Here is a 57671-nt window from a genome sequence, read left to right as displayed (position 1 = left end):
GCGGACTAGATTACGACGAAGACGACGGCTGTTTAGCGTTTATCGATGAAATTCGCACGGAAGATTTAACCCTAGGCGCAAACTTCGACTATCTCAATAATGATGATAACGACATTGGTCGTTTAAAAGTCACGACCTTTTTAGGAGCTAGTGACAACTCAACAGATGGTTCGGGAACTTACAGTAAGCTATATACCTACGGTGCGCGTTCATTTTCTATTTGGGATCAAAATGGTGAGTTGGTGTTTGACTCAGGTGATCAAATAGAGCGCATTACTGCTTCTGTACATGGAGCAGCATTCAACAATGACGAAGATGAAAATGTCGGTGATACTCGCTCAGACGCAAAAGGCCCTGAACCAGAAGCACTTGCTCTTGGTGAAATAGACGGTCGTACTTATGCGTTCGTAGGATTAGAAAGAATGGGTGGTGTGATGATTTACGATATCACCAACCCTTATCAAGCTGAGTTCGTTGATTATTTTTATAATCGAGGCACGGTTGAAGATGCGGAAATAACAGGAGATTTAGCGCCAGAAGGTATGCAGTTTATTCCTGCAGCCATGAGCCCAACCGAAACTCCATTACTTCTAATTGGTAATGAGATTTCTGGTTCAGTGACTGTATGGGAAGTGATGCCTAAGTAAGTCCGAGCAATTGTAATATCGCAAAACAAAAGACCCCGCTGGATTTTCCAAGCGGGGTCTTTTTTATTGCTTTACGTTTTTAGTTAAACGTCTTGCTTAGTAAAACGTCTTGCCTTCTTTCGCCATGTTAACCAACAGGTCACATGGAGCAAAACGGTCACCGTATGTCGCTTGATAGCTTTCTAGCTTAGCAACAAGGGTATCAATACCCATGCTGTCCATGTAACGGAATGGACCACCTTGGAACGGAGGATAACCCGTACCAAAGATCATACCGATGTCACCGTCACGTGGGTTACGAACAATACCATCGTCAAGACAGCGTGCCGCTTCGTTAAGTAATTGAATCACACAACGTTCGGCAATTTGCTCTTGGCTAAACTTGCTCTTAGGTGTAACACCTAACACGCGGTATACCGACTCATCGACTTGTTTGCCTTTTTTCTTAAAGGTTAACTTATCAGCAAGTGTTGGTTGAGCTGCTTTACCGTATACGTAGAAGCCTTTTTCGTTTTTCTTACCCTTACGCTCGTCTTTAGTCAGTTTATCCATCGCTGCAGGTAGCGCAAAGCGCTCACCAAATGCATCGTATAGAATGCCCGCTACCTTAGAGCCTACATCGATACCTACTTCGTCAAGTAACGTCATAGGACCTACAGGGAAACCAAACTTAACTAATGCCTTGTCGATATTCTCAACTGGCTCACCTTCCATTACAACGTTTGCCGCTTCGTTCATGTACAAACCTAAGATACGGTTTACAAAGAAGCCCGCTTCGTCTTTTACAACGATTGGTGTTTTGCCTTGACGACGAGCAAACTCAACCGTAGTTGAAATAGTCTCGTCAGACGTTTTTTCCGTTGCGATTACTTCTACTAATGGCATTTTGTCCACTGGTGAAAAGTAGTGAAGGCCGATTACGTTTTCAGGACGTGCTGCTTTTTCAGCAATTTTACGGATTGGCAACGAAGACGTATTAGATGCAAAAATTGTATTTTCGTTACAGTTCGCTTCGATATCTGCGACCATACGCTGTTTAAGGCCTAGATCTTCAAATACCGCTTCAACGATAATGTCGGCATCTTTGAAGCCAACAAAGTCAGTACCAGCTGTTAACATAGCCATCTGCTTTTGCATTTCTGACTTACGCATAAAGCGACGTTTTACTTTTTTGTTTAAAATATCATAGCTGTATTTAAACGCGTTGCGGATACCTTCTTGTGCGATATCTTTGATACGTACAGGCACGCCAGCTTTAGTTACGGTAACAAAAGAAATACCGCCACCCATTAAGCCGCCGCCAAGAACACCTGCTTTTTTAACTTTGCGAGGCTCAACACCCTCAACGCCGTTTTCTTTTTTCATTTCGGTTGTAGCAAAGAACAAACCGCGAAGTGCTTTTGACTCAGGTGTCATGCACAACTCAGAAAAACGCTTTGACTCAATGTCTAAACCTTTTTGGTAGCCTTTAGTCACACCAGTCTTGATACACTCGATAATGCGAAGTGGCGCAGGATAGTTACCTTTAGTTTGGCTTAATACTTTTTTGGTCGCCTGATCAAATACGATATTACGACCAACTGACGTATCTTCTAAGAACTTGTCCATCGCTGATTTTTTCTTAGGCTTAGATACTTTGCCTTTCTTCTTCAGAGTTTCTACCATTTCGATGGCCGTTTCTAACAAGATAGAACGCGGTACCATTTCGTCCGCTAAACCAGCTTTTACCGCTTGTTTAGCACGTAACTGCTTACCTGTTAGCATCATGTCTAATGACTTTTGAAGACCAACTAGCTTTGGTAAACGCTGCGTACCACCAGATCCTGGTAATAAACCTAACTGAACTTCAGGCAAGCCCAATACAGTTTTGTTATCGTCTGATACAACTCGTGCATGACAAGCCATTGCTAATTCAAGACCACCGCCTAAAGCAGGACCGTGAATTGCCGCAACCACTGGCATTTTCATGTTTTCGATTTTATCAAATAACTGTTGACCCATTTGCGCAATCGTTCGAACTTCTTCTTCCGACTGACATGCATCAAGCATTGATACATCAGCGCCAGCAACAAACGAGTTGTCCTTACCTGATGTGATGACCAAACCGTGAACGTGTGTGTTTTTTTCTACTTCTTCAAAAACCGCATTAATTTGGTCACCAAATTCGGCTTTTAAAACGTTCATTGATTCGTTTGGAACGTCAATCGTGATAATACCAACACCGTGCTCAGGCGTCGTTAACGTAAATGCTGACTGTTTTGTTTCTGTTGTCATGATATAAATCCTTGTTAAATCGCGATTAACCGTCTACTTCAACAATCATTGCTGCACCTAAACCACCAGCAGCACATGCTGTAGTTAGGCCAACACCACCGCCGCGACGACGTAATTCATTGATAGTTTGAGTGATCAAACGAGTACCCGTTGCTGCAAATGGGTGACCATACGCAAGTGAACCACCATTTACGTTGAATTTGCTCATGTCGATTTCACCAATTGCATGGCTGCGACCTAACTTTTCTTCAGCAAATTTCTTGCTTTCGAACATCTTCATGTTGGCTAATGCTTGAGCGGCGAATGCTTCGTGCATTTCTATTAGGTCTAAGTCAGCTAGGTTCATGCCAGCACGCTCAAGCGCGATTGGCGTAGAGTAAGATGGACCCATTAGCATGTCTTCCCAAACATCAATCGCTGAGAAACCAAAACTACGGATGTAACCTAGAGGTTCGTAACCAAGTGCCTTTGCCTTGCTCTCTGTCATAAGAAGAACCGCTGAGGCACCATCAGTTAGTGCAGTAGAGTTGGCTGCCGTCACAGAACCGTGTTTACGATCAAATACTGGACGTAACTTTGCATAACCGTCTGCTGTAGAGTTTGTACGGATAGTGTTATCCATTTCGATAAACTCTTTAAACGGTTCTGGGTGAGCGGTCATTACTTCGTCTTTCATCAAACCAGCTTCCCACGCTTTGGTCGCTAGCGTATGAGAGCGGTGAGCCATAGCGTCCTGGTCTTCACGGCTAATGTTGTGTGTCTTAGCCATTTGCTCTGCCGTTTGGCCCATGCTTAGGCCTGTAGAATATTCTGCAACTGCTGGCGGTTGAGGAGCTAAGTCAGCGATGCGAAGCTTTTTAAGGATGTTCCAACGCTGGCCGAATGTACGAGCTTTGTTTAAATCAACTAAAGCACGTGCAAGCTTCTTAGTAACACCAATAGGTAATACAGATGAAGAGTCAGCACCACCTGCGATACCTACGTCAATATGGCCTGCCATCATAGACTCAACGATATTTGCGGTAGACTGGAAACTTGTTGCACAAGCACGAGATACAGAATATGCGTCTGTACGTACGTCCATGCCAGTGCCTAATACGATTTCACGAGCGATGTTTGGCGCTTCTGGCATCTGAACCACTTGGCCGTAAACAACTTGCTGAATTTCTTTTGGATCTAACTCAGCGCGTTGTAGCATTTCACCAACAACCATTTTACCTAAGTCTAAAGCAGGAACGCCGTGATAAGCTGTTGCTTGTTTAGCAAATGGCGTACGTAGACCTGAAACCACCGCGATGCGGTCACCGTTTCTGGTTAATAATTTGTTTGCAGTCATGATTTTTCCTATTATTGAATCTGGTCTGACCTCTATTGATGACAACAGATTCTATCGAGATATAAACCAATGTCAAAAAGAATGCGCATTTTTATCCAATTTGTGCACATAATCATCGTTTAAAAACCAATCACTTGTTTTTTATTTGTGGAACCTTATATCGTTAATGCTGTCGTATACCCGACTTTAATTGTCGCTTGGTAATCACATCAATGACACATTAATTATAAAGCGTTGTCGCAAGCGGCTAAAAAATCAATATTTTATAATAAATAAACCGCTGTATTTATTCGTACAGAAGGACTTAAAAGCAGATGTCAGTAGCGCAATTTAACCAACTGAAAGACTATTTAGATTCACAAGTTATTGGACAGCCAGATTTTACTAAGGCCATTTTAGTTGCCTTACTCGCTGACGGTCACCTTTTAGTAGAGGGCCCACCTGGACTTGCAAAAACGCGAGCAATCAATGCCGTGGCAAAAGGGTTAGAAGGTAACTTTCATCGTGTTCAATTTACGCCAGACTTGTTACCAGCTGACTTAACGGGGACTGACATCTATCGCCCTGAAACAGGTGAGTTTGTATTTGAGGCAGGTCCATTATTTCACAACCTTGTACTTGCCGATGAAATAAACCGAGCCCCAGCCAAAGTGCAATCCGCGTTATTAGAAGCAATGGCTGAGCGCCAAGTAACTGTGGGCAAGACAACTTACCCATTACCGGACTTGTTCTTGGTTATGGCAACTCAGAACCCATTGGAGCAAGAAGGCACATACCCGCTTCCTGAAGCGCAACTCGACCGCTTTTTAATGCACCTAAACATAGATTATCCAGGTGCAGATACCGAAATTGAAATACTCAGACTAACTCGAGGAGAAGCGTTAGCAAACGAAGTCACTAAGCCAGAGCCTCTTACCCAACAAGAGCTGTTTGACGCGCGTCGAGAGATTTTGACCATTCATTTGGCCCCAGAACTTGAGCAATACTTAGTTGATTTAATTATTGCAACTCGTTCACCTGAAAAACTAGACCCAGAATTAGCGCGTTGGGTAGCCTTTGGCGCTTCACCTCGTGCCACTATTGCGCTGGACAAATGTGCCAGAGCCACGGCTTGGTTGGACGGTCGTGACTTTGTGACACCAGATGACATTCAGTCGGTGTTTTTTGATTGTTTGCGCCATCGTATCTTGTTGAGCTACGAGGCCGAAGCTGCTGGAATCAATGCCGACCAAGTTCTTCAGAAGATTTTGCAATCCGTAGCAGTACCTTAAACAAGGTAAAAAAGGAAGCGAGAACGCAATGCACAATCAAGTCAACTTGTGGTTACAAGAAGCCAATACCAACGGAACTCAATGTCAGCTTGATGAGCTGTTAAAGTACCAGGGTTTCACACATCTGTTGAATACAAAACCAAGTGCAAGAATCAAACATCACCTCTCTGGGCAATATTTAGCAAAAACCAAAGGTCGGGGTATGGAGTTTGACGAGGCTCGCCATTATCAACCGGGCGATGATGTCAGAGCAATTGATTGGCGAGTAACAGCACGGACCGGAAAAACCCACACAAAAGTCTTTAAAGAAGAAAAAGACCGCCCTATTTTCATCCTTTGCGATTTGTTACCTAGTATGAAATTTGGTAGTCAGTTTGTGTACAAATCAGTTCAAGCAAGTCACCTAGCAGCGCTCGTCGCGTGGCGGGCTAAGCAGCAAGGGGACAAAGTCGGTGGTTTGGTTCTCACCGACTCCCAGCTTTTAGAAGCAAAACCGAGAGCAAGACAAAAAGCACTTCTACACTGGCTTAATAACCTCGTTGAAGGAAATGAGCAGTTGGCGACCAACGAGGGTAACCTTAACGAGCAGCAAGCCTGTGCAAAATTTGAAAATGCGTGTAGTCACTTAAGACGAGTCGCTCACCCTGGTAGTCTTATCTATATCATTAGTGACTTTTTGCACGTCAACGAGCAAGCTCGCCAGCACCTTTTTCAATTACAAAAACACTGCGAAATAAATGCCTGCTGGGTTTACGATCCCATTGAGCAATCGCTGCCCAATGTTGTCTCTGACGACTTAACTGTAACTGATGGCATTCATCACAAGCGATTGAATTCGCTTCAGCAAATTACAGCGTATAACAAAACGGCACAACAATTCTTTGAACAACAAAAAAGTGCTATTCAACAACTTAATATAAAGTGGTTGCCAGTCAGTGCTGGCCTACCGTTACAGCAGCAGTTATAGGTAACAAAATGGCACAACCACCGATCAGTGAATTAAACGACATCATTCTTCCCGAACCAACTTCTTGGTGGCCGCTTGGGCCGGCTTGGTATGTTATCGCCATCTTATTTTTGATCGCTTTAATTTGGTTTGTTCAATTCCAATTGAGACGTCGCACATTAATGAAAGCTAAAAAAGAGGCGCTTAAGTTATTAAGCGAATTACAACAAGAACCACATCCACAAAAAGCCGTAAAAGCCATAAATCAAATTTTAAAACGGGTCGCTCTCGCCTACGCACACCGCGAATCTGTTGCGGCATTATCTGGAGAAGCCTGGGTGACTCAACTCAATAAATGGGCAAAAGCGGACAATCAGATTTCCCAAGAATTTCCAGCCCTTGCCTACAAGCCAAAATGCAGCGCTGCAAATGCAGATTTGTACCTCAACCAAGCTATTGCTTGGGTCAAGACAAGTTCGTTGACCAACCCTAAAGGTGTCCGACTCGACAAACACAAGGAGTCGCACCGTGTTTAGTTTTGAATGGCCTTGGCTTGCTTTACTGGCGTTTGTTCCCCTTTTAGTTTGGCTTCTACCAGAAACGGAACAGGCTAGGCCTGCGCTTAGACTTCCGACGTTTAAGTTGATGTCAGGAGAGCAGCAGACCCAATACCGCCGTTCGTTTCCTTGGTTGTGGTTTATCGTTTGGTTGGCACTCGTAGGCGCAGCCATGCGACCACAGTGGTTAGGTGAGCCAATAACGGTACCGCAAGAAGGCCGAGAAATTATGATAGCCGTGGACTTATCGGCATCCATGGATGAAACAGATATGCGTCTCAATGGCCTACCTGTTAACCGACTCACTATGCTTAAGTATGTGTTACAGGACTTTATCGATAGACGGGTTGGTGATCGTTTAGGATTGATATTATTCGCTGATACTGCGTTTGTGCAAACGCCGTTAACCTTTGATCGTGAAACCGTCAAACAAATGCTCGACGAAGCGGTCTTAGGCCTGGTTGGCGATAAAACAGCTATAGGCGATGCGTTAGGTTTAGCCGCTAAGCGTTTTAAAGATAAAGATGACTCTAATCGAATCCTAATTTTACTCACCGATGGTCAGAATACTGCGGGGAATATTACCCCTAGAGAGGCATTAGAAGTCGCCAAACAAACGGGCATTAAAGTTTATACTATTGGTATTGGTGCTGATGAGATGGAAGTACGCAGCTTTTTTGGTACGCGCAGGGTGAACCCGTCGGCTGACTTGGATGAACGCCTGTTAACAGCTATCGCAACTGAAACCGGTGGCCAGTACTTTAGAGCAAAAGACACACAACAGCTTACCAATATTTACAAAATACTAGATCAGATGGAGCCGGTTGAAGATGACCCTGTGCAACTTCGTCCTCAACAAGCCTTATTTTACTGGCCGCTGGCTTTTGCTCTTGGCCTTTCGATTCTGATTTCAGGCCTGCCAATGCTTACCCAAGTCGTAGGGGGATTTAAACGTGCTCAGTGATTTTCATTTTTTACGTCCTGAACTCTTGTGGCTAAGTATTCCTGTCTTTGTTGTTTGGTTATTGAAACGACAACATCACGCCAATAACCATTGGCAGTCGATTATTGCACCACACTTAGCCACTTCTTTATTAGAGGGAAAATCCAATCAAGGTCGACATTGGTTACCTTTGCTCTTGGGACTATTTTGGCTCACTAGTGTTATCGCTCTTGCAGGTCCAACATGGCAAAAAATAGAAAAACCCGTGTTCAAATCCAACGTGGCCAATATGATTGTCATGGACATGTCGCTGTCGATGAGAAGCACAGATGTTAAGCCTGACAGATTGACTAGAGCTCGGTTCAAAACCATCGACCTAGCAACCGCTCTTGGCGATGGGGAAGTGGGTCTAATCGCCTACGCTGGAGATGCATATACCATCTCCCCTTTAACAAAAGATCCACGTAACGTTGCAACACTGGTAAAAAGTTTAAGCCCTGAAATTATGCCAGTCACAGGCAGCTACCCATTATTAGGCTTACAGCTTGCTGAAAACCTCATGAGTCAAGCCGGCTACCTAAGTGGCCAAATATATTGGATTACTGACGGCATTGACGAAGAAGATATGGACAGCCTTCGTGAATTTACGAGCAAAACCCCGTTTGAAGTCAATATTCTTGCGGTAGGAACTCGGCTTGGCGCGCCTATTAAGCAACTCGATGGAACCCTACTGAAAGATGCCAGAGGCAGTATTGTGATCCCTAAGCTCAACAGCCAAGCCTTGCAAGAGTTAGCTGGATTGAGTGGTGGGCTGTTCCAAACGATAACTGCCGATGACTCAGATATTAAACGCCTTGCTGCGAGAAGTCGTTCGACCTTTGACGATACACAATCCTCTCAAGACTCCGATAATCATTCTCAACTTACCGGTGATGACTGGCATGAAGCCGGACCAATTTTAGTGTTAATATCAATGTTATTTTTATTATTCGCGTTTCGCCGAGGAGCGACATTTGCGTTTGTTTTGCCAATTGTTGGGGCGCTGTGTTTTTCGGTCATACCTGCTCCCGCTTTTGCCAATGATGATTCAACTCCAGAGCAGCCTCAGACTGTAACACCGTCAGAAAATTGGGCTGACATATGGTTTAAGTCAAAGAATCAAAGAGGCCAAGAGGCATTTTCAAAACAAAATTACGCCAAAGCTCAGCAAACGTTTGATGACACTAACTGGAAGGCCGCAGCAGCCTACAAATCAGGAGATTATCAGACTGCGGCTCAACTCTATCAGCAAGACCAAACCGCTCAAGGCGCCTACAACTTAGGGAATGCGTTGGCGCAAATGGGTGAATTTGAACAAGCGATAGAGGCTTACCAAAACGCTTTACAAAGGAACCCTAATTTAGAGCAAGCAGCGCAGAACAGAAGTATTGTCGAACAGTTGCTAAAGCAGTCACAAGAGTCTAACCAAGACAATCAAGAATCAGGGCAAGATGATTCATCACAGCAAAATAATCAGGATGATGAGTCTTCGTCGTCTAGCGAAAACGGTAATCAAGGCGCTCAAAACCAATCCCAGCAAGACGAGCAAGGACAAAATCAAAATGATCAACAAGGCTCAAACCCACAAGGCGAAGATCAAAAAAGTGAAATGACGGCAGATCCTAGCCAACCTTCGTCTCAGTCTCAGTCTCAGTCACAAAATCAGTCACAAAATCAAGAAACAAACCAATCTGACTCGCAAGCGGCACAAAGTGGAACTAATCAAGCCGAGACAGAACAAAAAGCAGAAGTTAGCGAAGCAGCTGAAGAGGCCGATGCAGATAATACAGGACAACAAACAGGGTCGGTTGCTAGACCAAGCCCTGAAGAAATTGCCGAACAAGAAGAAATGCAAAAGCTCGAACAACTATTGCGCAAAGTAGACGACGACCCGTCGATATTATTAAAGAATAAAATGCTGTTAGAGAGCAAACGCCGGCAATTCCAAAACCGGTTTCCTAAAGGAGTGAAAAAATCGTGGTAAGTAACATCAAGTCTCTCGTTTTTAGTGTGTTTGTGGTGTTTTTAATTTCCTTTAATGCCACTGCAGACCTGACCTCACTACAAGCTTCAATCGACCGCAACCCAGTAATGGAGCGAGAACCTTTTGTATTAAAAATAGAAGCCAACGACTCTATCAATACAAACGATTTAGATCTATCTCCCTTGCAAAATGGTCCATTTACTGTGGGTCGAACTGCCACAGGTTCACAGACTCAAATCATTAACGGTTCTATGACTCGCACTACTACTTGGAGTGTTGTTCTAGTAGCCAAACAAGCCGGAGAATTCACGATTCCGTCGTTCCAACTCAATGGAGTAAAAAGCCAACCGATTAAGGTAACCGTCGTGAAACCTTCTAACACAGGGTTACAACGCAATGAGTCTATTTTCATCGACAATACTCTGTCACCACAAAAAGTATATGTACAACAATCAATTAAGCTGACCACAAAACTATATGTGTCACCACAGGTTGAGCTTCAAAGTGGCCGATTATCCGAGCCCACACTGCAAGGTGCGATAATCAAACAACATGGAAAAGACAAAGACAGTACAGAAATTGTCAATGGTATTCGCTACCGAGTGATTGAACGTGTTTATACCATCACACCACAAGCCAGTGGCCAATTTACTATTGAGTCACCAGAGTTTAATGGCGACGTTACCTCTAGAAACAGTCGACGCTCGAGCTTCTCTAGCTTTATCCAGAGTAAACCAGTCAGTGCCTACGGTGAAAACTTTGCAATTGATGTACTGCCTATTCCTGCAGACTATGTTGGCGCATGGTTACCTAGTGACTTAGTACAACTTAATGAAGAGTGGACACCAACTCAAAATACCGTGGAGGTTGGCGAACCTATTACTCGAACTTACACGCTAACAGCGTTAAACGTCAGCGAAGAGCAACTTCCAGAAATAAAGAGTGAATATCCGAGTGAATTTAGCGTTTATCCGGACAAATCAGAAACACATTCAGTCATTCGTGACAACGCCCTCGTCTCCCAACGAGTGAGCAGTGAAGCCATCGTTGCCAATCGCCCAGGTACTTACACCCTTCCTGCGGTCAAACTAAGCTGGTTTAACACTAAGATACGTCGAATCGAAACCGCGACCTTACCTGAGCGCGTCATTAAAGTGACACCTTCGGCAAACGCTGCGATACCCGTCCCTCCTCCTGTTGGAGTTGAAGCCGAGAGCGATGAATCTAGTTCTGTTGCAACGCCTCAAGACCAAACTGAATGTAATTGTGACGCTGTTGGTATCTCAACCTCGGTCAATAACTATTGGTTATGGCTAGGCCTTACTGTTGTAGGGTGGTTAGGTGCGATTTGCTTTGCGATTTTATATTTATTTGAAAAGAGAAAACATCATCAGAGTAGGTTCTCAACTGGTGTAAATTATTCGCAAGGTTCCACTCAAAATTTTGATCTAGCGAGTTTGAAGCGAGCATGCCTTGCTCATCAACCTGAACAAGCCTATCAGTTGTTAAAGGCATGGGCTGCTATTCACAAGCCTGAATGCCGCCACATGCGTGACTTTGAGAATAGCGTCCACGAAGACCTCAAACAGCAAATAAGGCTGTTAGCTAAAGCTAGGTTTGGTCACCAACAAAATGACACTGGACTAAGCCAGCCCGTTTGGCGTGGTGAAGCTCTTTGGCAGGCTATTGAAGCAGAAAACAAAGGAGCTAATGAGCAAACGGCAGCTCATTCCAACCTGCCGCCTCTCAACCCAAGTTAAAAATTATCACGGCTCCGGAAGATAATAGATTCCTCTATTTTTTATCCGGAGCGTTTATCCATTTATTTCTGGTGTCCAGACAATGGCGTCATTTTTAGGTAATGGCTTACTGTAAAAGTAACCCTGAATAAAAAAGCAGTTTTGACTAGCCAAAAATTCGACTTGGTCTTTTGTTTCGGCACCTTCGGCGATAACTTCAAGGCCAAGTTGAGTAGCCATAGCGATTATCGCACTTGTAATCTCTACATCGCTTTTATCCGATGGTGTATCTTTAATAAAAGAACGATCGATTTTTAGTGTGCTTACCGGTAATCGCTTTAAATAACTTAACGATGAATATCCCGTACCAAAGTCATCAATTGAAATATTAATTCCCAATGTCTTGATGTCTTCTAATTGTTTTATGGCACCTTCAACATCCCTCATCAAACTAGACTCAGTTATTTCTACCTCTAGTAAGGTTGGGTCAATTCCATATTTAGTGATCACGTTATTTAGGTTCATGACCAAGTGACCAGACTCAAATTGTTTAGCGCTTAGATTGACTGATACGACAACATTTTGTTTACTCTCATGAACAAATTGGGCGGCTTTTTCTAACACCCAATCTCCCACTTTTAAAATCAAATTACTTTGTTCAGCAATAGGAATAAATTCGGCTGGAGAAACAAATCCACGCTTTTTGCTGGTCCAACGTAGTAAGGCCTCAAAGCCAACTAGCAGAGGACCGCGGCTGTCAACTTTAGGCTGAAAATAAAGCTCGAGTTCATCGTGTTCAATTGCGTGTAACAAGTCCTGTTCGATTTCAATTCGGGCTTTTGCGATAGTATTGAGTTCTTGAGAATAGAAGTGATAAGTATTTTTACCTTGAGATTTTGCCTCATACATCGCCATATCCGCATGTTGTAATAACAGCTCTGCGTCATATTGATCAGACGAAGACATGGTAACCCCAATACTGACTCCTACTTGTACATAGTGTTCATTAAGCTCAAAAGGCTCTTTAGCAATATCTAACAGACAATTTATTTTGGCGATTACATCTTGTTGAGATTTGACCCCTCCGGTCACGATTGCAAACTCATCGCCGCCCATTCGAGCAAATACGTCCTCATTTCGCAGTGTCGCAGAGACCTTATCAGAAAATAACTTGAGCAACATGTCACCACCTTCATGACCCAAAAAGTCGTTCACTTTTTTAAAGTCATCAATATCAAAATAAAACAACGCAAAGTCATATCGACCTCGTTTACTTATTTCCACCAGCTTTTCTAATTGTGCCAGGAAGAACGCTCTATTATTCAGCCCAGTAAGTTCATCAATGTAGGCTAACCGTTCAATTCGACTTTGATTGTCTTTGACAGAAGAAATATCTTGGAACGTTGCTACGTATTTTTCAGTCTTACCATCCTGAGATCGCATTGGCGTAATACTGCAATTAACCCACACTTCTTGGTCCGTCTGTGTATGCCCATTTTGAATTAAAATAAGCTCACCCTGCCAAGCCCCTTTTCTGCGTAATTGGTTACTCAACTGCTCCTTTATAAACTCCATATGAGGATGAATGAAGCTCAAAATAGATTGACCAATTAAAGATGACTTACTACTACCAAGCAGCCTCTGACCTTTATTATCAATAATCGTAATATTCAAATCTGGAGTTAATAATATGACAATGTTATCCGAGTAACTGATCGCTTGCGCTAACGCCCTATTTTGTTCAACCTTATCTTTGAGGTCATTATTTTCCTCTCGAAGCCTATGCATATAACGTCTTTCAACAGTCACAAAGCGTTTAATTTCCTGTGACAAGGGGCTGAATTCATCTTGTTGGCTTTTGTTTTTATTTAGCCACTCCATGTCCTTTTCTAAAACATCAATTGAGCCATTACCCCAACGACTAAATGGCTCGATAAGCCGCTGAGTGCGCTTTTCTATTTGTCGTTTAGAAATTAAATAACTAAAAATAAAAGTAACAAAAATAAACCCAGCGCAAGTCAGCCAATACACTAATTGGTCATATCGATATTGGTCTAAAATACGGTTCTTGCTTTGATATACAGCCATTATCCAATTACTGTGTTCAATAGGCATAGCATCAACAAAAATCGTGTCAGCTCGCTCTGAATATTGCTCTATATTTTTTCCTGAGTTTCGTTTCTCGATATATTCTGCAAGGCCATTACTCAGTACCGAACGAACGTAATTTCCGGCATTGTAAGACTCAGCTTGACGAAGTAATTTAAGGCTGTAATCCGGGTGATAAATCACCTTTCCCAACGAGCTATAGATAAAATAACGAACCTCAGACTCATTAACATTTGTAGAGACAGAAGCAATCACCTCATCCGTTGGAATCATGCCACCCACCACACCAAGAACGTTGTTGCCCTCTCTAAAAACAACACCATAGCCCAACACATATTGTTGTAAGTGAGCGTCGTAGAAGACTTGAGTCCATCCACTCTGCCTATTCAATAGCATTTGAAACGAGTTTCGTTTGATAAAAAAGTGACCATTGTGACTCAGAGTCCATTGTTCGCTCGAAGAAACTACGTTCCCCTTATCATCCGCTAAAAAGACGACTCCTCCGGGAAGCTCTATTCCATCTAAAGCTTTATTATTGTCCATTAAAAACTCTGAGCTCAACACCACCTTATTTGCGGTTGTTTGAACAGCATTTTGCAAAGGTTTAAAAAAATCACTAATGTTTCGTGATTGTTCAGATAACACAGACGTGCGTAGCAGTTTGGCTTGCTTTAAGTGGCTCTCTACTGGCTTGACTATCATAAGCTGATATATGACAAGCACTAAAACGAACATCAACACTGAAACCCAAGTGCTTATACGTACACTGATCCCATTGAGTTGAACAAGAGTTATCAAACAAACCTCCAGTTATTGATAGATGACACGCTTAGGATTGGTAAATGAGATGCCTAGTCAATTCGTTTGTTAAGTGATACTTTTTGTACAAGCATTCGACTCAATCGAAAGTCTAAAAATCAAAGGACGACAACATGGCTAAATGGGCAACTCTATTTATAAAAATAATTATGATCTTACTGATTCTAGTAAGTATTTTAGTTTACATATCGTTAAAATCGAGTTTACCAATGTTAAATGGTCAAATAAGAGCCAATGTCGAACTCCCAGTCCTTATAGAACGGGACAAAAACGGCATTTCTTTTATCAATGCTCAATCTGCCAATGACCATGCCTTTGCCCTGGGTTGGCTCCATAGCCAAGAGCGATTTTTTCAAATGGATCTACTCAGGCGAAATTCTGCTGGTGAACTTGCCGAACTGTTTGGTGAAGTTGCACTGGCTCATGACAAAAAAATACGTGTACACCAATTTCGTCAGCGCGCCAAACAACGTTTCAATGAACTCCCTAGTTCACACAAATCTTTATTAAATTCATATACCGAAGGTGTGAACACTGGTTTGTCCGAACTCTCAGTTTACCCCTATGAATACTTATTATTGGCAACACCTCCAAAACAATGGCAACAAGAAGACAGCTTTTTAGTGTTGTTCTCTATGTTCATGGATCTGCAAGACGAATATGGCGAAAGAGAGAAGCTGCTGGGTGAATTGCACGCTCGGTTGATGCCAGACGTATTTAATTTTATCAACCCTAACGGCTCTGAGTGGGACGCTACCATTGACGAGGTTAATTTTTCATCGCCCGACATCCCTAAAAACAGTTTTGAGCCCGCTCCTATTATAGACACCAGCGTTCCAAATACTGAAACTGCCAAGTTATCTACATTTTCTCCTTTTGTACCATATGATCACGAGGCACTAAAAGGCAGTAACAGTTGGGCTGTGACCGGACAACTGACGCCATACAGCAGTGGCATGTTGGCTAACGATATGCACTTAGGTATTGGGGTCCCAAATATTTGGTACAGAAGTTCGGCAAAATTCTCTGCAAACAATCAAGACATTGAAATACACGGTGTTACATTACCCGGAACTCCCGCGCTTATCGCTGGAACTAACACCCATATCGCTTGGGGCTATACAAACAGCTACGGTGATTGGTCAGACTTAATAAAAACAACCCTGTCTGATACCGACAACCACTACCTAACGGCTCAAGGTCCGTTACAGTTCGAAACTGACTTCGAGTCGATCAGAGTAAAAGGCCAATCACCAGTTGAAATAACCATAAAAAAGACCATCTGGGGACCCGTAATTCACGAGGAAAAAAACAACCTTTATGCCCTAAGGTGGGTCGCTCATGATCCTGAAGGTGTTAATTTTAATTTGTTGGAGTTAGTCTACTCTCGCAACGTAGAGTCCGCATTAGACATAGCAAAAACCCTGGGCATACCAGCTCAAAACTTCACCGTCGTCGACACCCATGGTAATGCTGCTTGGACAATCGCTGGCGCAATCCCAGATAAGCTAGGCGCTAACTTATCCCAGTTACAATGGCAAATTCCGCAAGACTGGAGCCAAACAAGCACAAAAGGTCATATTACTTGGAACGGCTACCTAGCTCCGTCTGATTACCCAGTTGTCATTAACCCTAAATCAGATCGAATTTGGACAGGAAATAGCCGAGTAATTGGCAGCAGCGAACTCAACAAAATCGGTAATGGCGGTTATGCTTTAGGTGCACGTTCGCGCCAAATTGCCAATAACCTTAAATCAAGGCAAATCTTTACTGAAGCTGATTTTTTAGCAATTCAATTGGATGACAAAGCAGAGTTTTTGACACCTTGGTATGAGTTTTTAACTCACTCAGTTCTGCCAACCAGTGAAATTAATGATGTCCAAAAACAATCACTTACTACCCATCTTAGCCAGTGGCAAAACAGAGCTAGTATTGACTCCATCGGTTACACCATTGTAAGGCAATTTAGAATAGAACTTCGCGAGCTACTTTTTACCGAGCTTTTTTCTCAAACATTAGATAAGCCTACAGATCAAATTAATTACCGAACAATCCGCTCGCAACTCGAGCCAGCGATGTGGGCTATGATCACCCAGCAACCCTCGCACTTATTACCTGAGCGATTCACAACTTGGAACAGTCTATTTAACGAAGCGCTAAATAAAACAATTAACCAACTTGAAAAACAATTTGATAGTCTAGACAACGCCTCTTGGGGAGCAAAAAACCAAACCAATATTCAGCACCCGTTAAGTCGTGCAATTCCTGCACTAGGTTGGCTATTAGATATGCCGAAGCATCAAGTCTCAGGTGACAGCTATATGCCAAAAGTTCAGGGTAGTCGTTTTGGCTCATCACAAAGGATGGTAATTGCGCCAGGTCACGAAGATACCGCTATTTTTCATATGCCCGTGGGACAGTCTTCTCATCCCCTTAGTCCTTATTTTGGGGCTGGTCATGAAGACTGGATTAATGGTACGGTGAGTCCTTTGCTGCCGCAGGCAACAAAATATCGTTTGACCCTTCAACCAAAGTAAAAAGGAACACATTGTTGAGTAACGCCAGTCAAGATTTACAAGACATACGTAAACAAATTAATCACATAGACAATCAGCTATTGGCATTGCTTGCAGAAAGGCGAGCTCTGGCTAAAGCAGTCGCAAACGCAAAAATTGCGCAAGACAAACCAGTGAGAGACACCGGACGAGAAGAACAAATGCTTATCGCCCTGATAGAAAAAGGCGCTGAGTTAGAGTTAGATGGTTATTTTGTAAAGCAAGTCTTTCAGACAATCATTGAAGATTCGGTATTACACCAACAGGCTTTGTTACAGCAACACATCAATTTGCCTAACGGACACCAAACCATTAACCGAGTCGCATATTTAGGTAGCCAAGGTTCATACAGTAACCTAGCTTGCCATAAGTACTTTTCGCGTTTTCCAGGTGAACTCAAGGCGATGGGGTGTTCAAGTTTTGCCGAAATAATCGAAAAAGTAGAACACAAACACGCCGACTACGGCATATTGCCGATTGAAAACACGTCGTCGGGCAGTATTAATGATGTGTATGACCTTTTACAACACACGGACTTGTCCATTGTTGGTGAACTCACTCACCCTATCAACCACTGTATGGTAAGTGCTGTACCTACTAGCCTTGAACGGATTAAAACCCTGTACGCACACCCGCAAGTGTATGCACAGTGTAGCCACTTTTTGACTCAGTTCGACAATGTCGAAATCGTACACTGTGAAGCTTCTTCTGCGGCATTTGAGGCGATTCAACAAGACACATCTGGGACTGTCGCGGCATTAGGTAGTGGCGAAGGCGCGCGTTTGTACGGCCTACAGATCATTGCCGAGGCTTTAGCAAACCAAAAGAAAAACTACAGCCGCTTTATTGTACTAGCGAGTAAAGCGATTGATGTTGCCAGCCAAGTTCCCGCCAAAACGACTTGGATTATGTCGACTGAACAAACCCCAGGCGCTTTAGTTGATGCACTACTGATATTAAAACAGCATGACGTAAACATGACCAAGCTTGAGTCTAGACCTATCACGGGTAATCCTTGGGAAGAAATGTTTTATGTGGATGTCGAAGGGAATATTCGCGATGCCAACATGCAACGCGCATTGGATGAGTTACAACAAACCACCCGCTACTTAAAAGTCTTGGGCTGTTATCCAAACGAAGATGTACAGCCAACAAAAGTATTGAAATAACAGATACTAAAAAGGTCACCTAGGGTGACCTTTTTTTTGGTTATTTAAACTTGAGCTACATACTTAATTGGAGACGCACCGTTAGATTCGATATTCTGTTTTAAATCTTCGACTTTCTCGTGGACTTCGTGCAATGAGGTTTGTAACTCTTCAATGATTTGCATGTCTACGTGACGACGGTTTTCTTCCGAACTTAGTATTTCTGTTGCCTTGCGCAGTTTTGATAATGACTTCTCTAGGTTTGTCATTGGTTCACCTTGTTATTTTTATAATTTCCTAGGTGTTCATCTTGAACTATATGGTGGCTTCCATGCACAGGCACCTTACTCTCAGCTATCGTAACAAATTACACCCTGAAGTACAGGTTCAGGGTGTTTCAAAACATTTCAAACGTTTAACCTTTGTTATAAGGCTGGTGCTTACAGTATGGTGTTTTCTCTTCTAGACGTTGCTGAATGTCTTCGATGTAGGCTTTTTTACGAGTCTTAACATCTTCTTCTTTAAAGGATTTTTTGTATTCATCAACTTCAACAATTTCCATGTTGACTTTGATTTTTTTGAATAACCTTGGTAATCGTTGACCTGGAATTTGAATATGGTGCATTCCACCACTATACAAAAACAAAATGTTTCCACCTTCCAATTCATCGATTATGTCCGCAACACCGCCACGAACCGTCATCGGATTACCGTGTTTGTCATTGCCATCACGACGACGCATTCGCCCCTCAGGAAGAATGGCAACAATTGCATCATCATTAACGCGCTTCAAGAAGTTTGTCCATGACTCATCACGCTTTCGGCTAATTGGCACGACGCCTGGCACTAGAGCATGAAAAAACGTTCCCACAATAGGACGACTTGTCGTTATATCGGCAACCGGCAAAAGAACATGGCGAGCAATTTTCCAGATAAACGGAAACGGTGCAAGCCTTACCAACATAGCCTCAAACAAACTAGTGTGATTGAGTAATACCATAAGCTTTACATCTTTGAGGTCTGGATATTGTTTTTTACTTAACCAGGTGATCTCAAATCGGTAAAACAGCCAACTTATCATTTTTACCGTAGACATCACGGTAAAGCTAAAACATTGTGCAAATCGATTAGCACGCATTATTTACCCTTTCAATTTTTTAGTTTGAGCGGTACTGCAAATAAGATTCAAGGCCTTCCGCTAAATATTGTTTTAATGACCGCTCAGGCGCACTGGGTAAATGAACACTCAACAACATACCAGGCGTATCATTAAAACTCTCATCGATACCAATACAATAAAAACGCGCTGCCATTTTTTGATATTGCTTCATCAATACGGGCACATCTTTACTATCAGTCTCCCAGCCTTGAACGACCGCGGATAATACTCCATCTTGATGATGATGTTTAGCAAAAAACTCCGTCATCTCCGGGTTAATGGGTACTGCAAAGGGGCTTTTGGCTGAAACTTGGTCACTTGGCTCAGTCATTACCTGCCTGATACATTCTACAGACTCTGGCCGATATAGTTTACTCAATGAAACCGTACCGTAGAGGGTTCTGTACTGTGGATGTCTAACCACATACTCGCCAATTCCGCGCCATAATAAATATAACCCATAAAAACTTCGTTGATGCTCAGGAACAATAAATGAACGTCCCATTTCGAGACACGGTTCAGTATGATTGATAAATCCTTGTTTAAAATTAAACATTTTTGACAGATACAAACCTTGTTCACCAAATTCGGCCAACAGCTTATCGGTTTGTCCCATCCGGTAGGCACCAATAATATCTGTCGTAGAATCTTGCACGATGAATAAGTGTACATAAGTCGCATCGAAAGAATCAGTGTCTATTGGCTGTCCAGAACCTTCATTATGCAGTCTGAAGACTCGCTCACGTTGACGGGCAATTTCCTTCACGGTTGTTGAGAGCTGACGTTGATATCCGTAATAAACGGTAAAGCCTTTGTATCGGGTTAATACTTGCTCATCGGGTAAGGCTTCGAGTTCAGCACTTATTTGGCGCTTGTCTCCCTCAGGAGCAAGCGGTTGCATGGTATCAATAATGTCATCTGGCCATTGATATTCATATCGCGAATCCAATAAGTGGGACTGCAACCGCAAATAATCATTAATGGTTTCTACCGACTTCAATTTAGCCAGCAGTTTTGTTGGTAAACATTTTCCGACTCGCATCTGAATGGGTTGGCCTTGACGTTTAAGTATTTCTCTAAACATCATCAACAGTTTGGTTTTGGTCCAGACTCTTCCCCATCGGATAAATTCGGGGCTATTTTGACCCTCAAAAAAAACTGGAATAACTGGGGAGTCGGTGCGCCTCGCTAATTGTGCTGCAACACGATTCCAATCGTCATCACACACTCGTGCTCTTTTAGACTCATAATCCGACACTTTGCCACTGGGAAATACTACGAGAACACCACCATCGTCTAAATGCTGTTTGCAGGCCTTTAATGCCGACATATTAGCTGGGTCTTTTGGGCTAAGTGGGTCGATAAAAATAAAGTGAGACTCGATTTCTTTAAACATCCCCAACGCTTTATTTGCAAGTACTTTGACATCGCTGCGAAGTTTGCCCAGCTCATGAGCTAAACCGACCCCTTCTAAACAGCCAAAAGGATGGTTAGACACAACAATACAGCTGCCTTGCTCAGGAATTTGTTTTTTTAAATCCGTTGCCCCAACCAATGGTGTTTTTAAATACCGCAATAGCTCTCTACAAAAGCTTTGTTTGTCTAGCCCCGGCAAATGACTTTGGCGATAAACGTCATTGAGAGCATCGAGCCCCATTAATTTGTCACCGATGGTCAATAATAACCGACCCAATACAGATCGAGTTTTATCTGGGTATAGGGCCGAAAGACTGATATTAGAAACCGCTAACTTGTTGGTCATGTTATTCTTTTTCTTAATGACAGATAAACTGTTAATTAGGTACAACTGTATTTAAACATTTGCAGAAGACAAATTGGAAATTTTTTTAGCCTCTTGTAGGTCTTATCAACTATGAAAACAAAATACATAACCTACGAAGCACTAGTAAGGGCGTACAGCAAAGATTTGTACCGCTATGGCTATTGGCTTTGCAAAGATGCAAACGTAGTCGAAGACATTGTGCAAGAGACCTTTTTAAGAGCTTGGCGGTCGTTAGATTCACTCAAAGATGAAGGCGCTGCTAAGTCTTGGTTGATCACAATTCTTCGACGTGAAAATGCAAGACGCTTTGAGCGCAAACAATTTGATCTCGTTGATATAGAAGAGCAAGAACTACCAGACAATATCTCTCCTGACAACGAACAAGACCTAGAAGTCCATTTGTTGCGACGTCAAATTTATAAACTTGAGCCTGAATACAGAGAACCTTTAATTCTTCAGGTCATCGGCGGATTTTCCGGTGAAGAAATAGCAGACATTTTAGAATTGAATAAAAACACCGTCATGACTCGATTGTTTCGAGCACGTAACCAATTAAAAGACGCTTTAGAAGCCCAGCCACTCAAAAAAGGAGTCAACAATGGATGAATTAAACTTCCGACGTAAACTGTTTGCCGATCCGAATGACTCTACTTCCGAAGTCGTCGACGCATGCCAAAAAGACCCTAATAAAGCAAAGTTCAAAGCTGATTTACAGCAATTGGATGACAAAATAGCCTCTGCTCTCAATGTCGAAGTTCCAGAAAACCTTGCGGAGCGAATTTTATTAAACCAAAGCATTACCACTAAAATCAAAACCCAAAAGAAGCGTCGAGTTCAAGTTGCTGTTGCGGCCTCTATAGTGGCTGCTGTTGGTTTGACTATAGGCGTGATGCAATCACCTAAACACTATGACGGACTCGTCGAACATGCAATTGCGCATATGTCTGCTGAACTCGACCATATTCCCAATCATGGTGAGGCGACGCTTTCGCAGCTCAATGATAAATTGACGTATTTTGGCGCAGAGTTATTAGAGCAAGTCGCCAAGATCAAATTTGTTAGCTTTTGTACGTTTGAGGGGACACGAAGTTTGCATATTGTTATGGATGATCAAGGCCGTGACGTAACGGTATTTGTTGTACCTAAAAAAGCAAATCTCAAGTATCAGAATACTGCATTTTTAAACGGCTTTAGCGGCACTTCTACAGAATTAAATGATGCCAGTGTAGTGGTCGTTACTGATGATTCAGACTCAAGTTACAAATGGTCACAAATATTAACAAACTCGCTGAAGTGGCAAAAAGCATAGACAAAAAGCCAAGAAGTACGATGAGTCGTCTATAAACTGAGGTAAAAAGCATTCTCTTATTAGAATTAAATAGCTATTATATTGCAACACAGTAGATATTATTCCTATTCGGAGAAGGACGAAAATTATGGACAGCTTTGATCGACATATACTTTCCCTTTTGCAAAATGACGGCTCGATGTCACTAGCCGAAATTTCTGAGCAAATTGGGCTTTCACAAACCCCGTGTTGGCGTCGCATACAGCAGTTAGAGCAAAATGGCATTATTCGCAAACGCGTTGCGCTACTTGACCCAGAAAAACTCAACGTTGGTTTGACTGTGTTTGTCAGTTTGAAGACAAATCAACACACTCCGGAGTGGGCCAAAATTGTCGATGAGTTTGCAAACAGTTCTAACGAAATAATTGAGTTTTATCGATTAAGCGGTGAAACCGACTACTTAATGAAAGTATTGGTTTCTGATATGAAAGCTTACGATGAGTTTTATCAGCGACTTATTCGCCACGCCGGATTTAGTGATGTAAGTTCAAGTTTTGCAATGGAGCAAATGAAGTACTCAACTGAAGTACCATTAGCGTACAGCTAAAATAATCTTTCCTTTAATAAGGGTTGGTGGGAAACAATTTTCCACCAACCCTTTTTTTTAACAAAAAATAAACAAAAACATTCTTCAAAATAAGTCTCATAATAATACACAGCCAAAAATATTATTCCAATTGAGCAAAGATGTTAGAAAATTATTTCAAACCTTACAGAACAGCCATCATTGGTGCAGATCTCATCAGTAAAACCTCTGGAAAGCCTATTCTATATGCAGATTGGACTGCCAGTGGTAAGTTATACCGACCAATCGAAGAACATATACTCAACGAACTGGGTCCCTATGTAGCAAATCCGCACACAGAAAACACTGAAACAGGCCGCATCACAACCCGTGCATATCATGATGCAAGAGCGACAATAAAATCACATGTTAACGCCGATCATCGTCATGCATTGATCTGCACAGGCGCTGGAGCAACCAGTGCAATTAATAAACTACAACGCATTCTTGGCTTAAAAACACCACAACCAACTCCATCCTTTTGGCAAAAACTGTTTAAGCCAGCCATTTGTCGACCTGCGGTTTTTGTTACTCACATGGAACACCATTCCAATCAAACCAGCTGGAATACCTGTAATGTCGATGTATTTGTTGTTAACCGAGCCCCTGATGGTCAACCATGTTACAAACACCTAGAAGCTTTGCTCAAAGAGCACAAAGCGAGACCACTTTTAATCGGAGCCTTTACAGCCTGCAGTAATGTTACCGGAGTTCAAACCGACGTACGGCGATTAGCTCGATTGATGCATCAAGCAGGTGGGATCATTTGTGTCGATTACGCTTGTTCCGCTCCGTATGTTGAAATAGACATGACACCAGATGAGCCAGACGCCCATATAGACGCTATTTATTTTTCTCCTCATAAGTTTTTGGGAGGCCCAGGCACAGCTGGAGTTCTGATTTTTGATAAGACCTTATATACCCTCAATGAATGCGCACCAGACAAACCAGGTGGCGGTACAGTCATGTGGACAAACCCTTGGGGTGAACAGGCATTTTATAAAGATATTGAAAAACGTGAAGACGGTGGCACACCTCCCTTCCTGCAAGTTATAAAAGCCGGTCTCGCAATTAATTTAAAGGACCAAATGGGAGTCGACAAAATTGCCACGAGAGAAGCTCATCTACGCAGAATATTAATGAACGGCATTAGTGCCATTGACCAAGTTCAGATTTTAGAGCCAAATGCTAAAAACAGACTTTGTATCGTGTCGTTTTACGCAACGGGAATTCACCATAATTTGATCGTATGGTTACTCAACGATAAGTTTGGTATTCAAGCTCGAGGTGGTTGCAGCTGTGCAGGCACTTATGGCCACATTTTGCTTAATGTTGATCGCCCCCAATCTGACCAAATAGTATCGAAAGTAAACCGTGGTGATCTTGCTGATAAACCAGGATGGGTAAGAGTTTCGCTACATCCTACTAATACCGATGAAGAAGCTTATTTTGTAGTTGATGCGATAAAGTCCATTGTAGCCAACATTGATGAATGGCAAAAAGACTACGAATTTAACCCGAAAACAGGCGATTTCATGCCAATAAATAGCACCGTCAGTATTGACACTGTGCCATTAAAATCGGTGCAACTTTACTCTGCATAAGATATGCAATGCAACTGAGTAAGAAATAAAAAAAGAGCTGTAAAAACAGCTCTTTTTAGTCAATATTCAGCGCTCTTTAGCACTGAGTATATCGATTAAGCAACGATGTCTAATAACTCAACATCAAATACTAACGTTTGGAATGGACCAATAGCACCACCCGCACCTTGCTCGCCGTACGCAAGCTGGTAAGGGATAGTTAAACGCCACTTTGAACCAACAGACATTAGTTGTAACGCTTCTGTCCAACCTTTGATTACGCCACCAACAGGAAATTCAACTGGCTCACCACGATCGTATGAGCTGTCGAAAACAGTGCCGTCGATTAGTGTACCGTGGTAATGCGTCTTAACTGTGCTTGCAGCAGTTGGCTTTTCACCAGAACCTTCAGTGATTACTTCATACTGAAGACCAGATTCAGTAACAGTTACACCGTCGCGCTTAGCGTTTTCGTCTAAAAACTTTTGACCTTCTGCAGACGCTTCTTTAGCACGCTCTGCTTGAGCTGCTTGCATGCGCTCGTTGATTACGCCAAAAGCAGCTCGTAGATCTTCTACTGATACTGCCATTTCGTTACCATTTAGGGCGTCAACGACACCTTGTGCTACGGCATTAGCATCTAAGCCTTCAAACGGGTTGCTAGCAACTTGGTCACCGATTTGACGGCCGATACCGTAACTTGCTTGCTGCTCTACAGTTGTGTATTGAGACATAATTCTCTCTTATTTTGCGAGTTAGAAAGCCGCCAATGTTAGCACAGACTAAGGTTGGGGTTAAAGCGTCGGTCGCGAGGCAATCTACTTAATCTTCACCTTCAAGCAAGTTGTACAAGATTTTACGGACATTTTCTGATTCAAAAGGCTTGTCACATAATGCATTTACACCCGCTTTTTCAATGTTGGCAAGGTGTGTCTCGTTTGCTTCAGAGCTGACCATTAAGATCGGAATATGAGACTGGCCACTTTGAGTGCGGATAAATTTGGTCAATTCTTCACCGTTGACTTCTGGCATGTTGTAGTCGGTAACAACCAAGTCAAACATTTCGTTTTGCAAAACTTCTATCGCTTCAGAGCCGTCACCCACTTGAGTAATTAAGTCGATACCCAAATTGGTTAGCACTCTTGAGATAAAGTTACGGGCCATTCGACTGTCATCAACAACAAGCACTCGCACTGACTTGATGTCAAAGTATGAAAGCTGTAACTCATCGGCGCTTAACAAGTCTATTGTCGAGTTTATCGCCGTCCCTAAATGTTCTGGTGTAAATGGTTTAGGTAAAATAGCAACAACACCGGATTGGCGGAATGTTTCAAGTTGCTCTTTATTGGATTCACTGGATACAAGCATGAATGGAATATCTTGCATCGACTCGTCTTGTTTTAGCTTTTTAACTAAGTCCAACGCGGTTCCATCTTCAAAGTACATGGCACTGGTGACTAAGTCTGGAGAAGAATTTTTGATAATTTGCAGGGCTGCTTCTACACCATCAGCAAAGTCGACATTAGTGATGTCTTCTTTTTCAAGCTGCTTGGCTATAAACTTTTGTTGAGTACGAGACGGCTCAACAATTAAAATTGATAAATCACTTGGTGCTAAATCTGACATAGCTTTTTCTCTTTCATTTATACTGCTAATGAAACCTAACCGCCAGCCAACTTGCACTTGTAGCCTAGCGATTCCATGATTGTTTTGATTTGGTCTCGATCGTCTCCCTGAACTTCAATGGTTCCGTCTTTTACAGCACCACCTTTACCGCATTTCTTTTTTATGGTTTGGGCAAGCTTTTTAAACTCATCCGGCGGTAAAACCACGCCCGAAATAATACAAACGCCTTTGCCCTTTCGCCCTTTGGTTTGACGTTGAATCCTCACCCAGCCATCGGCGTATTCTTCACCGACAAGTTCAGGTGATTCAGGCTCATCTTTAATCCTTCCTTGGTCAGTGGAATAGACGAGTTTCCCTAATTGACTTTGCCAATCTGACATCTTAAGACCTATAAATACTTTAAAAAACGGGCGAAATTTAGCACACCTTCATTTAATTAAAAATGCTTTTATCTCAGTGCTTAACATTTGTAACCATTGATCTTTTAGTCTATAAACAATACGAGACTCTGATAATATATCGTTAACGTTAATTAAGATTAGTTTAGCACTCATCTAAAAATGTTTTTAAAATCTTATTACAAAGGAAAGCTTTATGAGTTTAGTAACCTCAACATCTACCGATGGCAAAACTTTCATCATGCAGATCAAAGGGAAGTTTGATTTTAACCTGGTTCAGGACTTTAGGCTCGCCTATGCAAATGTCACTAAAGACACAGAGACGGTCGTTGTTGATTTAAGAGAAACAGAGTACATGGATAGCTCTGCGCTAGGTATGTTACTCAATATGCAAAAGCTGTTAGCGGACAAAGTAGAACACTTCAAAATCTCTAACTGTCGCCCACAAATCAAGAAGATCTTACAAATTTCAAGATTTGATAAAAAATTTGAAATCGACTAATACGGATTAAACGATGTCATTACAGATTTTGGTTGTTGATGATCAACAGATAAACCGCACAATTTTATCTCGTAGCCTAGAAAAAGAGGGTTATACGGTTATCACCGCTGCAAACGGTTTAGAAGCGCTCGAAGCATTTACCCACAATGATCCAGACATAGTCTTGCTCGATGCAATGATGCCTGTCATGGACGGCTTTGTAGCAGCCCCTAAGCTCAAAAAAATGTCGACGAATGTTTACCTGCCGATTATCTTTTTAACTGCTCTAGACGATCAGGAAAGCTTAAAAAGGTGTCTCGAAGTAGGCGGTGATGACTTTTTGAGTAAACCCTTTGATCAAGTCATCTTGGCAGCCAAAATCAAAGCTCACGCTAGAATCCGTGAACTCAGTAAAAAAACATTCGAACAAAAAAAACAACTCGACTATTACCGCCTCCAAACTGAACGTGAATTTCAAATCGTCGAGCATATTTTCAATCGAGCTTTGCAAGGAAATTATCAAGCTCCCGACCACATTGATTTTTACTTATCGCCTGCCGCTATGTTTAACGGTGACATCATGCTGACGAGCATGGGACCCACCGGAAACCTTTATGTGATGATGGGAGATTTTACCGGCCACGGGCTCGCATCGGCCATTGGTACTCTTCCTGTTTCCAGGGCATTTTATGCCCTGACACGCAAGGGTCTTGCAGTAGGTGAAATAGCAGCTGAGATAAACTCTATACTTCTCAACTTGTTACCTAGTGACATGTTTTGCGCCGCGGCCATTGTCGAAATGAGTCATAACGGCAAGAGTCTGACGACATGGAGCGGTGGTACACCAGATATGTTCATTGTCGATGACGAAAAAGGCATTAGAGAAGTATTATCTGCCCAACACATGCCACTTGGAGTTTTAGGTGAGCACGAATTTGAAAGCAGCGTAACCAACATTAACGTTAGCGAAAGCGATAGCCTGTTTATCTACTCTGATGGCGTAACCGAGCTTGCTAACAACGAAGGTGATATGTTTGGCGAAGCGCGTTTGATTCAACAACTAAATAAATTAAAAACAGACACAATCGAACATCTGGTTGGTTGCCTTCAAGAGTTTAAAGGGGAGCAAGAACAGCACGATGATATTTCGATGCTGTCGCTGCGATGTAAACCCACAGACATAAATCGTACTTTAATAGAAGATAACTACTCCAAACTGCCTCACCAATATCAGTTACATTTAACAGCAGAAGCTATAAAAAATACTTGCCCTATAGAAGAGCTGGTCGATACGCTGGCAAGCATCAAAGGCGTGCAACGTCACAAATCTACTTTATTTTTGCTTATCTCAGAGGCATACAACAACGCCGTCGAACACGGTATTTTAGAAATGAAATCCGACGTCAAAGATATGCAAGAAGGATTTATTGAATATTACGATATGCGTCAATCTAAGCTGCATAACCTAGAGAAAGGTCATATTGACATTGCTGTGACCTATGACCCTGACGAGTACACTTTTATCATTGAAATATCAGATAGTGGGAAAGGATTTGACACTTCTATCATCGGTCTTGATGAGAGTGAAGACAACCATTCGTTTGGTCGAGGAAATGCCCTTATAAGAGAGTTATCCAAGTCGGTTTCATACAATGAAACCGGTAACAAAGTAACCATATGCTACCAGTTGTTTGATAGGACCTAATTTCAACGCATTTTAGTGAAAAATCCATTTACAAGTTAAAACCTTTATATTAGAGTTCCTGACGTTTAGACGTCTAAACGTAAATATAGAGTTTTTTTTGGTGGGTTTTATGTCTGTATTATCGAACAATTATCTTGAACAACTTAATCAGTGGTGTGTTTCTCACAGTCCTTTGTTGTCATTGAGTTACCAGGTTCCCCTGTTGGGTGAGGGCGGTACTTGCTCTTTGTTTGGTGAGCTTGATGAAACCCCCTTTAATCTTGAAAACGAACTGCATGCTCACGAGTTAGCGGTTTTAAAAGATGTTCAAAGTGTCGTTGACTGGGTCAAGGAGAAAACCCAAGTCGATTGGTTTGGTGTATACCTTGCTCGTCACAATACCAAGAATGAAAAGGTTCTGACCAAGCTTGCTTATTTCGGTGAGCCGTCACGCGCCGAATTCCCACTTAGCGAAGAATTTTCTCGCCTCAGTAACAATGTAACGGTCGCTCTTACAGGTCAAGACCGAGTCATAAATGACGTAACTGAGTATCGCAATAATGGTGGCGAGTACTACACTTGTGACCCTAAGGTCCAATCCGAGTTGTGCCTACCTATTTTTGCTTTACAGAATGAACAAAATAAAAATGCCCTTTTGGCTAGCGAAGAGCGAAAAATAGTTGGTATCATAGACGTAGAATGTTTTGCAACGAACTGCTTTGACGACCAACAAAAAGAATTATTTTCAGCGGTCTGTGAAAAATTATCCGAGCTGTTAACGTTGCCCTAACCCGTCACTTTTCTATGGTGGCACTGAGCAAAGAGAGACTTGCATGTTTGAACAATTTAAACCGGTACCCACCGACCCTATTTTAGGTCTTATGGCCGAATTCAAGGCCGACACCAACCCAAATAAAGTCGACTTGAGTGTTGGTGTATACAAGGATGAGCACGGTGACACCCCTGTCATGAAGGCGGTAAAAAAAGCCGAAAAGCTACGCCTAGAAAACGAAAAATCAAAAGCCTACCTCGGCCTAGCGGGAAACACAGAGTACAATGATTTAATGGCTGATTTGATCTTTGGTGATATCGAGCCATTAAAACAAGGCCGTATCAAAACCGCTCAAACACCAGGCGGAACAGGTTCTCTAAGAGTTGCAGCCGAGTTTATAAAGCGCGCAAATACAGATGCGACAATTTGGGTGACAGGACCGACATGGGCCAACCACTTCAGTATCTTCCACGCAGCAGGCCTAGAAACAAAAGAATTCCCATATTTTGACTTTGAGACTATGGGTCTTAAGTTTGATGAAATGGTTGCGACACTAAAGACCGTGCCTGCTGGTGACGTTGTTTTGTTCCATGCGTGTTGTCACAACCCAAGCGGTTTGGATTTGAACATTGAACAATGGCAAGTTGTTGCAGACCTTGCCAAAAACCAAGGTTTCACAGTATTACTAGATTCTGCCTATCAAGGTTTTGGATCTGGCTTGGATGAAGATGCGGCAGGTTTGCGTCTTCTTGCTTCACAATTAGATGAGCTACTTGTTTGTGCTTCATGTTCGAAGAACTTTGGCTTGTATCGCGACCGTGTTGGTGCGTTTTCAGTCATGGGTAAAGACGCTGACAGTGCAAGTGTCGCCTATACCAATGCATTGAGTGTCATTCGCGCTATTTACTCGATGCCACCCGCCCACGGTGCTGATGTGGTCGCACGCATTCTTGGCAACAAAGAATTAAAAGCAGAGTGGATTGCAGAGCTTGACGAAAAACGCGCTCGAATCAACGGACTTCGTACCTTTATAGTTGAGAAATTCAAAGAGCACAATGTACCTGGCGATTTTGGCTTTATAGCAGAACAAAATGGCATGTTCTCATTTTTAGGTATCGACAAAACAGCAATACAACGACTAAAAGACGAATACAGTATTTACATTGTTGGTTCGAGTCGTATTAACGTTGCCGGTGTTAACCAAGACAACGCAGACTACTTAGCAAAAGCGTTGGCAGAGGTGCTGAAGTAAGCCTAACGCTTATACTCACTGAACTTTAGTTTTTATACAACAAAACAAAAGGGCCTCAAGAGGCCCTTTTTTATTTGGAAATGACTTGCCGTGTTATCGTTTAGTTCGGATGATCATAACCAATATGCTGATCACAAACAGTACCATGCAATACCAAACGTTACTGACCACTTGAATCGGTGAAATACCAAAGGTTGCCGCTGCAAGTAACGCCTGTGCACCAAAAGGAACTAACCCTTGGGTAATACAGCTGAAGATATCTAACAAACTAGCACTGCGTCTAGGCTCGATATCAGCCTGCTCAGCCAATTTTTTAGCTGAATCACCCGACACAATAATCGCGACTGTATTGTTGGCAATTGCCGAGTTAGTTAACAACCCAAGACTAGCGATGGCAAACTGATTTTTGAAATAAAGTCCAGATTTAGACACTTTCGACAAAGCGCTATTAATGTGGCTAACTAAAAAGTTGAGTCCCCCTTGGTGACGCATCAACTCACTAAGACCGCCTACTAATAAGCTCAACAAGAAGATTTCTTGCATATTGGCAAAGCCTGCGTAGATATCTTTACCAACATTAGCAATCTGATAATCCGCAACAGCAAAGCCAAACAATGCTGATAGCACAATGCCTAAAAGTAATACAACGAATACGTTTAACCCTAATACCGCCAAAACAATGATAAAGAAGTACGGTAGAGCCAATAATGTATTTGCAGGTTCATTGCTTAAGTCTGTCGGAACCGCTGAGCTACTGTAAAAAATATATACAGCTAAAACGATTAATGCAGAAGGAAGGGCAAAAATTAGGTTTTCTTTAAACTTATCCTTTAACTCTGCCCCCTGTGTTTTGGTAGAAGCAATCGTGGTATCTGAGATAAAACTCAAATTGTCACCAAACATAGCACCACCGACTATTGCACCAGCCATCAGTGCAGGATCGAGAGAGGTGACTTCAACGACACCAAACGCAATTGGCGCAACGGCACCAATGGTCCCCATTGAGGTTCCCATCGCAGTGGCAACAATGGCAGAAATGACAAATAACCCTGCGACTAAATACGCGCTAGGAATAACACCTAAACCCAAATTAACCACCGCATCCACACCACCTGTTTGCTTTGCTACAGATGCAAATGCTCCGGCTAACAGATATATCAAACACATGGTCATAACGTTATTGTTACCCATACCTTTGATCAACAAAGAGATACTGTCTTCTAAATTGTGCTTCGTTGGGGCTAAAACGCGGTTAAAGTACAAGGCCAACAGCAAGGCTGGGATGATAGCGACAGGAGCCGGTAATTGATAAAACGCGTACTCAACGCCTTGAGACTGTAAATAAATCCCAGTTCCCAAAAACAATAAAATAAAAAGGCCAAGCGGTAATAGCGCCCAGCCCGACTGTGATTGATTAGTCATTTGGCTCCCTTTCAAAGCATCATTTCAAAATCAAAAGCCAAATTTAACACAAGGACGTTTAAACTTATAGACGTCCAAACGTTTATTTTGACTTATTTAATCGTACTTGTTCAGCACGCTGATGACGCAACTTAGTGTCAGCGTTAATCTCCCAACCAGAGATTTGCTGTTCAACGATATCTACCAAAGCATCGATATGACCTTTGTCATCATTTAGACACTCGATATATTCGTAACGCTGCCCCCCAGCTTCCATAAAGTATTCGTGATTCTCTTCGCCGATTTCTTCAATCGTTTCCAAACAATCAGCAGAAAAACCAGGGCACATAACTTGAACGGATTTCACCCCTTGTTCAGGTAATCCTTTTAGAGTTTCATCTAGGTATGGTTTTACCCATTCTTCTTTGCCAAAGCGCGATTGAAAACAAGTCATGTATTCGTCTTTGTCTAACCCGAGTCGTTCAGCTAACAGACGAGAGGTTTTGTGGCATTGACAAGCGTAAGGGTCGCCATTATGCCAATAGCGGGCCGGAATCCCGTGATACGAAAAGATTAATTTGTCGGCTCGGCCATGTTCCTGCCAGTGAGCTTTAACTTTATTAACCAAAGCATTGAGCCACTTTTCTGAGTCGGTATAGTGATTTACAAAGCGAAGCTCTGGAATAAATCTGGTTTTGCGAAGAACTTCAGCTACTGCATCAAATGTCGATGCGGTTGTTGTTGCGGAGTATTGCGGGTACAAAGGCACAACGACAACTTTTCTGGCTCCGCGATTTAACAAGCCTGTTAGTTTACTTTCTATTGACGGATTGCCATATCGCATTGCGAAATCAACGATAATGTCCGAGCGATTTTCTAACCTCTTAGCCACACCGTTAGATATCGCTTCAGTATTGAACATCAATGGTGAGCCGCGCTCGGTCCAAACTGTTTTGTATGCTCCCGCAGAACGCCTTGAGCGAAACGGTAAAATAACCCCGTTTAGCACCATCCACCAAATAACTCTAGGCACCTCTACCACTCTAGGATCAGACAAAAACTCTTTCAAATAGGGCTTTAAAGCGCCTGGCGTAGGCGCATCAGGAGTACCAAGATTGGTAAACAATACTCCTATTTTGTCTTTTTGTTGGTGACTAAAATCTGGATTATTTGTGTACTTCATTATGTTCTCTTCTTTAATATAACGAGAGGTATACGCGCTATTATTAAAATGGTTTCAGAATTTTTTCATTCTGCCGATAAATATTAACGAGTTGAGCCAAGTATTGAGATTTATTATGTATTTTAGCGTGTTAAAAACATTTTTGCTGATTAGTTTAATGTTTTTTGCTGTCGAAACTCGAAGCAATAATGCGCCATTACAAGTCCCTACACAACACGCTGAATGGCTATACCAAGATTTACAACGGTTCTTACCTGATCATCAAATTCAAACACTCCAAACAGCTCAAGAGCAAGCCTTTATTGCTCTTGTAAAGGAACAAACCACTGGTATTCCAAAAGGTGTAGCGTTTTTAATACCAGATTTCAGCCAGGGTATTTTAAAACAAGCAGCCCTAAGTAACTTGTATCAAACGCTAAATGATTACGGCTGGACAAATGTATTGCTTACGACACCTCATTACGAAGACATTCAGCAAGCTAACATTGTTTTGTCTGATGAATCGGCACAATCCTCAGTAGATAGCGCACCAACAGTAACAGGTGAGAGTCAACCTGCAGCACCTAGCGATACCTCTCAAGAAGCGCCTTCGGAACAAATTCAAAAAGTGTCCTCGCAAAACCTTGCGCTTACCACTCAAACAATGGGCCAAATCGCGTTAGATTTGCAACAGCGTGTAGCGGCTGCAGTAGAGTTTGCAGGGCAATTCCCTGGCTTTTATCTGATGGTGTGTGAGGGTAAATCTTGTCCGTTACTTGTCGACCTAATTGCAGAGCAAAAAGTACCTCGCCCTGACGCATTGGTCATGTTAAGCGGTCACGCGCTTGGTCAAACTGCCAATCGAAATTTTGCTGAAGCAATCAGCCTCACGGATTTTCCGGTACTTGATTTACGCCAGGCGTGGGACAATCGTTGGTTAGAGGATAATTTTGAATGGCGCAGAAAAGTCGCTCGAAAGAACTTCAAAACCGACTTTAGACAACGCAAACTCAACAGCTATTACGACTACTACGGTCAAGAACGTCGAGTCGTTAAAGAAATCTACGGTTTTCTTCACACGGTAGGAATGTAATCCAGCCCACCCAATAAAGCTTTATAGTTTGCGGGCTTTTTTTACGATTTCGTAAGCTGCTTGAATGTCCTGCGTTTTTTGTTTTGCCACTTCCATCATTTCTGGTGGCAGGCCCTTAGCGACCAGCTTATCTGGATGATTTTGAGCCATTAACTTTTTATAAGCTCGCTTTATATCGCGACTTGAATCCCGCTCCGAAACGCCTAGCACTGCATAAGCATCGAGCAAACTCGGCTCTTCTGAGGCAGCTTGGCGTTGCTGCTGGTGTTCTTGATGCTCTCGGTATTGCTGCCTGCGATCGTACTTTTTGTATTTTTCTTGTTGCGCTTTTTTGTATTGTTGAAAGCGAATTTCTGCTTCCCACATCGCAATGAGTTGCTTCAAGCTTCTTTGGTTAAAGCCGAGCTGCTTAGCTACTTTTTCAAGTAACTCATATTCAGCTTGTTCTAATACAGCGTCGCAGTAAGCTGTTTGAATTTGAATCTCTAGAAAAAACTGGCACAAGTCTTTTCGATCACCAAACTGTGATTTAAATTGGTTGAGCTTCTTTTTCAGAGGGAAACCAAGTAACTTACCTTCGCGAAAAGCGCTTTTGGCCTCTTCAATTTGACTTGGTGATAAGCGCATCTGCGCCATAAAATCCGTTGCGGTTTGGATGTGTTCTGGTGTGACTCTGCCACTAGCCTTAGCTACATGGCCCATAACCGAAAACGTTGTGTAAAAAAAGATCGACTGTTTGCCGTCAGAACCGACTAAAAACGCCTCGACATTTCCCTTGTCTTTGATCCTTTGTAAGGCCTGATCAAATAAGTGGCCAATCGCACATCCAACAATTGCCCCAATCACGTGTCGAATCAATAAATAACCAAAGACTGTACCTGCTATTTTTCCTATCACAACGTCCTACTTCAATCTGTTCTAAAAATTGGTCAATAAAATACTGCTTGCCAAGCTGTGATACGTAGTATATCGCAAAAAATTCGTATAGAATTCATCAGTTACTAATATTTATTTTTCTGCCAGCGTTATTAGCATATTTCACGAGCATATTTCATGCCTCTGGCAACAAGCAACTTAATAGGTTTACTGTAATTTGAAACTGAGTTTATTATCTTCAATCGGTGTGACGCTTCTGTGTATTTTCTCTAGCGCAGCCGCCGCCAATTACCAGTGCCAACTTGCTGATTTAGAAAAAACCCAGCAAAAACAGAACCCATTCCTAAAGAAATTAAACCTTCCCAAGGATACCATCATTGTCGAAAGCGATGAAAACGATGTCGTTCACGGTGAGCAAATCACTTTTAAAGGCAATGTCGTTATTTATCAGCAAAGCCAAACTGTACTGGCAAATCAAGCAGTTTATAAAGAAAAACAATCTCAGTTTCTAGCCGAAGGTAACGTTAAGCTCAACTCTTCTGCCGCTACGGTTGAAGGCGAATCAATTTTCATTGATGAGAAAAATAAAGACTTCAAACTCGTTAATGCTGAGTACCAGCTCGGATTTAATGCCGGGCGTGGTACTGCTGAGTCTTTTAATATTGACGGTATCAACGAGCTGTCGTTAACTGAAGCCACGTTTACTACCTGTCCAGGTGAAGACCCAAGCTGGTTATTTTCTTCCAGTGAAATAAATATCAGTCAAGAGGAAGGCTGGGGAGAAGCGTGGAATACGGTATTTAAAATCGCAGACATTCCAGTTTTGTATCTCCCTTATGTAACCTTCCCTATTACCGACAAGCGCAAAAGCGGCCTGCTATTTCCAAAACTAGGTAGTAACTCTAGGCTAGGTGCTTATTATTCGCAGCCAATATATTTAAATTTTGCACCTAATTACGACATGACGTTTACACCTTCTTTCATGTCAGAGCGAGGTTGGCTGTGGAAAGTAAACAGTCGATACTTGTCAGAGCATTCCGACAATTTACTTCAACTCGAATACATGAACGAGGATGACGAACTACCTGAGCTTGAAGAGCGCTACTTAAGCTTCGTTCAACATCAGTCTTATTGGTCAGATAATTGGATGTTTCAACTACAATGGACCGAGCTAAGTGACTACGGTTACATCAGTGACTTCAATAGTGATTATCACCACCAAGCGGATACCCACCTTAATAACTTGGCGCAATTGAGTTATCAAACAGAACAGTTTTCAGCCCGTTTACTGAGCCAAAATATCGTTGAATTAGGTCTGCACTCACCATCATACAAAGTCCCGGCTCAATTAGAGTTAGACTGGAATACATTTTCTTCAGTAAATGGCTTTGGGTTTGGGGTTCGCTCTAGCTTTACTCAGTTTGAGAACGAGTTTGTTAACGAACACCAAGTGTTCAGAAGTCACATTGAACCGGAGCTTCGTTTTAACTACCATCAGCCAGCATTTCAATTTGAAGCTTCAGCCTCGTACTTAGCTACCCATTACCGCCAGCAATTCCAAGATCGAGATGAAACACAAACGGTCGACCGAGGCGTAGGAAAGTTTCGATTATTAGCAGGATTAAACTTCGAAAAGTTTGGACGCTATTTTGGTGAAGACGTTCGTCAAACGTTAGAGCCTAAAATACAATATCTGTACATTGAAGAGTCAGATCAATCACAAATTAATTTGTACGACTCTCAACGCCTAAAAGAAGACTACTTTGCTCTTTTTAGAAGCCAGACCTTTTCGAGCATTGATCGCATAGAGGCGCTTAATCAAGTTACTCTCGGTGTTTCAAGTAGTATATTTAACCAGAACAACCAAGAAATATTCAGACTGGGTGTTGCTCAAGTACACGAGTTAGACGATAAAATAGATCTTGCGGGAACTAATACACAAGAGGTCGACTCAAAGCCTGCACTTGCAATAGAAGTGTTTGGACAACTATCAGACAATTGGCAAATAGACGGCGGTATTTTGTATGACCGCACGTCCAAAAAAGCCAACAGTGGCTTTATCGCCCTCGATTATTGGTTGGACGAGGATAAAAACCTTCAAATTAACCACCGATATGTTCGCGATGTGGCAAATACCACTATTAACCAGACTGGTTTATTCGGTAGTTACAAATTAAACGACCAATGGTCGGTAGCTGCAAGTTATCACTATGACTCAGAGCGAGACATCAACTTAGATGGTGTTATTGGCTTTGAGTACCGCTCTTGCTGTTGGAGCGTACAAGTCTCTGCACAACGCCAAGTTGTGCTCGATTTAAACAGAACTGACTTCGACAACGATGGCCTAGTACAATACGAAAATGGCATCGGTATTAACTTTAGATTCCAAGGTTTGGGTGGAGAGGTAGTTTCGGATATTTCCAAACTGTTCTCAGACAGCATATTTGCTTATCGCCGCCCATACCTAATTACCAAATAATGAGAAGATTGTATGTTTAAAAAATCTCTACTAAGCGCCCTTTTACTTGGTGCTGCTGCGCTGTCAACGGCAGTTTCAGCTGATGTAAAAAAGATAGATGAAGTAGCTGTTGTTGTTGATGATGGTGTTGTACTGGAAGGTGAAATTAGAGACATAGTACGCTCAGTTAAAGCCAAAGCAGCCATTGAAAACCAACGCTTACCAACTGACGACGTATTGCGTACACAGGCTATCGAAAAGCTCATTTTAGAAAGCCTGCAGTTACAACTTGCAAGCCGTATGGGTATTCAAATAAGTGATGCTCAGCTAGATTCAGTGTTGATGAACATTGCTCAAAGCGAAGGCAAAACCATCGAAGAGTACCGCCAGAGCGTTATCGACAGCGGTGAAAACTTTGAGCAACACCGTGAAAAAGTTCGCAGTGAAATCACAATTTCTGAAACCATGCGTGCAAACGTAAGACGTCGTGTGAACATTTCTGAGCAAGAAGTAAAAACCCTACTCGAAATCATCGAACAACAAACCAGCAAAGAAGAATTCAACATTGGTCACATCCTTATCAACGTCGACAGTGATGCCACTCAAGCTGACATTACTACTCGTAAAGATGTTGCCGAAAAAGTTATTGAACTACTTGAAGGCGGCGCCGATTTTAAACAAGTCGCCATTACCTCTTCAAGTGGTGCTAAAGCTCTTGAAGGTGGTGACTGGGGCTTTTTAAGTATTAATGAAATGCCAAGTCTATTTGCCGAAAACGTCAAAGGCCAAAAGAAAGGCGACATCATCGGCCCACTAAAATCGGGTGCAGGTTTTCACATTATCAAAATTTTAGACATTCGCGGACGTGAAACCGTAGAAATAAAAGAAGTGAAGTCTCGTCACATCTTGATAAAACCTTCTATTATTCTAAGTGAAGAAAAAGCTAAAAAAATGCTAGAAAAGTTCGTTGCCGATGTTAAAGCGGGTAACGCTGACTTTTCTGAACTGGCAAAAGAGCACTCTGAAGATCCTGGCTCGGCGTCACGTGGTGGTGAATTAGGCTGGGCTAACCCGGATATCTATGCTCCACAGTTTAAAGAGACTTTAGGTCAACTATCTCCAGGTCAGTTTAGTGCTCCTTTCCGTACTCAGTTTGGTTGGCACGTTGTTCAGCTACTTGACGAACGTACTTCGGATGCTACTGAAGACAGTAAAAAAGACCGCGCGTATCAAATCTTGTTTAACCGTAAGTTTGCTGAAGAGAAAGAAAACTGGTTACGAGAGTTACGCAGTAAAGCCAACATTGAGGCACTATAAGACGTATGTCTATTATTCCAAGAATAGCGATTACCCCAGGCGAGCCAGCTGGCATTGGACCTGATTTAGTTTTAAAAATAGCTCAGCAGGAATGGCCTGCTCAGCTTATCGCGTTAGCAGATAAAGAAATGTTACTGCAACGTGCAGAACAACTAGGCTTACCGATAAGCTTGGTTGACTTTGATCCGGCAGCAACTGCACAGCAACACCAAAAAGGGCAACTTTTTGTTGTTCAACATGACTTGGAATCGGCCTGTGTTGCAGGCCAACTCAACGAAAAAAACGGCCATTATGTAGTGGAAACACTCACTACCGCTAGCCAAGGCAACATGGATGGGCTATTTGATGCAATCGTGACAGGCCCAGTGCACAAAGGCATCATTAACCAATCTGGTATTCCTTTTAGTGGTCATACTGAGTTTTTTGCCAATCATTCAAATACGTCTGATGTTGTAATGCTTTTGGCAACGGAGGGGCTCCGTGTTGCGTTAGTAACAACTCACATACCTCTAGCGTATGTAGCCAAGGCCATTACACCAGAGCGCCTGACCAAAGTGGCGACCATTTTATACAAAGATCTACAGACTAAGTTTGGTATCAAGCAGCCAAAGGTATTGGTCTGTGGCTTAAATCCTCACGCCGGTGAAGGCGGACATTTAGGCCGAGAAGAAATAGAAATCATCGAACCTGTGATCCAGTCACTTAACGCTGAAGGCATGGAATTTATTGGTCCGCTTCCTGCCGATACTTTATTTCAGCCTAAATACTTAGACTCTGCAGACGCGGTTTTGGCTATGTATCACGACCAAGGTCTGCCGGTATTAAAATTTAAAGGATTTGGTAATGCCGTCAATATCACTCTAGGCTTACCCTATATTCGAACATCAGTCGATCATGGCACTGCAATTGATTTAGCAGGTACAGGAACTGCCAACACAGGCAGCATGGAAGTAGCGATCGCAAACGCCATAAAAATGGCTCATGAACAAAAGGCATAACCCACTCAATGAGTAAATACAAAGCTTCCAACAAGAAACATTTTGACCCAGCTAAAGGCATTCACCAAGGCCACAAGGCCCGTAAACGATTTGGTCAAAACTTCTTAACTGACGAAGACATTATCGAGCGTATCGTTCGTGCAATTGCACCTAAAGAAGGTGATAACGTATTAGAAATCGGTCCAGGTCTAGGTGCCATTACAGAGCCAGTTGCCGAACGAACTGATTTACTGAACGTGGTCGAGCTTGATAAAGATTTGGCTGAGCGCCTAAAGACCCACCCTTTCATTGGTAAAAAACTAAATATTTACCAAGCGGATGCGTTGCAATTTGATTTTAGCCAAGTGATTCGCGATGACAAAAAACTAAAAGTGTTTGGTAATCTACCATACAACATCTCGACGCCATTGCTGTTCCATTTGTACGATTTTTTGGACCACATCGAAAACATGCACTTCATGCTCCAAAAAGAAGTGGTAAACCGCATGTGTGCAGCCCCTAATTCAAAAGCATTTGGCCGATTAAGTATTATGACCCAATACTACTGTCGAACGGTGCCTGTAACTGATGTACCACCTGAATCATTTGTGCCACCACCAAAAGTCGATTCTGCAGTTATTCGTTTAATACCAAAGCCTCATGACGAACGCAACCAAGTCGCTCCGTCACTATTAAATACGGTGTGTCTTGAAGCATTTAATCAACGTCGCAAAACTCTGCGTAATAGCTTACAAAACATCATCACCGCTGAACAATTGGCAGAACTTGGGATAGATGCCGGACTCAGAGCCGAAAACCTGAGCTTGGATGATTACATCAAGATCGCCATTTGGTACGGTGAAAATAAAGAGTCGTAGAGGTAAATCAAATGCAAATAGATATTGATGTCGTTTCACGAAACATTCCTGAACAAACCGATGCTAGCCAAAACCGATTTGTATTTGCTTACACCATTACGATTTCTAATAACGGATTAGAGACAGGTCAATTGATGAGTCGTTATTGGCTCATCACAGATGCTAACGGTAAAAAAGTAGAAGTTAAGGGAGCCGGTGTAGTCGGTGAACAGCCGATTATAGAGCCCGGCCAATCTTACACCTACACCAGTGGTTGCGTATTGGAAACCGAATTGGGCACAATGGAAGGCTTTTACGAGTTTGTAAATAAATCGACCAACGAGTCCAAGCAAGTTCCTATACCAGTATTCCGACTGGCTATTCCCAACGTAGTTCATTAGTCATCACCGAGAGGGAATTCGTTTTACACTATGGCTGATTACTTTATTGGAGACATTCAGGGCTGTTTTGCTGGTTTGCAGAAGGCCTTAGCAACTGTCCAATTTGAACATGGTAGAGATACCTTGTGGTTGACCGGAGATCTTATTGCTCGCGGTGACGACTCGCTATCGACTCTATCGTTTTTAGCCGACCATGAAAGTTCAGTCCGAACCGTTTTGGGAAATCACGACTTACATTTTTTAGCCGTTGCCAACGGGTTAAAAAACGTAAATCCCAAAGACAACTTACAACCTTTAATTGATTCGGCTCGCCTGCCCTATTTTCGCGACTGGTTGCGCGCACAACCGCTCTTGTTAGCACTGCCGGACGAGTCGGGTTTCATGAGCCATGCAGGCCTACCACCATTGTGGTCTCCTAAAAAAGCTAAAAAGTGGGCCTCGATTCTACAAGAGTCTCTTCGCTCTGCCGATTACCGACAATTTTTATCAGAAATGTACGGAAACAAACCGGTAAAGTGGGATAAAAACCTTACTCGACAAGAAAAAATAACATTTTCTGTTAATGCTTTTACTCGTATGCGCTTCTGTACAAAAAGTGGCGAACTGGACTTCTCAAATAAGTCCTCTCCGAAGAGCAGTGAGGCTAACTCATTGATTCCATGGTTTGAATTTGAACCAGAACGATTCGACACTACAAAGTGGGTATTTGGTCACTGGGCAGCATTAATGGGAGAAACCCAAAACCCAAACGTTATAGGGCTGGACACGGGCTTCGTTTGGGGTAATTATTTAACAATTATGCACTGGCAAAACCACCAAAAGATTCAAATTAGTGCATAATGCTCGTACTAAATTTGTTGTGTCGTTTAGCTGATGCAACAGAGTATTCGAAATACATTCTTATAATAAAACTAATAAATTTCTAAATATGGCCGATAACCTGAATTAAATTATCAAGTTAGCAGTCTTCCATGGAGAACTTATGAAACTTACAGTTGCAATGAGGGTAATAGGTGGATTTACTATTACCGCGGTCCTTTTGCTAATATTGGGATTCAACTCAGTCTCAATCCTCGATGACATTTCAGAGTCGACTGAGCAAGTTAACTCATTATCAGTTCCTGCTCTTGAATCTAGTGGCAAACTACAGCAACAGTTTTTGGCCATGAGTAAAACAACTTTATTGGATTATTACGCGACTGAGACAAGTGAAGTTGAAGCAACAATTAACACCTTTAACCAACAAGCAACCATTATCGAAGAAGAGATCGCACGATTAGCTAGAATCGTAAAAGACGTCCCTGAGTTGCGAAATGAGATCCCGAATGTAGAAACTCGCTTCAACGAGTTTAAAGCAGCCTCATTTAAGTTGTTTGATGCTAAAAAGTCGACACTAAGCCTGTCAGACAAAATTTTAGAACAACTTGACGAAACAGAAATGGCAGCTGACGACGCCGCCAGTTACATTTTGGATTTTATCGACTTAAATGGTTTAGCCAGTAACGACCCTGCAGTAACAGCGGCAGCTCGCATTGAAGCCAACATGCTGAGCATCATTACTAACATCAACGACCTCACCAAAAGTGATTCTCGTGAAACCGTAAATACTATTCGCAAAGAAATAGACTACATTCGCGGTAACAATACCGACGCAATAAACCAATTTAAAACGCTTGTTGACGGCAAAGATTATGACGCTGCCGATGATATTATTGAGCAAGCAAAACTTGTAGAAGAAATGCTGACCTCTTCCAACAGTGTCGGTAATATTAAAGTTCAATTATTAGATAAATTAGATGCAGCGGCCCGCTATTTAGCTGATACGACTCGTTTGGCAGAAGCCGGTATTGACGAGCTAAAACATCTAGAAGCTTTGGTAAAAGAAGAATTAGCGCAAACCACAAACGGTGTTAAAGAGTCAGTTAGTACGGGTACAACTCAAAACTGGTTAGTGATGGGTATTGCCCTTGTTCTATCAACATTTATTGGCTTCAAAACCGTAATCCGCGTTACTCGACCACTATCGCAAGTCAATGAAGTACTTAACGTTGTTTCTACTGGTGACCTAACTGTTCGTTTAGATGCGAATAGTAAAGACGAGTTTGGTGAGTTAGCCAAAAACTGTAACGTCCTTATTGATAGTTTAAGAGAGTTAATCCACGGTATCGTTAACCGCTCTAACCAACTTGCTACTGCTTCAGAAGAAACGTCTATGGTTGTAAAAGAGTCAACCGTCGCAATCAACGAACAACGCGCTCAAGTTGAGCAAGCCGCTACCGCTACGTCTGAAATGGCTAGCACGTCTTACGCTGTTATGGACAGAGCAAATGAAGCTTTGGCTGATATTAAACAAGCAGACGAAGATGCAGAACGCGTTAAAGGCATTTCAGATAACAACAAACAAACCATCATTAAACTTGCGGGTGAAATTGAACAAGCATCTGGTGTCATTCATGAAGTTAATGAACACAGCGCAGCAATTGGTGGCATTTTGGATGTTATTCGCGGTATCGCAGAGCAAACTAACCTACTAGCCCTTAATGCGGCCATTGAAGCTGCTCGTGCAGGTGAACAAGGTCGAGGGTTTGCAGTTGTTGCCGATGAAGTACGCTCGTTAGCGAGCAAAACTCAAGAATCAACTGAAGAAATTCAAAGCATGATCGAACAGCTACAACGCGGTTCTAAGTCAGCGGTAACTGTGATGAATAACAGTAAATCACAAGCTGAGCTGTGTGTTGAGCAAACAGAACAAGCAACGATTGCCCTCAACAGCATTACAGACTCGGTACATCAAGCTAACGATATGAGTGAACAAATCGTATCTGCTGCACAAGAGCAGAACCAAGTCAGTAATGAGATCAGCGAACGTCTAGAGTCTATTGTTGCAATTGCCGAGCAAACTGCCTCAGGCGCCTCTCAAACAGACTTATCGTCTCAAGAAGTGGCGCGATTAGCAGAAGAACTTCGTCAATCTGTAGAGCAATTTAGATTGTAAAAACTTAATTAGTTTAAACAAAAAAACGCCAGCTAGCTGGCGTTTTTTTATCACTTCATTTTATTACTAACTTATTGTTGTGTGCCGCATGACTCACGAACAATTAACTTAGTCTTCATAAAAGCATCTGTGACAGGCTCACCTTTGATTAACTGAACAAGTTTATCTACCAGCATAACACCTGCAGCCGTTGAGTCCTGTCGACACGTAGTTAAAGCAGGCTTGGTATAACGAGCAATTGGCACATCATCAAAACCAACAACGGCGCATTGTTCAGGAACCTTTATGCCCTTTTGCTCCAACGCTTTTAAAACGCCTGTCGCGATTAAGTCACTGGCTACAACAATGGCATCTAGAGGCTGGTTTTCTGCTAGTAATTGTAAAGTTGCATTAAAACCGTCTTCTTCTGTGTTAACTGCGTTTTTTTGTAACTGTGCGTTGGCTTCTAGGCCTGCTCTAGTTAACGCTTCACAATGTCCTTCATACCGAGCTCTAAACTCTGGAGCGCCATCGTGAACTGCGCCGATAAAGCCAAATTGTTTGCGACCGTGTTTAATTAAATGTTCAGTGATCTGCCAGCCACCATGAAAGTTGTCACAGCCAATTGAGCATGTATCTATACTCTTTGTTGCAGCTCCCCAACGGACAAAAGGGGTACTGTGCTTAACGAGCTCTCTTAACTTAGCTTCATAATCCAAATAGTCGCCATAACCTAACAGTATCAGACCATCCGCTTTATTACTGTCCTTAAATACTGAATGCCAATCCGCATCAAGCTCTTGAAACGAAACCAATAAATCATAACCAAGCTTGCCGCACTCTCGCGTTATACTGCCTAGCATTGAAAGGAAAAATGGATTGACGAGAGAGTCATCACTCGTAGGATCTTCAAACAATAATAATGCGAGTGTCGTACTTGTTTGAGAGCGTAAACTACTGGCATTTTTATCAACGGTATAATTCAGCTCTTTAGCAATTTGCTGAATTTTTTCCCGTGTTTTTTCACTTACCAATGGACTGTTACGCAATGCCCTAGACACCGTAGACTGTGACACCCCGGCTCGATAGGCAATATCAAATGATGTGGCTTTACCTTTCACGAATCACTTCAACCTATTGTATTTTTTTTAATCTTACCCTGTCCGAAATGGGCTGTAAAATTCTATTTTTGTTAAAAACGCAAGCCTGTTGTTTAAATTACATACGTATTCAACTGGTCATTTTCTTTCTAAAGTCGAACTCTCTAGATTTATGCATATTATGCATAAACTCCTCGGCTAAGACTATTAAAAGGATGTATTTCGTGTAATTAATTTACATATTGCGCTTTATTCTGGGTAGATTAATCAACCAAATAAAGAGATAATTTGGGAATAAAAACAATCACTCAGGGAGAAAAGAGTGTCAAATAATAACAACTCAGAAGCCAATCACGAGAACCTTAGTTTTATTATTCTTATTAGTATCGTCGCTACTATTGGTGGTTTTTTGTTTGGTTTTGACAGCGGGGTTATAAATGGAACCGTTGAAGGGTTATCAAGCACGTTTAAATCAAATGATGTGGCTACTGGGTTTCAAGTCGCATCCATGTTACTTGGCTGCGCTTTTGGTGCCTTTTTTGCTGGACGCCTTTCAGATTCTTTAGGTCGAAAAAACGTACTTCTCATCACTGCAGTCTTCTTCATTATCTCTGCATGGGGCTCTGGTGCCGCCGATACGTCGATGGCATTTGTCATTGCTCGTATTCTTGGAGGTGTTGCGGTAGGCGCAGCCTCAGTTATGGCCCCTGCCTATATAGCTGAAGTCGCACCGGCAAGAATACGTGGCGCGCTTGCAACAGCTCAGCAAGTGGCAATCATTCTGGGTTTATTTAGTGCGTTTGTCAGTAATTACTTCATCGCTGACGCGGCAAATGGCTCCACTCAGATTTTATGGGCTAACGAAGCAGCTTGGCGCTGGATGTTCTGGATGGAATTACTACCTGCAGTGTTATTTTTTGTCGCTTTGCTGTTTATCCCAGAAAGTCCGCGATTTTTAGTAATTAAAGACCGTCCTATTCAAGCTACTGTCGTGTTGTCTCGATTATACGGTGATAGTAATGCATTGTTTAAACTACGAGAGATCCAAGCCAGCATTGACCAAGACCATCAGCCAAAATTATCAGATTTAATCGATAAATCAGTAAAACGAGTCAAGCCTATCGTTTGGGTTGGTATTGGTCTCGCATCATTTCAACAACTCGTTGGCATCAATGTGGTGTTTTACTATGGCGCGGTACTTTGGCAAGCCGTAGGATTTACCGAGGCAGATGCATTGCTCATCAACATTCTTAGTGCGGGTCTGAGTATTGCAGCTTGTTTGATCACGATATTCTTAATTGACAAAGTAGGTCGCAAACCGTTTTTATTAATCGGCTCTATCGGCATGACAATAGCGCTGTTTGTAATGGTAATTGCCTTAGGTAGCGGTAATCTTGATGATAATAATAAGCTGATGCTCACGGATGCTATGGGGGCGACAGCGCTCATTTCAGCAAATGTATATGTGTTTTTCTTTAACATGTCGTGGGGACCGGTAATGTGGGTGTTACTAGGTGAAATGTTCCCTAATCAGATCCGTGGCTCGGGGCTTGCCGTCAGTGGTTTGTTCCAGTGGGGAACTAACTTCTTGATCACTATGACCTTCCCTCTCCTTTTACTGTCTATAGGATTAGCTGGGGCGTACAGCATATATGCAGGTTTTGCCCTTCTCTCGATTGTCTTTGTGTATTACTTTGTTCGCGAGACCAAAGGAAAAGAGCTAGAAGAAATGCAAAATTAGCTCTTGTGGCAGTTGTTTAGAGTTTTATATTAATAAAAAAAGAGGTGGCCTTGGCCACCTCTTTTGTTATATCCATACGTGATAACGCAGATGCGTTTTTATATCGCTAAACACCATTCGGGAAGCGTTTTTCTTGGACTATGTCACTCTGGCGAATTTGTACAAAGGCCTTGCCGTATTCAAGTAACAAACGCAAACCTTCATCAACTCGATTAGCTACAAATTGCTTTTCGGCAATGTACTGCCCTTGATCGTCAATTGTTGCATTTAGTCTGTCGATGATCGTATTAACCGGGATAAAGTTTAAATAGGTATTTTTATAAACCGTAGAGCGCATTTCTTGGATCGGGTAACGACCACCGCTGCCTGCAGATACTGTCACTATATACGCCGGCTTGTGACGGAATGCACCAGTAAACAAGAAAAATAGATTTTTAACCGCTGGTGGCACCATGCCATGCCACTCCGGAACGACGAACACAAACGCGTCAGAAGCTTCGAGTTCGGCTTGCTGTTCGGCTACCTGAGTTAAATCCGTATCTTCTTCCCACATCGGTAAGTTTAGCTCTGCTAAATCAAAAATAGAGACCTCCTGGCTGTCATCGATGGCGTTTAATTGTGCCTTTAAGTATGCCGAGGTTTTTGCACTTCCAGATTGGTTTCGAGTACTACCTGAAATAATTGTAATTTTCATTTTTCACTCCCGTTAATAATGAGCAACTGACGGTATTTAATTTTAGTTATAAAAAACCCAGCGCGATGCTGGGTTTTCCAATTCGTCTAACACAATCATAACCTTAGGCTGTGACTTTGTCTTCCTCTGTCAAGAAATTAGGCTCTGGCGAATTGTCACGAACAAACAACACTGACAAAGCACCTAAAATCATAGATACACCTGCTAACATGATGATGTATATCGCTTCATTGTTAAATACTGAGCCCAGTATCCAGCCACTAACAATACCAGAAACAATCTGTGGCGCCGCAATAGTAAAGTTAAAGATGCCCATATAAACACCCGTTTTATCTGCAGGTAACGCACCGGCTAAAATTGCATATGGCATCGCTAAAATCGCAGCCCAAGCAATACCAACCCCCACCATAGACCAAACAACACCAATTGCTCCGTGAGGCACTTCTACTTGAGTGATATAAAGATTTACATGGGTAATGGTTGGGTCTGTAAATACCATCATACTGATATAGCCTAAACCACCAGCAAGCAGAGACAATGAATAAACCAGTTTGCGACCAAATTGATCAGCTAATTTAGTTAGAACTACTGCAAACGCAACTGAGAACAAAGCTTGAGCCGCGTATAAAATACCGACCCAATCACCGGCTGCGCCTTTTGCTTTTGAAATAGCGTCTGGCACCGCGTTGTTAGCCAAATAGGCAGGATCAAACCAATCTACCGCTACGCCCCAAGTATTTTGAGTCAGTGCCGCTGGTAAATAAGTCCACATAATGAATAGTGCAAACCAAGAGAAAAATTGCACTAGCGCCAATTGTTTCATGATTTGTGGAGAGTCTTTTAATAACACCCAAAAGCCAGCTAATCGCTCACCTATAGATTTTTGTTGTTTCTGCTCTGCTTCAACTGCAGCAGCGTCCATTCCTTTGTATTCGTAATATTGCTCTGGTTCGTATTCTTTGGTTCTAAACACAGTCCACAATACTGAGCCTAAAAGAATCGTTGCACCAATATAGAAAGACCAAATTACAGATGGTGCTACCTCACCGGCCTTTGACGCATTCTCAAGGCCAATTACGTTAGTCAACAAGAAAGGTAAAATAGAACCAATCACAGCACCAATATTGATTAATAGAGTTTGTACCGAATAACCCAAGTTGCGCTGTTCTGGTGGTACCATATCCGACACCAAAGAGCGAAATGGCTGAAACGTCACATTAAACGCCGCATCTTTGATAGCAAAGATAATCAAGCCAAATAACATCGGCGGAATAAACGCGACTAATAGAGATGCATTTGGCAACAGAGCCATGGCTCCTGCGGCGACAATCGCACCACCTAAGATATAAGGAAGTCTGCGGCCCATTTTATTCCAAGTGCGGTCTGACAATGAACCAACAATTGGTTGAACAATTAAGCCCATGATCGGCGCTGCTAACCAAAACAATGAAAGAGACGAGAGGTCTGCACCTAAATCAGAGAGGATTCGGCTTACATTACCGTTTTGTAGGGCAAATCCAATTTGCACCCCTAAAAAGCCAAAACTGACATTCCAAACTTGCCAGAAGGATAACTTGGGTTGTTTCATAACTAATTCCTGTGTGATACGCATGACAATTTATTGTTGATATTATTATCAAAGGGTTTCATGCACTTTAACTCACGAGCGTATAATGAAGAAACCCTTTATCACAACGGATTACATACGTATTCAGCCTTTTACGAAACTTTTCCCTAATGATTCTAGGCTTTTAATTTTCTGTTCAATTTCAGCCGCTCCCTGTTCAACTTGATTAGCTTCTGCCAGGTTGTTCTGTGATACGTCACTGATAGTCATGATATTCTTACTAATTTCTTGTGATACTGCACTTTGTTGTTCTGCTGCGGTTGATATTTGCGTAGCTAAATCAGCAATGTCAGTTATCGACGCGTAGACACCATTAATGATATTTTTGGTTTCTTCTGTTTCGTTAACACAGCGCTCAGCTGAGTCCTTACCTTGTTCCATGATTTTCGACCAAGATAACAAAGTAGTTTGAATTTCATTAATGGACTTGTGAATTTGTGTTGTTGCAGTATGCGTGCGGCTTGATAGGGCCCTTACTTCGTCAGCTACTACTGAAAAGCCACGCCCATGCTCACCGGCACGAGCAGCTTCAATCGCGGCGTTTAGAGCAAGCAAATTGGTTTGATCAGCAATTCCTTGTATCTCCTGCATAATGGCGCCAATTTTCTCGGCTTCTGTGGCTAATTCATTAGCCGATGAGGCAGACTTTGAAACTTCTTTTGCAAGTGATGCAACTTGCTCCATAGTGTTGTCCATTGAGCGAGTAGCTTTTTCACACTCTCCATGAGCGTGCTGGACTTTAACTGACGTTTCTACCGTATTTTTAGCAACCTCATCGATTGTTGCTACCATCTCCTCAACGGCCGAGGCCACTTGGTGTAGTTCATGAGTTTCAGCTTCTACGCCGTCTTTCGCTCGTCGTGCAGATGCATTTAACTCCGCCGTAAATGACACCATTTCAGCACTGGCATCTTCTATTCGGCCAATTATGGTAGCGACCTTCCCCTCTTCCAACAAACGGCCGAACTCTAAATTGGACCAAGTAGACTGCCCACAAAATACCTGGCTTGACAGACTCGCAAACGACTCGCCTTGTGCCACAAGTGCTTTTGGCGTTTGAAATATCTCAGGAAAATACAAGACCATGGGTAATATAGCGAGTACAGCTGATAACTCCGGCTTTGAAAGTGCAAAGTACAGAACCACCAAAGCAATTACAAAAAACAACGCATGGCGTATAGGTAATGACAGTACGTTTGTTAGAGAGAAAGCCCCTGTACTGCCATTGTTCAATGATTGATAAGCAGTTTCAGCTCTTTGTTTAAAGCTTGCTTGTAATGGCCGACGTACAGATTGATAACCAACTAACTGCTGACCGTCATAAATTGGCATGACAAAGGCATCTACCCAATAATAACGTCCATCTTTACAACGGTTTTTGACAGCACCTCGCCAAGGTTGACCTGACTCTAATTTAGCCCACATATCTGCAAACGCGGCTTTTGGCATGTCAGGGTGTCGAACGATATTGTGATTCTTACCGACTAATTCGTCATAGCTATAGCCGGACACATCACAAAAGTCAGCATTTGCATGGGTAATTACCCCGCGCCTGTCTGTCGTTGAGACGAGCTGCCCCTTATCTTTAAACAAAACCTCTTCATCAATGATTGTTTGGTTACGCTTTGCCATTTTGTTTCCCCCTAACATGGTCTTTAAAGCATAGGTGCAAATCTAAACTAAAAACGAAAAAAATTTTGCTATTTATCAACATCCTTGGAACAAATGGAGATTTTTCACTCAATTTTAGTGGAAAATAGCTAAAAGAGTGCAAAAATTAAAACACTGGTAAACGCAAATCTGTATTTGGATGCGGCCAATTGCAGTTGTTATTTATTGGCTATTTGAAGGATTAAATATGAAAAACTGCTCGCACACTCAACTGTCCATCCGTTTGGTCGACCAAGACCCAACGTGGCCAATCACGCATTGTGCGACACTTCCCAACAAACGTTTTCATTACTTGCAAAACCAAACCCAATCCACTCAATCAAAACTCCGACTTGCTACAGCATTTCATAACAACAAAAATCAGTGGATTAATCCATCATCTTGCCGTGCGCTAAAATCACGCCAACACGTTCTAACCAAAATAATACGAAGGATTGAACTATGATGATGATCTTTTACTTGGGAACAGGGGCCCTAATCGCAGGGGTCTTGTCACTTTTTATAGAGAAAGATGACCAATCCAAACCCACCCCGATCCAAAAATACGTGACTGCATGTCTACTGACCGTAGTGCTGTGGCCAATTGTTTTAGTGCTTGCAGCTGCTTCAAGTAAGGCTTTTAGACAAGGACAAAAGCTTGTTCTCACCAAAAGCGACTTAGTAAATAGAGTTGATGCACCTCTTAATCAAGCACAATATTCAAGCTTCAGTAAAGGTTCTTATTTTTCAAAGTCTCCCGACGACCACCAAATCTGGACCTTCAGAACTCACAACCGTCGTCGTGCTATCAACACCATGATTGTTGAGGGTTATGCAATTGTTGATAACAACAATGACATTGTCGACTATGTTGTCTTGGACGAGTATCCAGAACAACTTTCGGTGTTACATTGACGGTTACTCTGCATTGTCTTCCAATACTGGTACCGTGTAACTGAAAGTAAAAAAAAGCAGCTATTTAGCTGCTTTTTACCAATCGGAGTTGGGTGTTTTTCTTATTGACTCTATTGTCTCGCCTATTTGCGAGTTGGTGGGCCATATCGCATTGATCCGGTAATAGTCCGTTTATCACTCTAAACCCATGTCCCGGCTGGTCATGCGGTATTGGTTTGTTTTGTGTCAGTTTGTTTTGTGTAAAAGTCGAATTGTTAATTGACGTTGTTGTTTTATCCATCGGGGCTGTTGTATTCGCCGTCGAATTTGCACCTTTTGAGCTATGCCACAACAGACAAGATTCGACTCGTACTTCCATACCAGCTCGCAACCTTGCCATGTGCGCTTCTTGCTCGGTTCGATATATTCGAGCAGATTCTAGGTCTCCGAACGCCTCGCGTCCTTTATAACCAGTGTAATAGCCTTTTTCTGGGTGGATTAACAAATAATGCCACGCTTTACCTACGTTCACAGTACATTCCTCTTGTGCAATGAAAACAGCCACATCCTGTAGCTAAAAATTCCTTAAGTCGTAGTAAAGATAGTCGCTTTTAATGGAGTCGCAAGTAGCCCTTAGATTTCTATACCATAGAGCCAACGAACGACTTTAGGAAATTCACTGCGCCAAAACGCTTCATTGTGTTTTGCGTCCTGTACTATGCTTGCTTTTAAATGGTGCTCGCTATGCCCATGTTTTTTGAGAAGCGTTAACATTTTTTCCAAGTCACTAACCATGGTTTCACTCTCATCCGTACCAGCAGAAAAGTACAAGTCGTGGTTAGGTTTTATTGGCTTTTCAACAAGTTCCGAATATACCAACGGCGAGTACCAATAAGACGGTGACAATATGCCAGCTTTGCCAAATACCTCTGGGTATTCCTGAATCGCGACATGGCTAATTAAGCCTCCCAATGAACTTCCTATTATACTTGTAGAGTCACTACCTACTTTTGTACGATATGTATTGTCTATATACGGCTTCACACTCTCGACAATATCTTGCAAATACAATCGGCCTTTTCCTACACCATATTTAGAATGTTCCCAAACAGTGTATTCACTTATTCTATCGCCTTCGCCGTTGTCTATTCCCACCACAATGGCTTCAAAACCTGTGTCTTTGGCAATTTGGTCCATTGATTCATCGACTTGCCATTCACCCATAAATGACGTCGCATCATCGAATAAGTTTTGGCCGTCATGCATATAAATTACTGGATAAGATTTATCAGAGGAAATTGAATAAGACGGAGGTAGATAAACCCGAATCGTTCTTTGTCGTTCTAGGTTTGGCAAGGATAGTCCAGGTTCTACTATTTCAACTCGACCTTTTAGAGATGACGTGCTGGATGCATTACTAGCTGTACTCTCATGGGAATCACCTTCTATTGCTGTTTTAGGTTTTACTGTATTGGGATTCATTTTTCCTTTCAGGGTAAGGACTCGAGACTGAAGCCCAGCTAATTTGACAGGAATTGACGCGCTGTTTTTATTAACGGTCAATTCTACAAACTCTCCAGTCAATAAATCTTCAAATTGATAACGGCCTGAATCTAGCTGCCAAGTAGAAATTAAACGAGGTGATAGCTGTAATTGATATTCGGTATCGTCGTAACTGAAATTAGATACTACAACGAGCTTTTGAGGGCTTTTAACGCCTTTATCCAGACTGGTTACGTTCGTTTCTTCAGTCCATCTTGCAAAACTCATTTGTTGATCATCATAGCCATTTGTTTGACTCAAATTCCATATGTGCAAGTCCTGGTAAGGTCCTGTCATGGCTGGTGAAGTCGAAGCGATATTCAATACCTTTTTATAAAATTTACGCAGAGCACGCTCTTCTTGAGTTAATTTCCCACCATCAAACTTACCACCATTCATCCAGCGCTGATGCGCCGGAACGCCAGCATAATCAAAAATTGTCGTACGTGATGGGTCGCCAAATCCAGTTTCTTCTGAGCCGTCTTCACCAACTTCTTGACCAAAGTAGATCATCATTGGAGCTGAATTAATCAACGCACTGGTCACAAGCGCAGGTTTGCCCATATTCATATCACCAGCAAACTCTGGGCTAGCGAGACGCTGCTCATCGTGGTTGTCCAAAAAGTGCAATAGGTACTGCTCGATGTCGGCAAATTTTTGTTGAATTCGCACCAACTCTGTAGTGCCAGCTTTACCTTGCATCACGGGCTTTATCGCATCATAAAAATCGACTTTGTCGTACAGGTAATCCATTTTCCCTAAAAACAAATAATCGCGATAAGCATCGGGATTATAAATTTCAGCAAGTAAAAACGCGTTTGGATTAACTTGTTTGATGGAAGAGTTTAAAAAGCTCCAAAACTCAACAGGAACCATTTCGGACATATCAAATCGGAATCCGTCGATTCCTTTATAAGTCCAATACAAAGCTATATCTCTAAACTTAAACCAACTATCCGGAACCTTATTCGCTGCTACTTGATCTTGCCAAAACGCGTAATGCGCCTGTGCGTTCTTTTGTGCATAGCCATCTGGTAAAGTAGGAAAGTCCTTACTGCCGTCAGGGCGAATACCATAATTGACTTTAACCGTTTCGTACCAATCATTTGCGTTAGGCTTGGCCGCACGAGAACCATTACCTGTCCATTTGGCTGGCATTTCATCAAACTTTCCATCTGAAAGTGGATGAACTTCGCCCCCTAAGGGTTCATAGCCCTTTTGGACATCAGGCACTTCAAACGGGGTATTCACTACATAATAAAAGTTATTATCACGTGCATATTCGACACTTGAATCGTCGCGCTGACCAAAATCTTCAACGCCCTCAGGTGCAGATATAGATTGGTAGTTTCGAGCTACATGATTTGGGACAATATCAATAATGACTTTCATGCCATGGGCGTGAGTACGAGCAATGAGGGCTTCAAATTCTTCCAATCGTTTGGCTGGGTCATCGGCCAAATCCGGATTGACCGAATAATAGTCTTTTACAGCGTAAGGACTGCCCGCACGACCTTTAACTACATCAGGATCATCGAGACTGATACCAAACTCCGTGTAATCGTTGATGACTGCATGGTGTGGCACCCCCGTGTACCAGATATGCGTAACACCGAGTTCTCGAATTCCTTCTAATGCTTCAGGTGTAAAGTCACTAAACTTACCAACGCCGTTTTCTTCAATTGTGCCCCAAGGTTTGTTGGTTTCATTTTGGTTGCCAAATAAACGAGTAAAAACCTGATAAACCACGGGTTTACCATAGCTGTTTGTTTCAGCCATACTGTTTTGCACAGAAGAAGACTGTACGTCAGTTTTGGATTTTTCCACAGGTGCACATCCACTAATAGTGATAACCGCTGTTGCGGCTAAGCTAGCTACATGAAAAAAGCGCATACTTGTCCCTTAGTTGATAATGATCTCACTGGCTGTATTTTGCCAATTTGTTTTTATGATTAGTTGCTTGGTGTTGAAGTTATAAAACGCAGCCGTCGCTTCTAAATCAAAATCAGATTTAGTCACTGCTATTGCTATCGACTGTCCGTTGATTTTGATGTCTTTTGGCCTGCTAGGCCAATGATGGATTACGGTTGATAACTCTCTTTGATTGGGTATACCGGAATATGCACCTTTCACTTCTCTGTTAAAAGCCAATGTCATAACTGCCTGGCCTTTATTGTCCGCTCCCGTTGATTTCACTTTTATGAGTTCGTATTCGCCTTTTTCAACGCTATTTGGTGAAATACCATCGTCTTCGTAAACCAAGGTTTCTGTGACCAGTTTGCTCGGATCAAAGTACAGATCAAAGCGCAACGATTGCGAGCTGTACTCTGATGCATTTTGGTGATCTCTTACCGTTGGAATAATTGAGCCACCGCGAACCAAAACCGGTAGCTTGGTCAAATTGACCGGGTACTCGACGACTTTGCCATTTTCCTCAGTTACTTGATATTTTTCACCTGTCCAAAAGTCTGTCCATTGCCCTTGAGGTAAGTAAACATTTACTTTTTTAACACCCTCTTCGGTTACAGGTTTAACCAAAAACGCATCACCCCAAAGGTATTGATCTTTGTAATCAATCAAACTCAAGTCTGACTCATCTTCAAAAAACATAGGTCTCATCATTGGCAGGCCTTGTTGGCTATTGAGATAAGCAAGGGTGTAGTTGTATGGCATTAACCTATAACGAAGCTTGATGTACTCACGAGTGATTGACTGAGTTTCTTGGTCGTGAAACACAGGTTCTGGTGCAATTGCATCTTGTGCATGCGGTCGATAAATCGGCTGAAACACACCGTATTGCAACCACCTAATATACATTTCTTTATCAAACTGTTCGCCACCAGCAAAGCCACCCAAATCAGAATGAGTGTAGGCCAAGCCAAACAAGCCCATTTGCATAGTTAGCTCCGGCTGTGGCTTTAACCCATCCCAAGAACGGCTCACATCACCTGTCCAAGGAATCAAGCCATAACGCTGTGAGCCCGCAAAGCCAGCACGCATTAATATAAATGGACGTTGGTCTGGATTAGCTTGCAATGAAGATTGATAAGCTAATTTTGCCCACTCATGACCAAACACATTGTGAATTTCGTCAGAGCTTGCGGTTATTTGCCAATCCGATAATTGATGTTGCATGTCGGCCGGGTGTACCTCAGGCTCACCTAAATCGCCCCACACTCCAGCCACGCCTTGCTCAGATAGCTCTTTGTAAATGGCGCCAAACCAGTCTTGAGCTGGTTTATGAAAAACGTCTATAAGACCGGTCTCACCAAAAAAGAAATCGAAAATACGCACATCTGTACCAGCGATATTTTTTGCTAAAACGTCGTTTTCGACAGCTTCGTCCCAACGTTTGGACGAGGTTAATACAAAAGGCTCGGTAATTAAGGTGGTTTTAACGCCTTTGTCTTTCAGTGTACGAATCATCTTTTCTGGCTCTGGAAACGCATCTTTATCCCAAGCTAAGTTACCCATATGCCCTTGAACTTCTTTACCAAACCAATACAAGTCCAAAATAATCGCATCGACAGGAATTGAAGCTTCCTGATATTTATTAATTGTGTCGATGACCTGTTGCTGAGACTTATAACCAAATCGAGACGCGTGATTGCCCAACGCCCAACGCGGTGGCATCGGCTGCTTACCAGTTACGTCAACATAATGATTGATTAGCTCTGGGTAGCTATCGCCTGCGATTAGCAGATAACTTTGGCGACCGCCTATCGCTTCAAACTGCAAAACATCGGACTCAGACTTACCAAGATCGATCGCACCTTTGGCCGAATTATCAAACAAAATCATGTACTTTTTAGACGACATAATCGCAGGCAAACTATAATTCATTTGCTCAGAGTGAGTACCATACCCATAGTGGGCACGGTTATAAAGA

The 57671-nt window shown here is 42.3% G+C and carries 45 protein-coding genes and 2 pseudogenes (2 of these 47 only partly in view); 27 read left to right on the top strand and 20 right to left on the bottom strand.

Features of this window, described 5'->3' with window-relative positions; genetic code table 11:
* Positions 1 to 647: the final stretch of a choice-of-anchor I family protein gene (locus J1N51_RS13430; protein ID WP_208831759.1), read on the top strand. 1180 nt of this gene lie to the left of the window's left edge; only the last 647 of its 1827 coding nucleotides appear in the window; its start codon lies off the left edge, out of view; the stop codon is at positions 645 to 647.
* Between the two features lie 96 nt (positions 648 to 743).
* On the opposite strand, the gene fadJ is transcribed toward J1N51_RS13430, so the two are convergent.
* Complete coding sequence (fadJ, locus tag J1N51_RS13425) at positions 744 to 2921, bottom strand: fatty acid oxidation complex subunit alpha FadJ (RefSeq protein ID WP_208831758.1); 2178 nt, start codon at positions 2919 to 2921, stop codon at positions 744 to 746.
* Between the two features lie 25 nt (positions 2922 to 2946).
* On the bottom strand, positions 2947 to 4257 hold the full coding sequence (fadI, locus tag J1N51_RS13420) for an acetyl-CoA C-acyltransferase FadI (RefSeq protein ID WP_208831757.1): 1311 nt from the start codon (positions 4255 to 4257) through the stop codon (positions 2947 to 2949).
* 314 nt (positions 4258 to 4571) lie between these two features.
* Between fadI and J1N51_RS13415 the strand changes: the two genes are divergently transcribed.
* The 6 genes from J1N51_RS13415 to J1N51_RS13390 are packed head-to-tail and all read left to right on the top strand — an operon-like array spanning position 4572 to position 11757.
* Complete coding sequence (locus tag J1N51_RS13415; protein WP_208831756.1) at positions 4572 to 5528, top strand: AAA family ATPase; 957 nt, start codon at positions 4572 to 4574, stop codon at positions 5526 to 5528.
* A 28-nt stretch (positions 5529 to 5556) separates the two neighbouring features.
* Positions 5557 to 6495, top strand: a complete 939-nt coding sequence (locus J1N51_RS13410) for a DUF58 domain-containing protein (protein ID WP_208831755.1) — start codon at positions 5557 to 5559, stop codon at positions 6493 to 6495.
* A gap of 8 nt (positions 6496 to 6503) precedes the next feature.
* Positions 6504 to 7010, top strand: coding sequence for a DUF4381 domain-containing protein (locus tag J1N51_RS13405; protein WP_208831754.1), 507 nt, complete (start codon positions 6504 to 6506; stop codon positions 7008 to 7010).
* Positions 7003 to 7995 (top strand): vWA domain-containing protein, encoded by a 993-nt coding sequence (locus J1N51_RS13400; RefSeq protein WP_208831753.1) that lies wholly within the window; start codon positions 7003 to 7005, stop codon positions 7993 to 7995. Before J1N51_RS13405 ends, J1N51_RS13400 begins: the two co-directional genes overlap by 8 nt.
* Positions 7985 to 9997 carry a VWA domain-containing protein gene (locus tag J1N51_RS13395; protein ID WP_208831752.1) on the top strand — a complete coding sequence of 671 codons (2013 nt, stop codon included), beginning with the start codon at positions 7985 to 7987 and terminating at the stop codon, positions 9995 to 9997. The genes J1N51_RS13400 and J1N51_RS13395 overlap by 11 nt, the downstream gene beginning before the upstream one ends.
* Positions 9991 to 11757: a BatD family protein gene (locus J1N51_RS13390; RefSeq protein WP_208831751.1), complete on the top strand. Its 1767-nt coding sequence runs from the start codon at positions 9991 to 9993 to the stop codon at positions 11755 to 11757. Before J1N51_RS13395 ends, J1N51_RS13390 begins: the two co-directional genes overlap by 7 nt.
* 54 nt (positions 11758 to 11811) lie before the next feature.
* On the opposite strand, the gene J1N51_RS13385 is transcribed toward J1N51_RS13390, so the two are convergent.
* On the bottom strand, positions 11812 to 14643 hold the full coding sequence (locus J1N51_RS13385) for a bifunctional diguanylate cyclase/phosphodiesterase (protein WP_208831750.1): 2832 nt from the start codon (positions 14641 to 14643) through the stop codon (positions 11812 to 11814).
* 134 nt (positions 14644 to 14777) lie between these two features.
* Between J1N51_RS13385 and J1N51_RS13380 the strand changes: the two genes are divergently transcribed.
* Together J1N51_RS13380 and J1N51_RS13375 are read left to right on the top strand one after the other, a co-directional pair.
* On the top strand, positions 14778 to 17201 hold the full coding sequence (locus J1N51_RS13380) for a penicillin acylase family protein (protein WP_208831749.1): 2424 nt from the start codon (positions 14778 to 14780) through the stop codon (positions 17199 to 17201).
* 14 nt (positions 17202 to 17215) lie between these two features.
* Positions 17216 to 18388 carry a chorismate mutase gene (locus J1N51_RS13375; RefSeq protein WP_208831748.1) on the top strand — a complete coding sequence of 391 codons (1173 nt, stop codon included), beginning with the start codon at positions 17216 to 17218 and terminating at the stop codon, positions 18386 to 18388.
* Between the two features lie 44 nt (positions 18389 to 18432).
* Here the strand turns inward: J1N51_RS13375 and J1N51_RS13370 are convergent, their stop codons facing one another.
* The 3 genes from J1N51_RS13370 to J1N51_RS13360 form a co-directional block, all read right to left on the bottom strand.
* On the bottom strand, positions 18433 to 18636 hold the full coding sequence (locus J1N51_RS13370; protein WP_208831747.1) for a hypothetical protein: 204 nt from the start codon (positions 18634 to 18636) through the stop codon (positions 18433 to 18435).
* A gap of 146 nt (positions 18637 to 18782) precedes the next feature.
* Positions 18783 to 19505 carry a lysophospholipid acyltransferase family protein gene (locus J1N51_RS13365; protein ID WP_208831746.1) on the bottom strand — a complete coding sequence of 241 codons (723 nt, stop codon included), beginning with the start codon at positions 19503 to 19505 and terminating at the stop codon, positions 18783 to 18785.
* Between the two features lie 19 nt (positions 19506 to 19524).
* Positions 19525 to 21288 carry a lysophospholipid acyltransferase family protein gene (locus tag J1N51_RS13360; protein ID WP_208831745.1) on the bottom strand — a complete coding sequence of 588 codons (1764 nt, stop codon included), beginning with the start codon at positions 21286 to 21288 and terminating at the stop codon, positions 19525 to 19527.
* A 111-nt stretch (positions 21289 to 21399) separates the two neighbouring features.
* On the opposite strand from J1N51_RS13360, the gene J1N51_RS13355 reads away from it, so the two are divergent.
* The 4 genes from J1N51_RS13355 (at position 21400) to J1N51_RS13340 (ending at position 24826) form a co-directional block, all read left to right on the top strand.
* Positions 21400 to 21915, top strand: coding sequence for a sigma-70 family RNA polymerase sigma factor (locus J1N51_RS13355; RefSeq protein ID WP_208831744.1), 516 nt, complete (start codon positions 21400 to 21402; stop codon positions 21913 to 21915).
* The gene (locus tag J1N51_RS13350) at positions 21908 to 22618 is read left to right on the top strand and encodes a DUF3379 family protein (protein WP_208831743.1); all 711 of its coding nucleotides are present in this window, start codon (positions 21908 to 21910) and stop codon (positions 22616 to 22618) included. Before J1N51_RS13355 ends, J1N51_RS13350 begins: the two co-directional genes overlap by 8 nt.
* Positions 22619 to 22745: 127 nt before the next feature.
* Positions 22746 to 23204, top strand: coding sequence for an Lrp/AsnC family transcriptional regulator (locus J1N51_RS13345; RefSeq protein WP_269802008.1), 459 nt, complete (start codon positions 22746 to 22748; stop codon positions 23202 to 23204).
* 140 nt (positions 23205 to 23344) lie between these two features.
* Positions 23345 to 24826 carry an aminotransferase class V-fold PLP-dependent enzyme gene (locus J1N51_RS13340; RefSeq protein ID WP_208831742.1) on the top strand — a complete coding sequence of 494 codons (1482 nt, stop codon included), beginning with the start codon at positions 23345 to 23347 and terminating at the stop codon, positions 24824 to 24826.
* Between the two features lie 95 nt (positions 24827 to 24921).
* On the opposite strand, the gene J1N51_RS13335 is transcribed toward J1N51_RS13340, so the two are convergent.
* From J1N51_RS13335 to J1N51_RS13325, 3 genes are all read right to left on the bottom strand, one after another.
* Positions 24922 to 25542: an FKBP-type peptidyl-prolyl cis-trans isomerase gene (locus J1N51_RS13335; protein ID WP_269802015.1), complete on the bottom strand. Its 621-nt coding sequence runs from the start codon at positions 25540 to 25542 to the stop codon at positions 24922 to 24924.
* 85 nt (positions 25543 to 25627) lie between these two features.
* Complete coding sequence (locus tag J1N51_RS13330; protein WP_208831740.1) at positions 25628 to 26431, bottom strand: response regulator; 804 nt, start codon at positions 26429 to 26431, stop codon at positions 25628 to 25630.
* Positions 26432 to 26466: 35 nt separating this feature from the next.
* Positions 26467 to 26811, bottom strand: a complete 345-nt coding sequence (locus J1N51_RS13325) for a translation initiation factor (protein WP_208831739.1) — start codon at positions 26809 to 26811, stop codon at positions 26467 to 26469.
* 214 nt (positions 26812 to 27025) lie between these two features.
* Between J1N51_RS13325 and J1N51_RS13320 the strand changes: the two genes are divergently transcribed.
* The 4 genes from J1N51_RS13320 (at position 27026) to J1N51_RS13305 (ending at position 31018) form a co-directional block, all read left to right on the top strand.
* Positions 27026 to 27331 carry an STAS domain-containing protein gene (locus J1N51_RS13320; protein ID WP_208831738.1) on the top strand — a complete coding sequence of 102 codons (306 nt, stop codon included), beginning with the start codon at positions 27026 to 27028 and terminating at the stop codon, positions 27329 to 27331.
* A gap of 13 nt (positions 27332 to 27344) precedes the next feature.
* Positions 27345 to 29015: a fused response regulator/phosphatase gene (locus J1N51_RS13315; protein WP_208831737.1), complete on the top strand. Its 1671-nt coding sequence runs from the start codon at positions 27345 to 27347 to the stop codon at positions 29013 to 29015.
* Positions 29016 to 29124: 109 nt separating this feature from the next.
* A complete protein-coding gene (locus tag J1N51_RS13310; protein WP_208831736.1) occupies positions 29125 to 29784 on the top strand; it encodes a GAF domain-containing protein in 660 nt (219 codons plus the stop codon).
* A gap of 43 nt (positions 29785 to 29827) precedes the next feature.
* Entirely contained in the window at positions 29828 to 31018 is a 1191-nt protein-coding gene (locus tag J1N51_RS13305) for an amino acid aminotransferase (RefSeq protein WP_208831735.1), read from the top strand.
* Positions 31019 to 31111: 93 nt separating this feature from the next.
* Here the strand turns inward: J1N51_RS13305 and J1N51_RS13300 are convergent, their stop codons facing one another.
* Both J1N51_RS13300 and hemH read right to left on the bottom strand, forming a co-directional pair.
* Positions 31112 to 32440, bottom strand: coding sequence for a Na+/H+ antiporter NhaC family protein (locus J1N51_RS13300; RefSeq protein WP_208831734.1), 1329 nt, complete (start codon positions 32438 to 32440; stop codon positions 31112 to 31114).
* A gap of 82 nt (positions 32441 to 32522) precedes the next feature.
* Positions 32523 to 33602 (bottom strand): ferrochelatase, encoded by a 1080-nt coding sequence (hemH, locus tag J1N51_RS13295; protein ID WP_208831733.1) that lies wholly within the window; start codon positions 33600 to 33602, stop codon positions 32523 to 32525.
* A 127-nt stretch (positions 33603 to 33729) separates the two neighbouring features.
* On the opposite strand from hemH, the gene J1N51_RS13290 reads away from it, so the two are divergent.
* On the top strand, positions 33730 to 34674 hold the full coding sequence (locus J1N51_RS13290) for a DUF3530 family protein (RefSeq protein WP_208831732.1): 945 nt from the start codon (positions 33730 to 33732) through the stop codon (positions 34672 to 34674).
* A 21-nt stretch (positions 34675 to 34695) separates the two neighbouring features.
* Here the strand turns inward: J1N51_RS13290 and djlA are convergent, their stop codons facing one another.
* A complete protein-coding gene (gene djlA, locus J1N51_RS13285) occupies positions 34696 to 35571 on the bottom strand; it encodes a co-chaperone DjlA (RefSeq protein WP_208831731.1) in 876 nt (291 codons plus the stop codon).
* A 196-nt stretch (positions 35572 to 35767) separates the two neighbouring features.
* Between djlA and J1N51_RS13280 the strand changes: the two genes are divergently transcribed.
* The 7 genes from J1N51_RS13280 (at position 35768) to J1N51_RS13250 (ending at position 44555) form a co-directional block, all read left to right on the top strand.
* Complete coding sequence (locus J1N51_RS13280) at positions 35768 to 38029, top strand: LPS-assembly protein LptD (protein WP_208831730.1); 2262 nt, start codon at positions 35768 to 35770, stop codon at positions 38027 to 38029.
* A 12-nt stretch (positions 38030 to 38041) separates the two neighbouring features.
* Positions 38042 to 39325, top strand: a complete 1284-nt coding sequence (gene surA / locus J1N51_RS13275; RefSeq protein ID WP_208831729.1) for a peptidylprolyl isomerase SurA — start codon at positions 38042 to 38044, stop codon at positions 39323 to 39325.
* 11 nt (positions 39326 to 39336) lie between these two features.
* Positions 39337 to 40323, top strand: coding sequence for a 4-hydroxythreonine-4-phosphate dehydrogenase PdxA (pdxA, locus tag J1N51_RS13270; protein ID WP_208833441.1), 987 nt, complete (start codon positions 39337 to 39339; stop codon positions 40321 to 40323).
* Positions 40324 to 40331: 8 nt separating this feature from the next.
* On the top strand, positions 40332 to 41180 hold the full coding sequence (gene rsmA / locus J1N51_RS13265) for a 16S rRNA (adenine(1518)-N(6)/adenine(1519)-N(6))-dimethyltransferase RsmA (protein WP_208831728.1): 849 nt from the start codon (positions 40332 to 40334) through the stop codon (positions 41178 to 41180).
* An 11-nt stretch (positions 41181 to 41191) separates the two neighbouring features.
* The gene (gene apaG, locus J1N51_RS13260; RefSeq protein WP_208831727.1) at positions 41192 to 41560 is read left to right on the top strand and encodes a Co2+/Mg2+ efflux protein ApaG; all 369 of its coding nucleotides are present in this window, start codon (positions 41192 to 41194) and stop codon (positions 41558 to 41560) included.
* A 30-nt stretch (positions 41561 to 41590) separates the two neighbouring features.
* A complete protein-coding gene (locus J1N51_RS13255) occupies positions 41591 to 42400 on the top strand; it encodes a symmetrical bis(5'-nucleosyl)-tetraphosphatase (RefSeq protein WP_208831726.1) in 810 nt (269 codons plus the stop codon).
* Between the two features lie 142 nt (positions 42401 to 42542).
* A complete protein-coding gene (locus tag J1N51_RS13250) occupies positions 42543 to 44555 on the top strand; it encodes a methyl-accepting chemotaxis protein (RefSeq protein WP_208831725.1) in 2013 nt (670 codons plus the stop codon).
* Positions 44556 to 44626: 71 nt separating this feature from the next.
* Here the strand turns inward: J1N51_RS13250 and J1N51_RS13245 are convergent, their stop codons facing one another.
* Entirely contained in the window at positions 44627 to 45655 is a 1029-nt protein-coding gene (locus J1N51_RS13245; protein ID WP_208831724.1) for a LacI family DNA-binding transcriptional regulator, read from the bottom strand.
* Between the two features lie 301 nt (positions 45656 to 45956).
* Here J1N51_RS13245 and J1N51_RS13240 point away from each other — a divergent pair, with 301 nt between their 5' ends.
* Complete coding sequence (locus tag J1N51_RS13240; RefSeq protein WP_208831723.1) at positions 45957 to 47375, top strand: sugar porter family MFS transporter; 1419 nt, start codon at positions 45957 to 45959, stop codon at positions 47373 to 47375.
* Positions 47376 to 47481: 106 nt separating this feature from the next.
* On the opposite strand, the gene J1N51_RS13235 is transcribed toward J1N51_RS13240, so the two are convergent.
* From J1N51_RS13235 to J1N51_RS13225, 3 genes are all read right to left on the bottom strand, one after another.
* Positions 47482 to 48069 carry an NADPH-dependent FMN reductase gene (locus J1N51_RS13235; protein WP_208831722.1) on the bottom strand — a complete coding sequence of 196 codons (588 nt, stop codon included), beginning with the start codon at positions 48067 to 48069 and terminating at the stop codon, positions 47482 to 47484.
* 103 nt (positions 48070 to 48172) lie between these two features.
* Positions 48173 to 49657 (bottom strand): MFS transporter, encoded by a 1485-nt coding sequence (locus J1N51_RS13230; protein WP_208831721.1) that lies wholly within the window; start codon positions 49655 to 49657, stop codon positions 48173 to 48175.
* Positions 49658 to 49780: 123 nt separating this feature from the next.
* Entirely contained in the window at positions 49781 to 51328 is a 1548-nt protein-coding gene (locus tag J1N51_RS13225) for a methyl-accepting chemotaxis protein (protein ID WP_208831720.1), read from the bottom strand.
* A gap of 480 nt (positions 51329 to 51808) precedes the next feature.
* On the opposite strand from J1N51_RS13225, the gene J1N51_RS13220 reads away from it, so the two are divergent.
* Positions 51809 to 52261 (top strand): hypothetical protein, encoded by a 453-nt coding sequence (locus J1N51_RS13220; protein WP_208831719.1) that lies wholly within the window; start codon positions 51809 to 51811, stop codon positions 52259 to 52261.
* 64 nt (positions 52262 to 52325) lie between these two features.
* Here J1N51_RS13220 and J1N51_RS13215 read toward each other — a convergent pair whose 3' ends face one another.
* The 4 genes and pseudogenes from J1N51_RS13215 to J1N51_RS13205 form a co-directional block, all read right to left on the bottom strand.
* A complete protein-coding gene (locus J1N51_RS13215; protein WP_208831718.1) occupies positions 52326 to 52772 on the bottom strand; it encodes a hypothetical protein in 447 nt (148 codons plus the stop codon).
* Between the two features lie 101 nt (positions 52773 to 52873).
* Positions 52874 to 53527, bottom strand: a pseudogene (locus J1N51_RS14750) (alpha/beta hydrolase); the annotation flags it as partial.
* 204 nt (positions 53528 to 53731) lie between these two features.
* Positions 53732 to 55675, bottom strand: a pseudogene (locus J1N51_RS13210) (alpha-amylase family protein); the annotation flags it as partial.
* A 9-nt stretch (positions 55676 to 55684) separates the two neighbouring features.
* Positions 55685 to 57671 carry the 3' portion of a glycoside hydrolase family 31 protein gene (locus J1N51_RS13205; RefSeq protein WP_232842815.1) on the bottom strand. It continues 500 nt past the right edge of the window, so the window shows 1987 of its 2487 coding nt (coding positions 501-2487); the start codon falls outside the window, past its right edge — the gene reads right to left on this strand; its stop codon occupies positions 55685 to 55687.

Origin of the sequence: Psychrosphaera ytuae (assembly GCF_017638545.1) — a bacterium.
In the GTDB taxonomy this organism is placed as follows: Bacteria; Pseudomonadota; Gammaproteobacteria; order Enterobacterales; family Alteromonadaceae; genus Psychrosphaera; species Psychrosphaera ytuae.
The sequence above is the reverse complement of the archived record's forward strand: the minus strand, read 5'-3'. Positions and strand labels throughout refer to the sequence as shown.

Bases quoted from the DNA above. Each gene is read 5' to 3' on its own strand.
- J1N51_RS13360 (WP_208831745.1), bottom strand. From the start codon at position 21,288: ATGACCAACAAGTTAGCGGTTTCTAATATCAGTCTTTCGGCCCTATAC.
- fadJ (WP_208831758.1), bottom strand. From the start codon at position 2,921: ATGACAACAGAAACAAAACAGTCAGCATTTACGTTAACGACGCCTGAG.
- J1N51_RS13405 (WP_208831754.1), top strand. From the start codon at position 6,504: ATGGCACAACCACCGATCAGTGAATTAAACGACATCATTCTTCCCGAA.
- J1N51_RS13310 (WP_208831736.1), top strand. From the start codon at position 29,125: ATGTCTGTATTATCGAACAATTATCTTGAACAACTTAATCAGTGGTGT.
- rsmA (WP_208831728.1), top strand. From the start codon at position 40,332: ATGAGTAAATACAAAGCTTCCAACAAGAAACATTTTGACCCAGCTAAA.
- apaG (WP_208831727.1), top strand. From the start codon at position 41,192: ATGCAAATAGATATTGATGTCGTTTCACGAAACATTCCTGAACAAACC.
- J1N51_RS13340 (WP_208831742.1), top strand. From the start codon at position 23,345: ATGTTAGAAAATTATTTCAAACCTTACAGAACAGCCATCATTGGTGCA.
- J1N51_RS13320 (WP_208831738.1), top strand. From the start codon at position 27,026: ATGAGTTTAGTAACCTCAACATCTACCGATGGCAAAACTTTCATCATG.
- J1N51_RS13225 (WP_208831720.1), bottom strand. From the start codon at position 51,328: ATGGCAAAGCGTAACCAAACAATCATTGATGAAGAGGTTTTGTTTAAA.
- J1N51_RS13220 (WP_208831719.1), top strand. From the start codon at position 51,809: ATGATGATGATCTTTTACTTGGGAACAGGGGCCCTAATCGCAGGGGTC.
- J1N51_RS13330 (WP_208831740.1), bottom strand. From the start codon at position 26,431: ATGTCAGATTTAGCACCAAGTGATTTATCAATTTTAATTGTTGAGCCG.
- J1N51_RS13250 (WP_208831725.1), top strand. From the start codon at position 42,543: ATGAAACTTACAGTTGCAATGAGGGTAATAGGTGGATTTACTATTACC.
- J1N51_RS13365 (WP_208831746.1), bottom strand. From the start codon at position 19,505: ATGCGTGCTAATCGATTTGCACAATGTTTTAGCTTTACCGTGATGTCT.
- J1N51_RS13300 (WP_208831734.1), bottom strand. From the start codon at position 32,440: ATGACTAATCAATCACAGTCGGGCTGGGCGCTATTACCGCTTGGCCTT.
- J1N51_RS13410 (WP_208831755.1), top strand. From the start codon at position 5,557: ATGCACAATCAAGTCAACTTGTGGTTACAAGAAGCCAATACCAACGGA.
- surA (WP_208831729.1), top strand. From the start codon at position 38,042: ATGTTTAAAAAATCTCTACTAAGCGCCCTTTTACTTGGTGCTGCTGCG.
- J1N51_RS13315 (WP_208831737.1), top strand. From the start codon at position 27,345: ATGTCATTACAGATTTTGGTTGTTGATGATCAACAGATAAACCGCACA.
- J1N51_RS13230 (WP_208831721.1), bottom strand. From the start codon at position 49,657: ATGAAACAACCCAAGTTATCCTTCTGGCAAGTTTGGAATGTCAGTTTT.
- J1N51_RS13355 (WP_208831744.1), top strand. From the start codon at position 21,400: ATGAAAACAAAATACATAACCTACGAAGCACTAGTAAGGGCGTACAGC.
- hemH (WP_208831733.1), bottom strand. From the start codon at position 33,602: ATGAAGTACACAAATAATCCAGATTTTAGTCACCAACAAAAAGACAAA.
- fadI (WP_208831757.1), bottom strand. From the start codon at position 4,257: ATGACTGCAAACAAATTATTAACCAGAAACGGTGACCGCATCGCGGTG.
- J1N51_RS13325 (WP_208831739.1), bottom strand. From the start codon at position 26,811: ATGTCAGATTGGCAAAGTCAATTAGGGAAACTCGTCTATTCCACTGAC.
- J1N51_RS13255 (WP_208831726.1), top strand. From the start codon at position 41,591: ATGGCTGATTACTTTATTGGAGACATTCAGGGCTGTTTTGCTGGTTTG.
- J1N51_RS13345 (WP_269802008.1), top strand. From the start codon at position 22,746: ATGGACAGCTTTGATCGACATATACTTTCCCTTTTGCAAAATGACGGC.
- J1N51_RS13415 (WP_208831756.1), top strand. From the start codon at position 4,572: ATGTCAGTAGCGCAATTTAACCAACTGAAAGACTATTTAGATTCACAA.
- J1N51_RS13235 (WP_208831722.1), bottom strand. From the start codon at position 48,069: ATGAAAATTACAATTATTTCAGGTAGTACTCGAAACCAATCTGGAAGT.
- J1N51_RS13380 (WP_208831749.1), top strand. From the start codon at position 14,778: ATGGCTAAATGGGCAACTCTATTTATAAAAATAATTATGATCTTACTG.
- J1N51_RS13305 (WP_208831735.1), top strand. From the start codon at position 29,828: ATGTTTGAACAATTTAAACCGGTACCCACCGACCCTATTTTAGGTCTT.
- J1N51_RS13350 (WP_208831743.1), top strand. From the start codon at position 21,908: ATGGATGAATTAAACTTCCGACGTAAACTGTTTGCCGATCCGAATGAC.
- J1N51_RS13370 (WP_208831747.1), bottom strand. From the start codon at position 18,636: ATGACAAACCTAGAGAAGTCATTATCAAAACTGCGCAAGGCAACAGAA.